Source organism: Streptomyces hokutonensis (assembly GCF_000376565.1).
GTDB lineage: Bacteria > Actinomycetota > Actinomycetes > Streptomycetales > Streptomycetaceae > Streptomyces > Streptomyces hokutonensis.
This window is the reverse complement of the sequence record NZ_BARG01000015.1, coordinates 1-56,268: the sequence shown is the minus strand read 5'-3', so window position 1 is coordinate 56,268 and position 56,268 is coordinate 1. Positions and strand designations below refer to the sequence as shown.

The 56,268-nt window shown below is 70.6% G+C and carries 52 protein-coding genes (1 of these 52 only partly in view); 23 read left to right on the top strand and 29 right to left on the bottom strand.

The window, feature by feature from the left end; all coding sequences use genetic code 11:
- A protein-coding gene (locus SSP08S_RS07330) for an adenosine deaminase (protein WP_019066928.1) crosses the window boundary here: on the bottom strand, window positions 1–1,008 show its 5' portion. Its footprint begins 150 nt before the window's first position; the window shows 1,008 of its 1,158 coding nt (coding positions 1–1,008); the start codon lies at window positions 1,006–1,008; its stop codon lies off the left edge, out of view.
- A 113-nt stretch (window positions 1,009–1,121) separates the two neighbouring features.
- Here SSP08S_RS07330 and SSP08S_RS07325 point away from each other — a divergent pair, with 113 nt between their 5' ends.
- Window positions 1,122–1,883, top strand: coding sequence for a prolyl oligopeptidase family serine peptidase (locus tag SSP08S_RS07325; RefSeq protein WP_026178267.1), 762 nt, complete (start codon window positions 1,122–1,124; stop codon window positions 1,881–1,883).
- Between the two features lie 118 nt (window positions 1,884–2,001).
- Window positions 2,002–3,012, top strand: a complete 1,011-nt coding sequence (locus SSP08S_RS07320; protein ID WP_019066926.1) for a zinc-binding dehydrogenase — start codon at window positions 2,002–2,004, stop codon at window positions 3,010–3,012.
- A 1-nt stretch (window position 3,013) separates the two neighbouring features.
- Here SSP08S_RS07320 and SSP08S_RS07315 read toward each other — a convergent pair whose 3' ends face one another.
- Window positions 3,014–3,970, bottom strand: coding sequence for a LysR family transcriptional regulator (locus tag SSP08S_RS07315; RefSeq protein ID WP_019066925.1), 957 nt, complete (start codon window positions 3,968–3,970; stop codon window positions 3,014–3,016).
- A gap of 63 nt (window positions 3,971–4,033) precedes the next feature.
- Here SSP08S_RS07315 and SSP08S_RS07310 point away from each other — a divergent pair, with 63 nt between their 5' ends.
- Entirely contained in the window at window positions 4,034–5,302 is a 1,269-nt protein-coding gene (locus SSP08S_RS07310) for an MFS transporter (protein ID WP_026178265.1), read from the top strand.
- 136 nt (window positions 5,303–5,438) lie between these two features.
- Window positions 5,439–6,455 carry a sigma-70 family RNA polymerase sigma factor gene (locus SSP08S_RS07305; protein ID WP_026178264.1) on the top strand — a complete coding sequence of 339 codons (1,017 nt, stop codon included), beginning with the start codon at window positions 5,439–5,441 and terminating at the stop codon, window positions 6,453–6,455.
- Here SSP08S_RS07305 and SSP08S_RS59110 read toward each other — a convergent pair.
- Window positions 6,339–6,731, bottom strand: coding sequence for an STAS domain-containing protein (locus SSP08S_RS59110; RefSeq protein ID WP_158697140.1), 393 nt, complete (start codon window positions 6,729–6,731; stop codon window positions 6,339–6,341). The two genes, SSP08S_RS07305 and SSP08S_RS59110, sit on opposite strands and share 117 nt — an antisense overlap.
- Before the next feature lie 100 nt (window positions 6,732–6,831).
- On the opposite strand from SSP08S_RS59110, the gene SSP08S_RS07300 reads away from it, so the two are divergent.
- On the top strand, window positions 6,832–7,752 hold the full coding sequence (locus SSP08S_RS07300; RefSeq protein ID WP_019066922.1) for an AEC family transporter: 921 nt from the start codon (window positions 6,832–6,834) through the stop codon (window positions 7,750–7,752).
- Between the two features lie 197 nt (window positions 7,753–7,949).
- Entirely contained in the window at window positions 7,950–8,675 is a 726-nt protein-coding gene (locus tag SSP08S_RS07295) for a dienelactone hydrolase family protein (RefSeq protein WP_026178263.1), read from the top strand.
- A gap of 69 nt (window positions 8,676–8,744) precedes the next feature.
- Here SSP08S_RS07295 and SSP08S_RS07290 read toward each other — a convergent pair whose 3' ends face one another.
- The 8 genes from SSP08S_RS07290 to SSP08S_RS07255 all read right to left on the bottom strand — a co-directional run bounded on the left by SSP08S_RS07290 (window position 8,745) and on the right by SSP08S_RS07255 (window position 18,652).
- Window positions 8,745–10,028 (bottom strand): thymidine phosphorylase, encoded by a 1,284-nt coding sequence (locus tag SSP08S_RS07290; RefSeq protein WP_019066920.1) that lies wholly within the window; start codon window positions 10,026–10,028, stop codon window positions 8,745–8,747.
- A gap of 84 nt (window positions 10,029–10,112) precedes the next feature.
- A complete protein-coding gene (locus SSP08S_RS07285) occupies window positions 10,113–10,523 on the bottom strand; it encodes a cytidine deaminase (RefSeq protein ID WP_019066919.1) in 411 nt (136 codons plus the stop codon).
- Window positions 10,520–11,782 (bottom strand): ABC transporter permease, encoded by a 1,263-nt coding sequence (locus tag SSP08S_RS07280; RefSeq protein ID WP_019066918.1) that lies wholly within the window; start codon window positions 11,780–11,782, stop codon window positions 10,520–10,522. The genes SSP08S_RS07285 and SSP08S_RS07280 overlap by 4 nt, the downstream gene beginning before the upstream one ends.
- The gene (locus tag SSP08S_RS07275; RefSeq protein WP_019066917.1) at window positions 11,779–12,906 is read right to left on the bottom strand and encodes an ABC transporter permease; all 1,128 of its coding nucleotides are present in this window, start codon (window positions 12,904–12,906) and stop codon (window positions 11,779–11,781) included. The genes SSP08S_RS07280 and SSP08S_RS07275 overlap by 4 nt, the downstream gene beginning before the upstream one ends.
- Window positions 12,903–14,528, bottom strand: coding sequence for an ABC transporter ATP-binding protein (locus tag SSP08S_RS07270; protein WP_019066916.1), 1,626 nt, complete (start codon window positions 14,526–14,528; stop codon window positions 12,903–12,905). Before SSP08S_RS07270 ends, SSP08S_RS07275 begins: the two co-directional genes overlap by 4 nt.
- Before the next feature lie 274 nt (window positions 14,529–14,802).
- Window positions 14,803–15,861, bottom strand: coding sequence for a BMP family lipoprotein (locus tag SSP08S_RS07265; RefSeq protein WP_019066915.1), 1,059 nt, complete (start codon window positions 15,859–15,861; stop codon window positions 14,803–14,805).
- Between the two features lie 228 nt (window positions 15,862–16,089).
- Window positions 16,090–17,136: a BMP family lipoprotein gene (locus SSP08S_RS07260; RefSeq protein WP_019066914.1), complete on the bottom strand. Its 1,047-nt coding sequence runs from the start codon at window positions 17,134–17,136 to the stop codon at window positions 16,090–16,092.
- A 277-nt stretch (window positions 17,137–17,413) separates the two neighbouring features.
- The gene (locus SSP08S_RS07255) at window positions 17,414–18,652 is read right to left on the bottom strand and encodes a M20 family metallopeptidase (protein WP_019066913.1); all 1,239 of its coding nucleotides are present in this window, start codon (window positions 18,650–18,652) and stop codon (window positions 17,414–17,416) included.
- A 325-nt stretch (window positions 18,653–18,977) separates the two neighbouring features.
- Here SSP08S_RS07255 and SSP08S_RS07250 point away from each other — a divergent pair, with 325 nt between their 5' ends.
- A complete protein-coding gene (locus SSP08S_RS07250) occupies window positions 18,978–19,199 on the top strand; it encodes a hypothetical protein (protein ID WP_245607840.1) in 222 nt (73 codons plus the stop codon).
- A 29-nt stretch (window positions 19,200–19,228) separates the two neighbouring features.
- Window positions 19,229–19,909 carry a class I SAM-dependent methyltransferase gene (locus SSP08S_RS07245; protein WP_019066911.1) on the top strand — a complete coding sequence of 227 codons (681 nt, stop codon included), beginning with the start codon at window positions 19,229–19,231 and terminating at the stop codon, window positions 19,907–19,909.
- On the opposite strand, the gene SSP08S_RS07240 is transcribed toward SSP08S_RS07245, so the two are convergent.
- The 7 genes from SSP08S_RS07240 to SSP08S_RS07210 all read right to left on the bottom strand — a co-directional run bounded on the left by SSP08S_RS07240 (window position 19,885) and on the right by SSP08S_RS07210 (window position 28,679).
- Entirely contained in the window at window positions 19,885–20,757 is an 873-nt protein-coding gene (locus SSP08S_RS07240; protein ID WP_026178262.1) for a hypothetical protein, read from the bottom strand. The two genes, SSP08S_RS07245 and SSP08S_RS07240, sit on opposite strands and share 25 nt — an antisense overlap.
- A gap of 70 nt (window positions 20,758–20,827) precedes the next feature.
- On the bottom strand, window positions 20,828–21,769 hold the full coding sequence (locus SSP08S_RS54925; RefSeq protein WP_019066909.1) for a hypothetical protein: 942 nt from the start codon (window positions 21,767–21,769) through the stop codon (window positions 20,828–20,830).
- A gap of 1 nt (window position 21,770) precedes the next feature.
- Window positions 21,771–23,852: a tetratricopeptide repeat protein gene (locus tag SSP08S_RS54920; RefSeq protein ID WP_019066908.1), complete on the bottom strand. Its 2,082-nt coding sequence runs from the start codon at window positions 23,850–23,852 to the stop codon at window positions 21,771–21,773.
- A 41-nt stretch (window positions 23,853–23,893) separates the two neighbouring features.
- A complete protein-coding gene (locus tag SSP08S_RS07225) occupies window positions 23,894–24,982 on the bottom strand; it encodes a hypothetical protein (protein ID WP_019066907.1) in 1,089 nt (362 codons plus the stop codon).
- A gap of 60 nt (window positions 24,983–25,042) precedes the next feature.
- Window positions 25,043–25,981, bottom strand: a complete 939-nt coding sequence (locus SSP08S_RS07220; protein WP_019066906.1) for an N-acetylneuraminate synthase family protein — start codon at window positions 25,979–25,981, stop codon at window positions 25,043–25,045.
- Between the two features lie 14 nt (window positions 25,982–25,995).
- Window positions 25,996–27,336 (bottom strand): N-acylneuraminate cytidylyltransferase, encoded by a 1,341-nt coding sequence (locus SSP08S_RS07215; protein ID WP_019066905.1) that lies wholly within the window; start codon window positions 27,334–27,336, stop codon window positions 25,996–25,998.
- Window positions 27,337–27,368: 32 nt separating this feature from the next.
- Window positions 27,369–28,679, bottom strand: a complete 1,311-nt coding sequence (locus SSP08S_RS07210; RefSeq protein ID WP_026178261.1) for a DUF6716 putative glycosyltransferase — start codon at window positions 28,677–28,679, stop codon at window positions 27,369–27,371.
- Between the two features lie 198 nt (window positions 28,680–28,877).
- On the opposite strand from SSP08S_RS07210, the gene SSP08S_RS07205 reads away from it, so the two are divergent.
- The 4 genes from SSP08S_RS07205 to SSP08S_RS07190 all read left to right on the top strand — a co-directional run bounded on the left by SSP08S_RS07205 (window position 28,878) and on the right by SSP08S_RS07190 (window position 33,696).
- Window positions 28,878–29,855: a glycosyltransferase family 2 protein gene (locus tag SSP08S_RS07205; protein ID WP_019066903.1), complete on the top strand. Its 978-nt coding sequence runs from the start codon at window positions 28,878–28,880 to the stop codon at window positions 29,853–29,855.
- Window positions 29,852–31,189 carry an alpha-2,8-polysialyltransferase family protein gene (locus SSP08S_RS07200; protein ID WP_019066902.1) on the top strand — a complete coding sequence of 446 codons (1,338 nt, stop codon included), beginning with the start codon at window positions 29,852–29,854 and terminating at the stop codon, window positions 31,187–31,189. Before SSP08S_RS07205 ends, SSP08S_RS07200 begins: the two co-directional genes overlap by 4 nt.
- Window positions 31,190–31,421: 232 nt before the next feature.
- The gene (locus SSP08S_RS07195) at window positions 31,422–32,597 is read left to right on the top strand and encodes an acyltransferase family protein (protein ID WP_019066901.1); all 1,176 of its coding nucleotides are present in this window, start codon (window positions 31,422–31,424) and stop codon (window positions 32,595–32,597) included.
- A gap of 190 nt (window positions 32,598–32,787) precedes the next feature.
- Entirely contained in the window at window positions 32,788–33,696 is a 909-nt protein-coding gene (locus SSP08S_RS07190; RefSeq protein WP_019066900.1) for a class I SAM-dependent methyltransferase, read from the top strand.
- Here the strand turns inward: SSP08S_RS07190 and SSP08S_RS07185 are convergent.
- Window positions 33,683–34,333 (bottom strand): TetR/AcrR family transcriptional regulator C-terminal domain-containing protein, encoded by a 651-nt coding sequence (locus SSP08S_RS07185; RefSeq protein WP_019066899.1) that lies wholly within the window; start codon window positions 34,331–34,333, stop codon window positions 33,683–33,685. The two genes, SSP08S_RS07190 and SSP08S_RS07185, sit on opposite strands and share 14 nt — an antisense overlap.
- A gap of 81 nt (window positions 34,334–34,414) precedes the next feature.
- On the opposite strand from SSP08S_RS07185, the gene SSP08S_RS07180 reads away from it, so the two are divergent.
- The gene (locus tag SSP08S_RS07180; protein ID WP_019066898.1) at window positions 34,415–35,833 is read left to right on the top strand and encodes an FAD-dependent oxidoreductase; all 1,419 of its coding nucleotides are present in this window, start codon (window positions 34,415–34,417) and stop codon (window positions 35,831–35,833) included.
- Here the strand turns inward: SSP08S_RS07180 and leuE are convergent.
- On the bottom strand, window positions 35,830–36,486 hold the full coding sequence (leuE, locus tag SSP08S_RS07175; protein WP_026178260.1) for a leucine efflux protein LeuE: 657 nt from the start codon (window positions 36,484–36,486) through the stop codon (window positions 35,830–35,832). The genes SSP08S_RS07180 and leuE overlap by 4 nt on opposite strands.
- A gap of 30 nt (window positions 36,487–36,516) precedes the next feature.
- Window positions 36,517–38,097, bottom strand: coding sequence for an acyl-CoA mutase large subunit family protein (locus SSP08S_RS07170; RefSeq protein ID WP_019066896.1), 1,581 nt, complete (start codon window positions 38,095–38,097; stop codon window positions 36,517–36,519).
- A gap of 112 nt (window positions 38,098–38,209) precedes the next feature.
- Here SSP08S_RS07170 and SSP08S_RS07165 point away from each other — a divergent pair, with 112 nt between their 5' ends.
- A complete protein-coding gene (locus tag SSP08S_RS07165; protein WP_019066895.1) occupies window positions 38,210–39,016 on the top strand; it encodes a L,D-transpeptidase family protein in 807 nt (268 codons plus the stop codon).
- Between the two features lie 203 nt (window positions 39,017–39,219).
- Here SSP08S_RS07165 and SSP08S_RS07160 read toward each other — a convergent pair whose 3' ends face one another.
- Together SSP08S_RS07160 and SSP08S_RS07155 are read right to left on the bottom strand one after the other, a co-directional pair.
- A complete protein-coding gene (locus tag SSP08S_RS07160) occupies window positions 39,220–40,374 on the bottom strand; it encodes a hypothetical protein (protein ID WP_019066894.1) in 1,155 nt (384 codons plus the stop codon).
- Entirely contained in the window at window positions 40,374–41,036 is a 663-nt protein-coding gene (locus SSP08S_RS07155) for an RNA polymerase sigma factor (RefSeq protein WP_019066893.1), read from the bottom strand. The genes SSP08S_RS07160 and SSP08S_RS07155 overlap by 1 nt, the downstream gene beginning before the upstream one ends.
- A gap of 778 nt (window positions 41,037–41,814) precedes the next feature.
- On the opposite strand from SSP08S_RS07155, the gene SSP08S_RS07150 reads away from it, so the two are divergent.
- The 8 genes from SSP08S_RS07150 to SSP08S_RS07115 all read left to right on the top strand — a co-directional run bounded on the left by SSP08S_RS07150 (window position 41,815) and on the right by SSP08S_RS07115 (window position 49,811).
- Window positions 41,815–42,921 carry an ATP-binding protein gene (locus SSP08S_RS07150; protein WP_019066892.1) on the top strand — a complete coding sequence of 369 codons (1,107 nt, stop codon included), beginning with the start codon at window positions 41,815–41,817 and terminating at the stop codon, window positions 42,919–42,921.
- A gap of 20 nt (window positions 42,922–42,941) precedes the next feature.
- On the top strand, window positions 42,942–43,769 hold the full coding sequence (locus tag SSP08S_RS07145; RefSeq protein ID WP_019066891.1) for a roadblock/LC7 domain-containing protein: 828 nt from the start codon (window positions 42,942–42,944) through the stop codon (window positions 43,767–43,769).
- The gene (locus SSP08S_RS07140) at window positions 43,762–44,148 is read left to right on the top strand and encodes a DUF742 domain-containing protein (RefSeq protein WP_019066890.1); all 387 of its coding nucleotides are present in this window, start codon (window positions 43,762–43,764) and stop codon (window positions 44,146–44,148) included. The genes SSP08S_RS07145 and SSP08S_RS07140 overlap by 8 nt, the downstream gene beginning before the upstream one ends.
- Before the next feature lie 4 nt (window positions 44,149–44,152).
- Window positions 44,153–44,713, top strand: a complete 561-nt coding sequence (locus tag SSP08S_RS07135; RefSeq protein WP_019066889.1) for a GTP-binding protein — start codon at window positions 44,153–44,155, stop codon at window positions 44,711–44,713.
- An 8-nt stretch (window positions 44,714–44,721) separates the two neighbouring features.
- Window positions 44,722–46,098, top strand: coding sequence for a cytochrome P450 family protein (locus SSP08S_RS07130; protein WP_019066888.1), 1,377 nt, complete (start codon window positions 44,722–44,724; stop codon window positions 46,096–46,098).
- Between the two features lie 89 nt (window positions 46,099–46,187).
- Window positions 46,188–47,435: a cytochrome P450 gene (locus SSP08S_RS07125; RefSeq protein WP_019066887.1), complete on the top strand. Its 1,248-nt coding sequence runs from the start codon at window positions 46,188–46,190 to the stop codon at window positions 47,433–47,435.
- Window positions 47,432–48,253 (top strand): enoyl-CoA hydratase/isomerase family protein, encoded by an 822-nt coding sequence (locus SSP08S_RS07120; RefSeq protein ID WP_078532362.1) that lies wholly within the window; start codon window positions 47,432–47,434, stop codon window positions 48,251–48,253. Before SSP08S_RS07125 ends, SSP08S_RS07120 begins: the two co-directional genes overlap by 4 nt.
- 247 nt (window positions 48,254–48,500) lie before the next feature.
- The gene (locus SSP08S_RS07115) at window positions 48,501–49,811 is read left to right on the top strand and encodes an amidohydrolase family protein (protein ID WP_051105862.1); all 1,311 of its coding nucleotides are present in this window, start codon (window positions 48,501–48,503) and stop codon (window positions 49,809–49,811) included.
- A 239-nt stretch (window positions 49,812–50,050) separates the two neighbouring features.
- On the opposite strand, the gene SSP08S_RS07110 is transcribed toward SSP08S_RS07115, so the two are convergent.
- The 6 genes from SSP08S_RS07110 to SSP08S_RS07085 all read right to left on the bottom strand — a co-directional run bounded on the left by SSP08S_RS07110 (window position 50,051) and on the right by SSP08S_RS07085 (window position 55,483).
- On the bottom strand, window positions 50,051–50,230 hold the full coding sequence (locus SSP08S_RS07110) for a hypothetical protein (RefSeq protein WP_245607839.1): 180 nt from the start codon (window positions 50,228–50,230) through the stop codon (window positions 50,051–50,053).
- Window positions 50,223–50,873, bottom strand: coding sequence for an RNA polymerase sigma factor (locus SSP08S_RS54915; RefSeq protein ID WP_051105865.1), 651 nt, complete (start codon window positions 50,871–50,873; stop codon window positions 50,223–50,225). The genes SSP08S_RS07110 and SSP08S_RS54915 overlap by 8 nt, the downstream gene beginning before the upstream one ends.
- Before the next feature lie 137 nt (window positions 50,874–51,010).
- A complete protein-coding gene (locus tag SSP08S_RS07100; protein ID WP_019066882.1) occupies window positions 51,011–52,486 on the bottom strand; it encodes an MFS transporter in 1,476 nt (491 codons plus the stop codon).
- Between the two features lie 124 nt (window positions 52,487–52,610).
- Window positions 52,611–52,997, bottom strand: coding sequence for a hypothetical protein (locus tag SSP08S_RS07095; protein WP_078532363.1), 387 nt, complete (start codon window positions 52,995–52,997; stop codon window positions 52,611–52,613).
- A 135-nt stretch (window positions 52,998–53,132) separates the two neighbouring features.
- Window positions 53,133–53,693: a hypothetical protein gene (locus SSP08S_RS07090; RefSeq protein WP_019066880.1), complete on the bottom strand. Its 561-nt coding sequence runs from the start codon at window positions 53,691–53,693 to the stop codon at window positions 53,133–53,135.
- A 155-nt stretch (window positions 53,694–53,848) separates the two neighbouring features.
- Window positions 53,849–55,483 (bottom strand): beta-N-acetylhexosaminidase, encoded by a 1,635-nt coding sequence (locus SSP08S_RS07085; RefSeq protein WP_019066879.1) that lies wholly within the window; start codon window positions 55,481–55,483, stop codon window positions 53,849–53,851.
- Window positions 55,484–55,686: 203 nt separating this feature from the next.
- Here SSP08S_RS07085 and SSP08S_RS07080 point away from each other — a divergent pair, with 203 nt between their 5' ends.
- The gene (locus SSP08S_RS07080) at window positions 55,687–56,244 is read left to right on the top strand and encodes a 2-oxo-4-hydroxy-4-carboxy-5-ureidoimidazoline decarboxylase (RefSeq protein ID WP_019066878.1); all 558 of its coding nucleotides are present in this window, start codon (window positions 55,687–55,689) and stop codon (window positions 56,242–56,244) included.
- The last annotated feature ends 24 nt before the right edge of the window (window positions 56,245–56,268 follow it).

Here is a 56,268-nt window from a genome sequence, read left to right as displayed (position 1 = left end):
GGAGAACCATTGCATGTCGTCGAGTGAATAACCGAACGCCTCGACAAGGTGCTCGAATTCACTGCTCATGCTGGTGTGGGACATCAGCCGGTTGTCGGTGTTGACCGTGGCCCGGAAGTGGAGCCGGCGGAGCAGCCCGATGGGGTGCTCGGCGTAGGAGTCGGCGGCGCCGGTCTGGAGGTTGGAGCTGGGGCACAGTTCCAACGGGATGCGCTTGTCGCGGACGTACGAGGCGAGCCGGCCGAGCTTGACCGTGCCGTCGTCCTGGACCTGGATGTCGTCGATGATGCGCACGCCGTGGCCGAGCCGGTCGGCGCCGCACCACTGGAGCGCCTGCCAGATGGACGGCAGTCCGAAGGCCTCGCCGGCGTGGATGGTGAAGTGGTTGTTCTCGCGCTTGAGGTACTCGAAGGCGTCGAGGTGCCGGGTGGGCGGGAACCCGGCCTCGGCGCCCGCGATGTCGAAGCCGACGACGCCCAGGTCGCGGTAGCGGTTGGCGAGTTCGGCGATCTCCAGGGCGCGGGCGGCGTGCCGCATGGCGGTGAGCAGCGCCCCCACGCGGATCCGCCGCCCGCCCTCCCTCGCCAGCGACTCCCCTTGCCGGAAGCCCTCGTTGACGGCCTCGACGACCTCTTCGAGGCTGAGCCCGCCGTCGAGGTGCTGCTCGGGCGCGTACCGCACCTCGGCGTATACGACGCCGTCCTCGGCGAGGTCCTCCGCGCACTCGCGGGCGACGCGGATCAGCGCGTCCCGGGTCTGCATCACGGCGACGGTGTGCGAGAAGGTCTCCAAGTACCGTTCCAGGGAACCGGAGTCGGCGGCCTCGGCGAACCACACGCCGAGTTTGTCCGGGTCGGTCTCGGGGAGCCCGGTGTACCCGGCGTCCCGCGCGAGTTCGACGATCGTCCCAGGGCGGAGGCCGCCGTCGAGGTGGTCGTGCAGCAGAACCTTCGGCGCCCGGCGGATCTGGTCCGGCGTCGGGGTGTTCGGGGTGCTCTGGCTCGTCATTTCCGCACTCTAACTCCTACGCGCGTAGATCACCTGTTGTACGAATCCGTCGATACGTAACGGTGACCGCGCGGAAGGATGGCGTACACGCTCACTTCTGACACTGTTCTGTCATGGCACAGCAAGCGACGCCGGTTCGGACGGCCCGGCTGGGGAGAGCGCTCGGTCCAGAACCGACCTCGGTGAGCGGCGTGGTCCTGCTGCTCCCCGGCGGCGACGAGGTCTCCGCCCGCAGGCCGTCCCCTCTCCTGGCGACGGCCTCCGTACGGGCGTTGGGGCGCCGGCTGTCCCGGGCCGGCGCGGACGACGGGCTCGCCGCGCATGTCGTCCACTACCGCGTGCGCGGCTGGAACGGCAGCGAGGCGTATCTCGCGCACGACGCCACCTGGGCGGTCGACGAGGTCGTACGACGCTACGGAGACGTGCCCGTATGCCTCGCCGGAGTCGACATGGGCGGCCGTGCCGCCCTGCGCTCCGCCGGCCACGAGGCGGTCAACTCCGTGGTGGCACTGGCCCCTTGGCTCCCCGAGCAGGACGTGGCCGCACCACCCGAACCGGTGAAGCAACTGGTGGGCCGCCGAGTCCTGATCGTCCACGGCACGAACGACGAACGAACCGACCCCGAACTCTCCTTCCGCCTGGCGGCCCGCGCCAAGAAGGCCAACCGGGACGTCTGCCGCTTCGAAGTCCACTCCGACGGCCACGCGTTGCACCAACACCGCCAGGAAGTCCACGCCCTGACCGAGGACTTCGTCCTGGGCGCCCTGTTCGGCCGAGCATTCGCCCGCCCGGTCGAGGACGCACTCCAGGCTCCACCACCCCTGGGCCTACGGATGCCACTGGCGGCGGGCTTCGGACGCTCCTTGCGGAAGTGAGCGGGGAGCGGAGGCCAACAAGCCCGTGTCCGGGGCGAGTCGGGAATGCGGTGGCGCCCGCCCGACGTTGACGCCCGCCGTCCGAACTCTCCTCCCCGCCCGGGAAGAAGGCAGGCCCATGACGACGTTCTCGCCGGCCACTATGCGTGCGGTCCAGCTCTCTGCCCCCGGTCCCGTCGAGAAGTTGCGGCTGACCGTGCTCCCGCTCCCGTCCGAGCGGGACGGGTGGGTGCGGATTCGGGTCGAGGCGTTCGGGCTGAACCGGTCGGAGTTGAAGTTGCGGCTGGGGGTGAGTGAGGGGGTCAGTTTTCCGCGGGTGCCGGGGATCGAGGCGGTCGGTATCGTGGACGCGGCCCCGGCCGGCAGCGGGCTCGTGCGCGGGCAGAAGGTCGTCGCGATGATGGGGGACATGGGGCGTACCTACGACGGTGGCTATGCCGAGTACACGTCGGTGCCGCTGGCCCAGGTCATTCCCGTCGACACCGAGTTGCCCTGGGAGGTGCTTGGTGCGCTGCCGGAGATGGTGCAGACGGCCTATGGTTCGCTCACCGTCGGACTGGATCTGCGGCCCGGTCAGACCGTGCTGATCCGCGGCGGTACCTCCTCGGTGGGGCTGGCCGCCGCCGCGCTCGCCCGCTGGCGCGGAGCCACGGTGCTGTCCACCACCCGGCGTCCGGACCGGCTCGCCCTGCTCAAGGAACGCGGTGTCGACCATCCGCTCCTCGACACCGGCGAAGTCGCCCCCGCCGTACGCGAGTTGTACCCGGACGGTGTCGACGCCGCCCTCGACCTGGTCGGCACCCCCACCCTCCCCGACACCCTGCGCGCGGTCCGCGTCCACGGCACGGCCTGCTTCGGCGGCAGCCTCTCCAACCAGTGGACCGTCCGCGACTTCTCCCCCAACGAGTACCTGCCCAGGGGCGTCCGCCTCGCGGGCTACTTCGGTGACGCCTCCGACCTCCCCCCGACGGTCTTCCAGGAAATCCTCGACGCGGTCACCACAGGCCAACTGGCCTTCCCTGTAGACCGCGTGTACGACGGGCTTGAGCAAGTACCGCAGGCCCACGACGACATGGAGCACAGCCGCGCCACTGGCAAGCTGGTCGTGCGGGTCCGGCACCTGAACTGAGCTACTCGGGCAGCAAGTTGCCCCTTCTCGACAGCAGGAACTTCTTGAAGGCGGCCACCGGGGGTGTGTCCGGGCGGCCGTCCAGCCAGGCCACGCCGATCTCCCGTACCGCCTTCGGGGCGGTGACCGTCAGTTCGGCAACTCCCGGGCGGGGTACGGCCGGTGGAGGGAGCAGGGCTACTCCGAGACCCGCCGCCACCAGGCCCCGTAGGGTCTCCGCCTCCTCCCCCTCGAAGGCGATCTTCGGGCGGAAGCCGGCCTCCGCGCAGACGGCGTCGGTGATGCTCCGGAGGCCGTAGCCCGGTTCCAGGGTCACGAAGGTCTCCTCGGCCGCCTCCGCTAGGCGGATCCGTTTGCGGGAGGCCAGGCGGTGGTCGGCCGGGACGACGAGGCGGAGTTTCTGGATGTCGAGGCGGTGGGCCACGACGTCGGGGGCGTCGAGGGTCGGCGCGGTCAGCAGGCACAGGTCCAGCTCGCCCGCGCGCAGCCGCTCCAGCATGGCCTCGCCGTAGTTCTGGACGAGGCTGAAGCGGACGCGGGGGTGGTCGGCGCGGAAGGCGCGGATGAGTTCGGGGACGGTCTCCGAGCCGAGGGTGTGGAGGAAGCCGAAGGCGACCTTGCCGGTGGCGGGGTCGGCGTCGGCGCGGACCTCGTCGGCGGCCTTCCCGATCTCGGCGAGGGCGCGCTCGACGGAGGTGAGGAAGGTGCGGCCGGCGGGGGTGAGCGAGACCGTACGGCCCCTGCGGGCGAACAGGTCGACGCCCAGGTCCTGTTCGAGGCGGACCATCGCCCGCGACAGGGTGGACTGCGGGACCTGCATCTCCTGCGCGGCCCGGGTGACGTGCTCGGTGCGGGCGACCCCGGCGAAGTACGCGAGGCGCGGCGCGAGCAGCGCGACGATGTCTTCTGTGTCACCGGACGGTGACAGGCGAGCCTGTGAACTGTACTGATGCACCATGGGAACGATTATGGCGTTTCCGTGCATTGGACGGATGAGCGGGAGCGTACGTAGCTTCGAAGCATGTCTCCCGCCGATACCGGGGCGTCCACCATCGTGGCCGCCTCCACCACTTCCACTGCTCCCGACTCACGGCTGACGCCCGGCGGTCCCGGTTATCGCCGGATGAGCTTCGCGCTCTTCCTCGCGGGTGTGGCGACCTTCGCGCTGCTGTACTCCACGCAGGCCCTGCTGCCGCTGATCTCCGGCGAGTTCGGGGTCGCGGCGAGCGCGGCGAGCTGGACGGTGGCGGCGGCGACGGGCGGACTCGCGCTGTTCGTCCTGCCGATGAGCGCCCTGTCGGAGCGTTTCGGACGTCGTACGGTCATGACCGCGTCGCTGGTGGTCGCGGTGAGCATCGGGGTCCTGGTGCCGTTCGCGCCGTCGCTGGGCGCGCTGGTGGTGCTGCGGTTCCTCCAGGGGGCCGCGCTGGCCGGGCTGCCCGCGTCGGCGACGGCGTATCTCGCCGAGGAAGTCCGGCCGAAGGCGCTGGTCACGGCGATCGGCCTGTTCGTGGCGGGCAACAGCGTCGGCGGGATGAGCGGCCGGGTCATCACCGGCTGGGTCGCGCAGGAGTGGGGCTGGCGGGTCGCCGTAGGGGTGATCGGCCTGATCGCGGTCGGCTGCGCGGTCGCCTTCCGCCTCCTGCTCCCCGCCCCGAAGCACTTCACGCCGGGCTCGCTGCGCCCCCGCGTCCTGGCCCGCACGGTCCGCGCCCACCTCGCGAACCCGCTGCTGTGCCGGCTGTACGCGATCGGCGCCCTGTTCATGACGGTCTTCGGCGGCGTCTACACGGTGATCGGCTACCGCCTCACCGAGGCCCCCTTCTCCCTCCCCCAGGGCATCGTCGGCTCGATCTTCCTGGTGTATCTGGTGGGGACGGTGTCGGCGTCCACGGCGGGGCGGTTGGTCGGCCGGCTCGGGCGCCGGGGGGCCTTGTATCTGGCGGGCGGTACGACGGCCACCGGTCTCCTGGTCTCCCTCGCCGACTCGCTGCCCCTGGTGCTGCTCGGCCTGGTGCTGATCACGGCGGGCTTCTTCGCGGGGCACGCGGTCGCGTCCTCGGCGGTCAGCAAGACGGCCACCACCGGGCGCGCCCAGGCCTCCGCCCTCTACCAGTCCGCGTACTACATCGGCTCCAGCACCGGCAGTACGGTCGGCGCGCTGGCGTTCCACGCGGGCGGCTGGGCGGGCACGGTCGGCGTGGGCGTGCTGGCGGTGCTGGGTGTCGTGACCATCACGGTGCTGGGGTCGCGGGCGGCGCGGGTCGAGCGGGGACTCGCCGCCGCCTGAGCGGTCACATCCGCCCGACCCTTGTAGTGAAACCTTCCTGACCTGCGCTTTCAGCCACTCCGGGGGCCATTGTCAGTGGGCTGCGCTACGTTTCGGGGTATCGGAAGAACGGCCACAGGGGTGGGTGGGCGAGACCATGAGCGACGGCACCGCGACGACGACAGACCTCGACATCAGGCTGGAGAAACACCGCGTCGAGCTGACCGGGTACTGCTACCGCATGCTCGGCTCCTCCTTCGAGGCCGAGGACGCGGTGCAGGACACGATGGTCCGCGCCTGGCGGAGTTACGACAAGTTCGAGGGCCGCTCCAGTCTGCGGTCCTGGCTGTACCGGATCGCGACCAACGTCTGCCTGGACATGCTGTCCGCGGGCAACAAGCGGGCGCGCCCCGTCGACCTCAGCGACTCCACCCCGCTCGCGCAGGCCGCGCTGTCGCCCCGCCCGGACAACACCTGGCTGGAGCCGATGCCCGACGCGCGTGTGCTGCCGACGGTCGCGGACCCGGCGGAGGCCGCCGTCGCCAAGGAGTCGGTGCGGCTCGCGTTCATGGCCGCACTTCAGCAACTGCCGCCCAAGCAAAGGGCGGTGCTGATCCTGCGCGAGGTGCTGGCCTGGCGGGCCAACGAGGTCGCCGAGCTGCTCGGCACCTCGGTCGCGTCGGTCAACAGCGCGCTGCAGCGGGCCCGCGCCACCCTCGCCGAGCGGGACGAGAAGGCGGCCGACGCGGCCGTCTCCGACCCGCTCGACGACGAGCAGAAGAAACTCCTGGAGCGATATGTCGCGGCCTTCGAGGGCTACGACATGGCGGCCCTGACGGCGCTGCTGCACGAGGACGCCATCATGACGATGCCGCCGTTCGACCTGTGGCTGACCGGCCACGACGACATCACGGGCTTCATGACGACGATCGGCGCCGCCTGCGAGGGCTCCCGCCTGATCCCGGTGGAGGTGAACGGCCTGCCGGGCTTCGCCCAGTACAAGCCGGACCCGGAGGCGGGCGGCTTCAGCCCCTGGTCGGTGCAGGTCCTGGAGATCTCAGACGGCAGGCTCACCGGGTTCCACTTCTTCCTGGACACCAAGCGCTGGTTCCCGCTCTTCGACCTGCCCCTCCGTCTCGAAGCGGAGCCCGACCAGATCGAGGAGGGCGCGTAGTCCGGGACTGGGCCCGCGCAGCCTGATCCGGCCACCGGCCCGCCGTGCGGTCAGCTCCATGCGGGCCAGGAGATCGACGGTGCCGAGCCCCGGCGGCCCGGGCCCCAAGGTCTCGACCCCGACGAGAACGACCCCGGCGCCGGTCTCCCCCAGCAGCCGCCGCACCTCGTCGCAGAGCCGCGCCACCTCGTCACGGGTGACGGGGCGGTTCGGCACGAGTACAGCGGGTGTCTTGGCGTCCACGATCGGTAGACCGGGTGGGCGGTCGTAACTCATCGGGAGCGACCGCCTAGGTTTGCTGTATGCCCCACGGATCAGCCCCGCCCTGGATACCCGACGCCCTCCCGCGCGCCGCGACCGCCTGCGAGGAGGCGTCGTGCAGGGGGTGTTGACCGGGTTCGCGGTCATCGGCGTCGTCATCGCCGTCGGCTATCTGCTCGGCCTGCGCGGCTCCCTCGGCGAGAACGGCAGGGAGGTACTGACCAGGCTGGCCTTCAATGTGGCGTCCCCGGCCCTGCTGTTCACCACCCTCGCGCGGGCCGACCTCTCGGTGGTCTTCTCCAGCTGGCTGCTCGTGACGGTCCTGAGCACGACGGCGGTGGCGGGCGTGTTCGTGGCGGTCGGGGTGGCCCGCGGCTGGGGTGTGGGCCGTACGACGATCGGCGCGCTCTGTTCCAGCTACGTCAACTCCGGCAACCTCGGCATCCCGATCTCGGTGTACGTCCTGGGCAACGCCTCGCTGGTGGCACCGGTGATGCTGTTCCAGCTCGTCGTCGTCAGCCCCCTCGCCCTCACGATCCTCGACCTGTCGGACCGGGGCGAGAAGGACCCCTGGTGGCTGCGGCTGCTCACGCCCGTGCGCAACCCGGTCGCGGTCGGCTCCCTCGCGGGAGTCGCGGTGGCGGCGTCCGGTGTGCACGTCCCGGGCCCGGTGATGGATCCCCTCACCCTGATGGGCAACATGGCGGTCCCGGCCGTACTCCTCGGCTTCGGCATCTCGCTGCGCGGAAGCGCGCTGCCGGCGCGCGGTGCCGAGCGGTGGCCGGTGCTGCTGTCGGTCGCGCTGAAGTCGGTGGGACAGCCGGCGATCGCCTGGGCGCTGGCGGCGGGGGTCTTCGGCCTGCACGGCGCGGCGCTGCTCGACGTCGTCGTGACCTCGGCACTGCCCGGTGCGCAGAACCTGTACACGTACGCGAGCCGCTACCGCGTGGGCGAGGCACTGGCCCGGGACTCGATCCTGCTGTCGACGATCCTGTCGGTGCCGGTGCTGGTGGTGATCGCGGCGCTGCTGGGGTGAGAGGCCGGGGACAAAACCCGTTGGCGGACGGCTGCGCCCGCTGCTACCTTTCCCGTGGCCGTGCGAGAGAACGAGGAGGTGGTACCCGTGAACACATCAACGACATGGGTGCTCTCCTCCGGGGTCACGGTCGGGCGATAGGTCGTCCGGGAGCGCCGTTCTGCGTACTCCCGAAAGGCACGACCATGGACACGACCCTGCGGTTCACCTCCGAGCAGCGCCTCGACGACGGCGTCCTCGAACGCGAATTCACCCTCGGCGAGACCCCCGGCACCCTGTGGACGCCCGAGTCCACCGCACCGGCCCCGCTGATCCTCATCGCCCACAACAACGGCCTGCCCAAGGCGGAGCCCCGGCTGGTGGCCAGGGCCCGGGCCACCGCGGCGGCCGGCTACGCGGCGGTCACCATCGACGCCGCAGGCTGCGGCGACCGTCCCCGTTCCGCCGCCGACCTACAGCTCCGCGCCGACCTCGGCCGGGCGATGCGGGCCGGTGAGCCGACCGACGAGATCTTCGAGTCCCTGGTCGGCCCGCTGGTCGACAACGCGGCCCCGGAATGGCTCACCACCCTCGACGCCGTCCTCGCACTCCCCGAGACCGGCGGCCCGATCGGCTACTCGGGCTGGACCGCTCTGGGCATCCGCCTCGCGGTGACCGAGCCGCGCATCACGGCGGCGGGTTTCTTCGCCGGGGGCTACGTCCCCCGCGCCCAGCGCGACGAGGCCAAACAGGTCACCATCCCGCTGCTGCTCCTGCTCCAGTGGGACGACGAGGGCAATCCGCGACAGCGGGCCCTGGACCTGTTCGACTCCTTCGGCACCCAGGAGAAGACCCTGCACGCCAACATGGGCGGACACACCGGCACCCCGGCGTTCGAGTCGGAGGACGCTTTCCGGTTCTACGCCCGGCATCTGAAGAAGTAGGGCCGGGCCCCGAGTAAGCAGGGGGGGCCGGGACTTGAAAGCCCCGGCCCCCCCCGATTCAGCCCTCGATCAGGCGATGCGCTCCAGCACCACCGGCGAAGCCGTGAACGAAGTCCCCTCGGCGCCGATGTCGTACGAGCCCTCGACCGCCTCCAGCGCGTACGCGAAGCGCTCCGGCGTGTCGGTGTGCAGGGTCAGCAGGGGCTGGCCCGCTGTCACCACGTCGCCCGGCTTGGCGTGCATCTCCACTCCCGCGCCCGCCTGGACCGGGTCCTCCTTGCGCGCACGCCCCGCACCGAGGCGCCACGCGGCGATACCGATGTCGTAGGCGTCGAGCCGCGTGAGGACACCGGACGTCGAGGCCGTGACCACGTGCTGCTCGCGGGCCACCGGCAACTCCGCGTCCGGGTCGCCGCCCTGGGCCGCGATCATCCGGCGCCAGACGTCCATCGCCGAACCGTCGGCCAGGGCCTTCGCCGGGTCGGCGTCCTTGATGCCGGCCGCGTCGAGCATCTCGCGGGCCAGCGCGATGGTCAGTTCGACGACGTCGGAGGGGCCGCCGCCCGCCAACACCTCGACGGATTCCCGGACTTCGAGGGCGTTGCCCGCCGTCAGGCCGAGGGGGGTCGACATGTCCGTCAGCAGTGCGACCGTCTTCACGCCGTGGTCGGTGCCCAACCCGACCATCGTGGACGCCAGTTCACGCGCGTCCTCGATCGTCTTCATGAACGCGCCCGTGCCGACCTTCACGTCCAGGACCAGGGAGCCCGTACCTTCGGCGATCTTCTTCGACATGATCGAGGAGGCGATCAGGGGAATCGCCTCCACCGTGCCGGTGACGTCACGCAGGGCGTACAGCTTCTTGTCGGCGGGGGCCAGGCCGTCGCCCGCCGCGCAGATCACCGCTCCCGTGCCCTCCAGGACCGACAGCATCTCCTCGTTGGAGAGCAGCGCGCGCCAGCCGGGGATCGACTCCAGCTTGTCGAGGGTGCCGCCGGTGTGGCCGAGGCCGCGGCCGGAGAGCTGCGGGACGGCCGCGCCGCAGGCGGCGACGAGGGGGGCCAGCGGGAGGGTGATCTTGTCGCCGACGCCGCCCGTGGAGTGTTTGTCGGCGGTCGGGCGGGAGAGGGACGAGAAGTCCATGCGCTCGCCGGAGGCGATCATCGCGGCGGTCCAGCGGGCGATCTCGGAACGGTTCATGCCGTTGAGGAGGATCGCCATGTTGAGGGCGGCCATCTGGTAGTCGGCCACCTCCCCGCGGGTGTACGCGTCGATGACCCAGTCGATCTGCTCGTCGCTCAGTTCACCGCGGTCCCGCTTGGTGCGGATGACGGAGATGGCGTCCATGGCCATGGCTTGGATTTCCTTCCGGGCGTTCAGAAAATGCGCGGCCCCGCCGAGTGAGCCGATGGTCAACTCAGCGGGGCCGCACGGGAGTTACCTGGTGAGATGGTCCGGCCCGAAGGCCTGCGGGAGCATCTCCGAGAGCGGCAGGATGCCCGCCGGTGTCTCCACCAGCAGACCGGGACCGCCGAACTCGTACAGCAGCTGACGGCAGCGGCCGCACGGGACGAGGATGTCGCCCTTGCCGTCGACGCAGGTGAAGTGCGTCAGCCGGCCGCCGCCGGTGCGCTGGAGGTCGGACACGAGCCCGCACTCCGCGCACAGGCCGAGGCCGTACGACGCGTTCTCCACGTTGCAGCCGGAGACCGTGCGGCCGTCGTCGACGCGGGCGGCGACCCCGACGGGGTAGCCCGAGTACGGCGCGTAGGCGTGGGACATCGCCTCCCGCGCCTCGGCGCGCAGTTCGTCCCAGTCGACGGCCAACTCGGCGGCGGGCGAGGTCACTTGCCCTGTCCCTTCCGGTACGGCAGGCCGTCCGCCTTCGGCATCCGCAGATGCTGTGCGGACAGCGAGAGGACCAGCAGGGTGACGATGTACGGGCTGGCGCCGACCAGTTGGGTCGGGACCTGGTCGGTGGTGGCGTACCAGACGAACATCAGGGCCGCGACGGCGGCGGTGATGCCGGCGGGGACGTACCGCTTCTTCCAGACCAGGTAGCCGACGCCGGCGACCAGCAGGAAGCCGAGCAGCAGGATCAGCGCGTGGACGTTGGTGGCGCCGCCGCGCAGGTTGAGGCTGTCGGTGTAGCCGAACAGGCCCGCGCCGAGGGCGAGTCCGCCCGGCATCCAGTTGCCGAAGATCATCGACGCGAGACCGATGTAACCCCGGCCGCCGGTCTGGCCGTCGAGGTAGACGTTCGAGGCGACGATCGACAGGAAGGCACCGCCGAGACCGGCGAAGCCGCCGGAGATGATCACGGCGAGGTACTTGTACTTGTAGACGTTGACGCCGAGGGACTCGGCGGCCACCGGGTTCTCGCCGCAGGAGCGCAGCCGCAGGCCGAAGGCGGTGCGCCACAGGACCCACCAGGTGGCGGGGACGAGGGCGACCGCGATGACGGTGAGCGGCGACAGGTTGGTGACCAGACCGCCGACGAGACCGGCGATGTCGGAGATCAGGAACCAGTGCTTGCCGTTGAGCGTGTCCAGCCAGCTGGAGAGGCCGGGGATGTCGAAGTTGCCGAGCGAGTCGATGGGTGGGGACTGCTTGGCGGAGCCCTCGGAGGTGTCGGCGAAGGTGAACTTCGACAGATAGCGGGTGATGCCGAGCGCCAGGATGTTGATGGCGACACCGGAGACGATGTGGTTGACGTTGAACGTCACGGTGGCGACGGCGTGCAGGACGGCGCCGAGGCAGCCGCCGAGGATGCCGAAGACGACACCCGTCCAGGGGCCCCACTGGTAGCCGGCCCAGGCGCCGAACCAGGTGCCGAGGATCATCATGCCCTCGAGGCCGATGTTGACGACGCCCGCGCGCTCGGCCCACAGACCGCCGAGACCGGCGAGGCCGATCGGTACGGCGGCGCGCAGGGCCGTGGACATCTGGCCGGTGGAGGTGATGCCGTCCGCGCCGGTGATGAGGCGGACGATCGAGGTGAGGATCAGCGCGCCCGCGATGATCAGCAGGAGCACGGGGAGGGAGAATCGGCGTCCGCCCTTGCCGGGCTGCTTCGCCTGCGGCTTGGCGATGGTCGCGGTACTCATCGGGCCGCCACCTCCTTCTTCTCGGAGTTGTTCCGGGCGGCAGCGGCGAGTTCCTCACCGACGCGCTTCTGCTGGCGGCGCAGGCCCCAGGTGCGGACGACCTCGTAGGAGATGACGACCGCGAACACGATCAGGCCCTGCATGATCGTCGCGATCTCCTTCTCGTACGCCACCGGGGTCGCGTAGTCGAGGGCGGGCGACGCCTTGTCGAGGAAGGCCCACAGGAGGGCGGCGAGAGCGATGCCGCCGGGGTTGTTTCGGCCGAGGAGCGCGATGCCGATGGCGGTGAAGCCGAGGCCCTCGGGGAAGGTGAGGCTGTAGGTGTGGCTGTCGCCGAGCAGCAGCGGCAGTCCGGCGAGACCGGCGACACCACCGGAGATCAGCATCGCGGTGAGCGTCATGCGCTTGGCGTCGACACCGGAGGCGGCGGCCGCGGTCTCGGACTCGCCGGTGGCGCGCAGGTCGAAGCCGAAGCGGGTGCGGTTGAGGACGAGCCAGTACAGCACGCCCATGATCACGGCGAGGAAGACCAGGCCGTAGATCTCGCCGGTGTCCGCGCCCATGTCGATGCCGGGGATCCAGCCGGACTTCTTCATGATGCCGGTCGTCATGTTGTTGCCGACCTGGACGCCCCACGTGTTGGTCTGCGTGAGGTAGAGGATCAGGCTGGTCGCGATGGCGTTCAGCATGATCGTGGCGACGACCTCGCTGACCCCGCGGGTGACCTTGAGGACACCGGCGATACCGGCCCAGAAGGCGCCGGTGAGGATCGCGACCAGGAGCAGCAGCGGCACCTGGAGGGCGGCGGGCAGCGCGACGTGCGCGCCGACGACCGCGGTCATCACGGCGCCGAGGCGGTACTGGCCGTCGACGCCGATGTTGAACAGGTTCATCCGGAAGCCGAGGGCGACCGCCAGGGCGGCGATGTAGTACATCGACGCCTGGTTGATGATCAGCACCTGGACGTCCGAGTACCCGATCTGCTGGAGCATCAGGCGGTACGGCTCGATCGGGTTCTTGCCCGAGGCGAGCAGCACGACCGAGGTCAGCAGGATCGCGGCGACAAGCGCCATGACCGGGCCGGCCACGGCGAGGAGCAGTCGCTCCTTGTCGAACTTCTTCATCGGGCCTCGTCCTCCGGGGCGGTGTCGTCGGCGCCGTCTTCTGCGGACTCTTCGACGTGTTCGAGGTGACCGGACGCGGCGCCGGTCATGGCCGAGCCGAGTTCCTCGGGGGTGACGGTGGCCGGGTCGGCGTCGGCGACCAGCCTGCCGTCGTAGATCACGCGCAGGGTGTCCGACAGGCCGATGAGCTCGTCGAGGTCGGCGGAGATCAGCAGGACGGCGAGGCCCTCGCGGCGGGCGGCGCGGATCTGGTCCCAGATCGCGGCCTGCGCGCCGACGTCCACACCGCGGGTGGGGTGGGCGGCGATCAGGAACTTCGGCTTGTGGCTCATCTCGCGGCCGACGATCAGCTTCTGCTGGTTGCCGCCGGAGAGGGAGGCGGCGGTGACGTCGATGCCGGGGGTGCGGACGTCGTACTCCTCGACGATCCGGCGGGTGTCCTCCTGGGCGCCCTTGATGTCGAGCCAGACGCCCTTCGCGTTGGGCTTCTCGGTGACGTGGCCGAGGATGCGGTTCTCCCACAGCGGGGCTTCCAGGAGGAGGCCGTGGCGGTGGCGGTCCTCGGGGATGTAACCGATGCCGTGCTCGCGGCGGCGGCGGGTGGCCCAGGGGGTGATGTCGTCGCCGAGGAAGCCGATGGTGCCGGAGTCGGCGTTCTTCAGGCCGATCAGCGCGTCGATCAGCTCGGTCTGGCCGTTGCCCTCGACGCCTGCGATGCCCATGACCTCACCGGCGTGGATGGTGAAGGTGACGTCGTCGAGGACGCGCTTGGCGGCGCCGCCCGCGACGGCCGCGTCGCCGAGGAGTCCGCCGGCGGTGGGCTCGGACTCGGCGCCGAGGGAGGCGCCGGCGGCGTACACGGTGAGGTTCTTGACCTCGATGACGGGCTGGTCGGTGACCGTCGACTCGGCGGTCTCGGGGGTGGGGAGTTCGCTGCCGACCATCATCTCGGCGAGCTGCCGGGAGGTCGTCTCGGCGGGGACGGCCGTGCCGACCGTGGTGCCGCGCCGGATGACGGTGATCTCGTCGGCGACCGACAGGACCTCGCCCAGCTTGTGCGAGATGAAGATGACGGCGAGGCCCTCGGACTTCAGCTCCCGCAGGTTGCTGAAGAGGGCGTCGACCTCCTGCGGGACCAGGACGGCGGTGGGCTCGTCGAGGATCAGGGTGCGGGCGCCGCGGTAGAGGACCTTGAGGATCTCCACGCGCTGGCGCTCGGCGACACCGAGGCTCTCGACCAGGATGTCCGGGCGGACGTTCAGGCCGTAGCGGTCGGAGATCTCCTTGATCTTCTTGCGGGCGCCGCCGCCGATGCCGTAGAGCTTCTCGCTGCCCAGGACGACGTTCTCCAGGACGGTGAGGTTGTCGGCGAGCATGAAGTGCTGGTGGACCATGCCGATGCCGCGGGCGATGGCGTCGGCGGGCGACGAGAAGGTGACCTGCTCGCCGTCGACGGCGATGGTGCCCTCGTCCGGCTTCTGCATGCCGTAGAGGATCTTCATCAGGGTCGACTTGCCGGCGCCGTTCTCGCCGACGAGGGCGTGCACGGTGCCTTTTCGGACACTGAAGCGGATGTCGCTGTTGGCGACGACACCGGGGAAGCGCTTGGTGATCCCGGCCAACTCGACCGCGGTCGACTGTGCGGTGAGCGGAGGGCTGCTGGACGCGTCGATGGCGAACTCTCCTCGTGGAAAGGGGCCTCTCTACGCGCGTAGCGCCCCTGCTTTAAATAGTGCCCGGACCTGATCGGCTTTCTTCGGCATCCGATCCGTTCCGAGCATTCTGCCGCGAGAACGGGGCGCGAGGAGCATCCTCCCCGCACCCCGTTCCGTGGCCGTAACGCTGCCATTACAGCGCTCTTTTGGCCATGGTCGTGACTGGCCTACGAGCCTCGGATCAAGAGGTCTTGACCGTGATCGAGCCGTCCTTGATGCCGGCCTCGGCCTTCTTGAGGGCGGCCTGGAGGGTGGCGTTGTTCTTGAAGGTCGGGTTGGAGTCGGCCAGGCCGACGCCGCCGTTGCTCAGCGAGCCGCGGATCTCGCCGCTGAGGGGCTTCTTGTCCTTGATGACGGACTTGGCGAGGTCGTAGACCGCGCCCTGCACGTTCTTCAGGGCCGAGGTGAGGATGTACGGCTTGTAGGCGGCCAGCGCCTTCTGGTTGTACTGGTCGGAGTCGACACCGATCGCCCACACCTTGTGCGCGGCGGCGGCCTTGATGACGCCCTGGCCGGAGAGGCCCGCGGCGGCGTAGACGACGTCCGCGCCGGCCTCGATCTGGCCCTCGGCCGCGCTCTCGCCCTTGTCGGGGCTGGAGAAGCCGCCCTCGGCCGCGGTCTGGGTCAGGTACTGCGCCTTGACCTTCACGCCCTTCTTGGTGTCGGCGACACCCTGCGCGAAGCCGGCTTCGAACTTGTGGATCAGCGGGACGTCCACGCCGCCGACGAAGCCGACGGTGTTGGTCTTCGTGGTGAGCGCGGCGGTGACGCCGGCCAGGTAGGAGGACTGCTCCTCGTGGAAGACCATGTCGGCGACGTTGTCGGCAACGATGGTGTTGTCGTCGATGATGCCGAAGGTGATCTTCGGGAACTTCGCGGCGGCTTCCTTGACGGCGGGCGCGTAGGCGAAGCCGACGCCGATCACCGGGTTGTAGCCGGAGCGGGCCAGCGTCTCCAGGCGCTGCACCTTGTCCGCGTCGGACTCGCCGTCCTGCGGCTCCACGTCGCGGCCGCTGACGCCGAAGTCCTTCTCGGCCTTGGTGAAGCCCGCGTACGCGGCGTCGTTGAAGGACTGGTCGCCCTTGCCGCCGACGTCGTAGGCGAGGCCAATACCCTTGGAGGAGCCGCTGCTGCTACTGCTGCTGGCGGACGAGCTGGACGAGCTGCCACAGGCGGAGACGGTGACGGCAAGTGCTGCGGTTGCAACGCCTGCAACGGCGATACGGGACACCCGGCGCATGGAACGAGACTCCTTCGTGCAAGCGCCCCAACCAGGCGCTGGTTCCGTCGCAGAGTAACGCGCGTAGACATGGTGGAGAACCCCAACTTGCCAGAGCGTTATCCGACCGTTTTGAACCTTTGCCAAATGCCAAGCACCCGGATGGCGGACATGGAGAACACGGGGAGCCCCGGGACCGTTTCGGTCCCGGGGCTCCCCGGTGTCGGCGTCAGGAAGGCGCCGTCACACTCACTTGGTCGTGGTGGCGACCGTGACCTTGCCGTCGATGATGTCCTGCTTGGCCTTGTTCACCGCGGCCACGGCGGCGGTCATGGCCTTGTACTTCGGGTTGGTGTCGGAGAAGCCGACGCCGTCGTTGTCGAGGCCGTAGCGGATCACTCCGGTCTTCGGCTTGCCCTCGTACACGGACTTCACCAGGTCGTAGACCGCGCCGCCGACGTTCTTCAGCGCCGAGCCCAGGATCGAGTCCTTGTACTTGGCGAGCGCCTTCTGCTCGTACTGGTCGGAGTCCACTCCGATGGCCCACACACCCTTGGCGGAGGCCTCGGAGATGACGCCCTGGCCGGAGAGACCGGCGGCGGCGTAGATGACGTCCGCACCCGCCTCGATCTGGCCGCTGGCCGCGTCCTTGCCCTTGTCGGGGCTGGAGAAGCCGCCCTCGGCAGCGGTCTGCGTCAGGTACTGCGACTCGATCTTGATGCTCGGGTTGACCGACTTGGCGCCCTGGTCGAACCCGGCTTCGAACTTGTGGATCAGCGGGACGTCGACGCCACCGATGAAGCCGATGTGGTTCTTCTTGGTCGCCTTGGCCGCGGCGACGCCCGCCAGGTACGAGGACTGCTCCTCGTGGAAGACGAGGTCGGCCACGTTGGCGGCCTTGTCCTGCTCGTCGTCGATGATGCCGAACGTGATGTTCGGGAACTTCGCGGCGGCCTCCTTGACGGCGGGCGCGTAGGCGAAGCCGACACCGATCACCGGGTTGTAGCCGGCCTGGGCGAGCTGCTCCAGGCGCTGCACCTTGTCCGCGTCGGACTCGCCGTCCTGCGGCTCGATGTCGCGGCCGGTGAGGCCGAAGTCCTTCTCGGCCTTCTGGAAGCCGGCGTAGGCCGCGTCGTTGAAGGACTGGTCGCCCTTGCCGCCGACGTCGTAGGCGAGGCCGATGCCCTTGCCGGTGTACTTGCCGGACGAGGACGACGAACTGTCGCTGGCCTTGTTGGCATCCTTGCTGGAGCTACCGCAGGCGGTAGCCGCGAGGGCGATGACCGTGACGGCCACCGCGGCTTGGGAGAACCTGGTCCTCCGAGATGTATGACGCACAGCAAGCACTCCTTCGTCCTCACGGCACCGTCACCGGACCGCTTCCCCAACGCGCCGCCTCTGGTGGCGATTTCCGCGCACAGTAACGCGCGTAGACGAGGAGGGGAACGGGGTTTCTCCTTGCCGTTACCGGATCGTGCCGCCACCGCGTTACGTTCACGCGCCGGTGGTTACACCCGGGTGACACAAGGGGACGTAGGGGTACCGAACGGGCGCCCCTACGCCCCCGTCGCGCTCAGAGAGCCGCGTCGATCAGCGCGGCGGCGGTGAACATCTCCACGCCGACCGTGATCGCCGACTCGTCGGCGTCGAAGTCGCCCTGGTGGAGGTCCCGTACGGTCCGCTCCCCCGGGGTGCGCACGCCCAGCCGGGCCATGGCGCCCGGCACGTGCTCCAGATACCAGGAGAAGTCCTCGCCGCCCAGGCTCTGCTCGGTGTCCTCGACGGAGAGCGGGCCGCGCCGCGCCACCATCGCGTCCCGCAGCAGCTCGGTGACCAGCGGGTCGTTGACGACGGGCGGCACCCCGCGCACGTAGTCGATCACGGTCTTGGCCCGGTACAGCCCGGCGACCTCATCGATCGCCGCGTGCACGATGTCGGGCGCCCGCCGCCAGGCGTCGAGATCGAGACACCGTACGGTGCCGGACAGTTCGGCGTGCTGCGGGATGACGTTGGGAGCGTGACCGGACTCGATCCTGCCCCAGGTCACGGACACCCCGCTCCGCGCGTCCATCCGGCGGGCGACGAGCGCGGGCACGTCGGTGGCGACCCGGGCGGCGGCGGTGACGAGGTCGGTGGTGAGGTGCGGCCGGGCGGTGTGCCCACCGGGCCCGTCGAGGGAGACTTCGAGCCGGTCGCAGGCGGACGTAATGGGCCCCACGCGCAACCCGATCTTCCCGCTGTCCACCTTCGGATCGCAGTGCACGGCGATGATCCGCCCGACCCCCTCCAGCACCCCGCACTCGATGGCGTCGGCGGCACCGCCGGGCAGGATCTCCTCGGCGGGCTGGAAGAGCAGCCGCACCGGCCGGGGCAGCAACCCCTGCTCGTGCAGCCGGGCCAGCACGAGACCGGCGCCCAGCACCACGGTGGTGTGCACGTCGTGGCCGCAGGCATGGGCGCGGTCGGGCACGGTGGAGCGGTACGCGCAGTCACGCTTCGTGTCCGGGATGGGCAGGGCGTCGATGTCGGCGCGCAGCGCGAGCATGGGTACGCCGCTCTCGCGCGGCCCGATGTCACAGACGAGGCCGGTCCCGATGGCGAGAACACGCGGTTCGAGACCGGCCTGTTCCAGCCGGGCCTTGATCGCGGCGGTGGTCCGGAACTCCTGATTGCCCAGCTCGGGATGCATGTGCAAGTCCCGGCGGAACGCGACGAGTTCGGCCCGCAGGTCCTCCGGCAGGGTGCCCGGGAGCACATTCCCGACGGATTCGGCCTCGGACTCTGCCTCGGATTCCTCGGACTCTGGTGACATCAATTGCTTCACCCTCTGAAGGGTAGGGCGCCCGGGTGGTCAACTGACCCTCGATCAACAAAAGTTCAACCCGTTAGACGAAGAAAATCTGACCGCCGGCCGCATAGCTGCTTGTGGAGATGGGTAAGCTCTCCCCTCTTCCTGGGATACCACGCCCCATCCTGCACAGCGTGCGCCGTCCGTATCCCGGAATCATCACCGCCGCACGACGGTACGGATACGCAGCGCAATCGACACCTCCGACCTGGGCACTCTTCGTCCTGTGACGGCACCTGTGGAGGCCCCGATGGAGGCATGCGGCTGCGGCGAGGACCAGATCCCTTGGATGTTGACGAAATTCGGCTTCCTCGGCACGGCGGGACTGGTCCTGGCCGTACTCGTCATCATGATCCTGGCGGGATGGGCGCTGGCGACGGTGGTGTGGCTGATCCGCCGCCGGACGGAGGACACCGGGGCGCCGGGCACCCCGGGCACCACCGCGTCCGGCCCCGACGATCCCGGGCACGGCGAACTGGGCGGCTTCACTTGGCGCGATGAAGATCCCTGAGCCGCGAGCCGTTGGTAGGGTCCGCCGACGTGACCGACCCGAACGCGGATCTCGCCGCGGACTTCATAGAGGCCACCCGCTCCTCCTACGACACGATCGCGCCCGCGTACAGCGCCGAACATCCGGACGGCCTGGGCGACGGCCCCCTCGAAAGCGCCCTGCTGAACGCCTTCGCGGACCTCGTCCGTACGGCGCCGGGCACGGCACCGGTGGCCGACGTGGGCAGCGGCCCCGGCTATGTGACAGCCCGCCTGAACGCCCTCGGCATCCCGGCCTACGGCATCGACATCTCCCCGCACATGGTGGCGCTGGCCCGCGAGGCACATCCCCGACTCCGGTTCGAGGTGGGCTCGATGACGGCCCTGGACGTACCGGACGGCACGTTGGGCGGCATCATCGCGCTCTACTCGACGATCCACATCCCGGACGCCGACCTGCCCGGCGTCTTCGCCGAGTTCCACCGCGTCCTACGGCCCGGCGGCTACCTACTCCTCGCGTTCCAGGCCTCGGAGGGCGAGCACATCCACATGACGGAACGCTACGGCCTGGACATCTCGCTCGACTACTACTTCCGCACGCCGGCCCAGGTCGCCACGTTCCTCACCGACGCGGGCCTGAACCTGTACGCCCAGGCGCGGCGCGAGCGCCAGGGCGAGCAGAAGTGGGGGCGCGCATTCGCCCTGGCTCACAAGCCATCCGGGTCCGCCTGAGCGCCGACGGTGAACAGCAGGGGTGACCGCACCCCGAGCCGGGCGGCACAGTCGGCGACGGTCGCGGCCAGCCAGCCGACCGCGTCGCAGGACCACTCGGTGAGTTCGCCGCGCAGCGTCATGCCGTGCAGGGGCGGCCCGTTCCAGAAGCTGTCGTGGAACAGCGGCGGGAGGACATCGCCCCGCACGGTGATCTCGTCGTCCCCGCACGTGAACACGTCCTGGCTCAAGTCCCGCAGATCCTGTGCGAGTTGACGCGCGACGGCGGGGATCACCGGATCGCGCCCGCTGTTGATGTGGACGTCCACCGGGGTCCTGGCCGCCGGGTCGCGCTCAGCGAACCAGTCGACGGTCAGCATCGACGGTACGGCGGCGTAGGCCGGCCGCGCCGCCGGATCGACCCCCTGGACCGGCAGCAGCACCTGCACCGCGGACAGCCGCACTGCGCCGATCCGCGCCGTCACGTCCTGGGCGCAGCGGAGGAACTGCTGGACGGAGAGCGGCCGTTCGGCCGACACGGGACCGGCCTCGACCTGGAACCAGGAGACGAGTCCGGCGCCGGGCGCAGCCTGCGAATTACTCCACCCGGCGTCGTTCATGGCCCACAGCCCCGGGCCACCGACCGGTCGCTCCTCGCCGGTCTTCGTCGACGTCATGACCGCCCGGTCCTCCAGCCAGCCCATCGCGAGCGACCGTCGGTGGAACAGCTGGTACGCGTCGTGCTCGGAGTCGGGGTCGTGCCAGGCGTGTGGGGTGAGTTCGCCGTACAGGGCGGCGAACATAGTGCCCGCGGTGCCATCGGACGTGGGGTCAACTCCGGGTTGTGGTGCGGCTTCAGGTTCTGCCACGTGGTCCTCCTCGGCTTGCCGCGCGGTCGGCGGCCTGACGATGTTCGCGTTCCGCGGGGTATCGAGCGGCTCACGGACCCCGGCGCCGCAACCAGGGTCCGCCGAATCGCTGCAGCCACCCGATCCGGGCCGTCGACTCCTCGGCCCCCAGCCGTGCCTCGTGGGCCGCGCGGTTCTCCACCAGGAGTTTCACGTACTCGGCGATGGTGACATCAGGTCTCTTCCGTAGTCCGGCGGCGGCGCGCCGAATGTTCAGGGGTACGCCTTCGCAGAGATCCACCAGCAGGGACATCGCGTCCGGTTCTTGGACCGCGCGGTTCTCACCGTCCACGCCCATGCTCAGCAGGGTCACGAGGAGGCTGAGGGAGTCCGCCGTCGACAGAGGCCGTAGACGTATCGCGTGAGCCTCCAGATCGGTGAGCCCGCTCCGGGAGGTGACGAGAACGCGATGGTGGGCCACGCCGGGGCGCAGCCGCTCGATCTGCTCGGCCTGCACCGCGTTGTCGAGCAGGAGAAGTGCCGGGCCCGGGCGTTGGGCGAGGCAGGTGCGGTAGTGACCGTCCCACGCCGTGGCGAGGCCGGAGACCTCATGGTCACCGACGCCCAGATAGCTGAGCAGGATGCGTACGGCTTCGTCGTCCGCGAGAGGGTCCGTTCCCGGGCGGTGCAGGTCGACGTAGAAGACCCCGCCGGGGAACCAGTCGTTCGCGACCGCCCGGTGGGCAGCGCGGAGCGCGAGGGCCGATTTTCCCAGCCCGTCGTGCCCCGACACGACACAGACAGCCAGGTGCGGCTCGCCCGTTCCGGTGCCGGAGGTGTCGGCCTGCGGGTCCAGGACCCGCATCAACTGGTCCAGTTCGTCGTGCCGGCCGAGGAACACCGCGGGGGCGCCGGGGAGCGACGCGGAGGCTTCACGCGGCGGGCGCGGGTAGTAGCGCTCTTCCTTGGCGGTGAAGCCCGTGATGCGGGCGTCCCGGAAATCCAGGTGGTCGCCCTCGTACGCCGGCGACATCTCAGCGGGAGCCTTCGGCCTGGAAGCGGGCGTGTGCGGCCTCGGCGGCGGCATCTGCGTGTTCGTACGCCTCGGCCGCCTGCTCCCAGTAGCAACGGGCCTCGCTGTCGCCGGTCGAGCCGAGGGCGAGCGCGAGGTTGCGCAAGGCGTTGCCCGCACCGTACGAGTCGCCCAAGTCCCGGCGCAGTCCGATCGCCTTCGTGAGCGCTTCGACGGCCTCTTGAATCCGCCCCGCGCGGTGCAGGGTGATGCCCAAGTTGTTCCAGACGTTGGCCTCGCCGACGGTGTGACCGACCACCTGCATGAACGCCCTGGAGCGGCTGAAGGCATCGATGGCTTCCTCCAACCGGCCCGCATCTCGTAGCGCGATCCCGAGGTTGTTCCAGACTCCCGCTTCTCGGAAGCGGTCGCCGGTCTCCTCATAGAGGTCACGGGCTCGCGTGTGGGCGTCGATCGCCTCCTGCGTCCGCCCCGCCTCGTGCAGGGCGATCCCCAGGTTGTCCCAACTGACAGCTTCTCGATGCCGATCACCCAGGGCCTGGGACAGCTCGCCGGCTCGGGTGAAGGCCTCGATGGCCTCCACCAGGCGGCCCATGGACGAGAGAACGATCCCGAGAGCGCCACAGGCACGGGCCTCGACGTCCTTGGCGCCAATTCGGTGCGCGGCGAGCCCTGCCGTACGGCTCACCGCGAGCGCGTCGTCGAGGTAGCCGTTCCCAGTCAGATACGGCACCACATTCATGGCGATGACAAGGGCTGTCGGGGCGTACTGCTCGTCCTCGGCCCACTCGGCCGCCGCCACCAGGTTCGGCCGCTCCTCCTTCAGCCAGGCTTCGGCGTGCTCGCGGTCGTCGAACCCTCTGTGTCTGTCGACGGGCCGGGCGCCCAGCCAGTCCAGCGCAGCCTGGCTCCGCTGCGCGTAGAAGGCAAGAACACGCCTCCTGGCCTCCCTTCCCTCCTCGGCCTCCGGTGGCAGCAGAGAAGCCGCGTAGTCCTGCACGAGGTTGTGGAATCGCCAGCGTTCGTCACCGAGCCGGACGCCCCTGACCGGGACGACGAGAGAGGCTTCCGCAAGTGCTCCCAGAAGCTGGGCCGTCCGGCGGTCGGGAAGACCCGTCATGGCGGCGGCCGCGTCGGTACCGATCTCAGGAGTGGGCGCCAGCGCCAGGAGCCGCAGGACCCTCGCCGGCTCCGGCGGGAGACGCCGGTAGGAGGAAAGGAGGAGTTGGCGCAATCCCGTGAGGTCGACACGGTCTCGGTGCACGCCCAGTTCGTGCACGAGTGACGTGACGGTGCGCTGGGGCTCTTTAGCGAGCAGAGAAGCACCGATGGACAGAGCCAGTGGAAGTCCACCGCAGAGCACGGCGAGTTCTTCCAGGGCTCCCGGCTCTGTAAAAGGACGGAGATCGTCGGGGTCCCGTCGGAGGAGAGCGTCGACCATGAGCGCGACGGCCTCCTCCGGTCCGAGCAGCCCGAGGTCCAGCAGAAGCGCTTCCAACTCCACCAGGCGGTCTCGCGAAGTGACGAGGACACGGTGACGCTCGGTGCCGGGCAGCAACGGCACGATCTGTCGCGGATCCGAGGCGTTGTCGAAGATCAGGAGTACCGGTCCGGTTCGCTCGGCGAGCAGCGACCGGTACAGGGCGAACCGGCTGGATGACTCGGGCGGCACTTCCCTGCCCCGGACGCCGAGTGCGCTCAGCAGCGCCACCACTGCACGATCAGCGGTGACGGGCTCGTCGTAGCCGCTCAGGTCGACGAAGAGGACACCGCCCGGGAACCATCCCCTCGCCAGCGCCTGGTGCGCCGCCTGCAACGCGAGAGCCGTCTTCCCGATGCCCCCCATGCCGGACACCGAGCAGACGAGTACCGGCAGATCCGTTGTCGCCGCGGGGTCGAGAAAGGACAGCAGCCGGGCCAGCTCTCCCGTGCGTCCGGTGAATCGGGCAGCACGCGGAGGAAGGGCGGACACAGCCAGCGGTACGGGCCTGTGATGGGCCGTCGCGTCCGCCACAGAGGCTTGGGACGATCCGACGCTGAACACGTTGAAGTCGAAGGATCCGCTTCCCCGTTGCGCAGTCATACGGCCACTCCCCCATGGGCTGTCCCCATGCTAGGGGAACGTCAGACCGCGCTCACCGCCGACAACCGATGCACGTCCTTAGCCGTCCCCGTAACCCCCGACAGGAACCCCTGCGCCCGAGGTGAGGCGTTCTCCGTCAGCCAAGCGGGGTCGATGTCGCACACGGCGACCCGGACCTCCGTGCCGACCAGCGCCAGCGGCAGGGTGTGGACGACCGTCGACGGGAAGCTGAGGATCGTGCGGCCGATGGGGCCGCGGCGGGCGATCAGTTCCAGGGGGAGGTCCGGGCGGACGATCTCCAGGCCCGTTTCGACCGCCAACCGGTGGAGTTTCTCCGTGGATTCGCGGCGATGCGCGAAGTAGCGCGTCGCGCCGTGGGTCTTGGCCAGGGCGGAGACCGCCTCCACGTAGCGGTCGGCGTCCACCACGCCCGTTTCGACGAGGGACGTGCCGACCATGTCGGCGCCCTTCGTGATGCGGGGTGGGCCGAAGGTGGCGCGGGTCCAGGCGAACTCGTTGGCCGTGATCGTGACGCCCTTGGGGGGCTCCTCGATCGGCATGGAGGAGAAGATCTCCACCTTGCGGCGGGTGCTGGGGGTCAGGCGGCGGCGGGCCGAGGAGGAGACCGGGGCGAAGATCAGGTCGCGCGGGCCCTGGCGGCCGCCCTTGCGATGCCAGCGGACCAGGCGTTCGCCGCTGGCGAGTTGGGCGACGAACTCCATCGTGGCCGTGCCGTCGTCGACCACCACCAGGTCGCGTGCCCTGGTGATGGTGAGCAGGAGTTGTACGTAGCGCGAGAACGGGTCGCCCATGACGATCCGGTCCGCCTTGCGGAGGAGCCGGGTGAGGCCGCCGATGGTCTGGAAGGGGGCCGCGGGTCCGCCCCGGGCCTCCTCCCAGCGCACGGTGTGGCCCTCGTCGCGGGCGAGGTCGGCCATGCGGCGCAGCTGGCCGCGGGTCATCGGGTCGGTCGGTGACAGGACCACGAGGGTGAGCCCCCCGCCGGGTGCCTCCTCGGCCCTGGGCGCACGGAGGTGCGCCCACTCCAGCACGTTCAGCAGCTGTACCGGACTCTCCACGAACGCGAGAGTGTGGGGGGTGAGGCCGGCTTTGCCGGCGTGGGGGCTCATTGTCGTACGACCGTCCCGTGACCGTAAGTGACGCTGGCGCTGGCTCTTAATGGCTCAGACTCAGACCGAGACCGGCTCGCCCGCCGCCGCGGCGATCTCCGCCTCGGCGACCACGCCGGTGACGCGGCGCAGCTTCTTCATCGGGCCGAGCTCCGACTCGTAGACCTTCTTGACGCCGTCGCCGAGGGAGGCCTCGATGGTGCGGATGTCGCGGACGAGGCGGGTCAGGCCCTGCGGCTCGACGGAGGCGGCCTGGTCCGAGCCCCACATGGCGCGGTCGAGGGTGATGTGGCGCTCGACGAAGGTGGCGCCGAGGGCGACCGCGGCGAGGGTGGTCTGGAGGCCCGTCTCGTGGCCGGAGTAGCCGATCGGCACGTTCGGGTACTCGGCCTGGAGGGTGTTGATGACGCGGAGGTTGAGCTCCTCGGCCTGCGCCGGGTAGGTCGACGTGGCGTGGCACATCAGGATGTTGTCCGAGCCGAGGACCTCGACCGCGTGGCGGATCTGCTTCGGCGTCGACATGCCGGTGGAGAGGATGACCGTACGGCCGGTCGCGCGGAGCGAGCGGAGGAGCTCGTCGTCCGTGAGGGAGGCGGAGGCGACCTTGTGGGCGGGGACGTCGAACTTCTCCAGGAAGGCGACGGCCTCGGTGTCCCACGGGGAGGCGAACCAGTCGATGTTCTTGCTCTTGGCGTAGTCGTCGATCTGGCGGTACTCGTCCTCGCCGAACTCCACGCGGTGGCGGTAGTCGATGTAGGTCATGCGGCCCCAGGGGGTGTCGCGCTCGATGTCCCACTGGTCGCGCGGGGTGCAGATCTCGGGGGTGCGCTTCTGGAACTTGACGGCGTCGCAGCCAGCTTCGGCGGCGGCGTCGATCAGCTTGAACGCGTTCTCCAGCTCGCCGTTGTGGTTGATGCCGATCTCGCCGACGACGTAGACGGGGTGGCCGGGGCCTGCGGTCTTCGAACCGAACTGGCGCAGACGGGAGTTGTTGCTCATGACAGCGGGTTTCCTTACTTGGTGAGGGAATCGAGAGAGGGGCCGAGGATCCAGCTGGCGATCTCTCGGACAGCGCCGTCGCCACCGGGCACGGTGGTGACCGCGCGTGCGGCGCCGCGTACGACGTCGTGGGCGCTCGCGACCGCCACGGGCCAGCCCACGAGGGCGAAGCACGGGAGGTCGTTGACGTCGTTGCCGACGTAGAGCACGCGCTCCGGCGCGATGCCCTGCTCCTCGCACCACTGCTTGAGTGCGAGGTCCTTCCGGTCGATGCCGTGCAGGACCGGGAGCTGGAGCTTCCGGGCCCGGGCGGCGACGACCGGGTTCTGCTCCGAGGACAGGATGAGCATCTTCAGGCCGCTCTTGCGCAGGGCCGCGATGCCGAGTCCGTCGCCGCGGTGCACGGAGACGAACTCCCGTCCTTCGGAATCGATCAGCACCCTGTCGTCGGTCTGGGTGCCGTCGAAGTCGAGTACGACCGCGTCGATGTCGTCGGCGGTCGGGAGCGAACCGGGGCGGTCCGCGTCGAACAGCGGGGCCAACGCCCGTGCCCTGGCGAGCTCGTGGGGATCGTCGATCTCCAACACCCGGGCGGGGTCGGTCCGTACGAGTTCGGTACGGCCGAAGAAGCGGTGGCCGACCTTGCGGAAGCCGGCCGCGTCCATGCCGTAGACGGCGCCGGTCTCCAGGAAGTCCTGGGGGCGGTCCTGGCGGCGCGGGCGGAAGGACTTGTCGTGGTTGACGCCGTAACCGCCGCTGGTGACAGGGGGGTTGGCGACCTTCGTGGCGCCTCCCCCAGCCTTCGGCCGGGGGGACCCCCCTCTCCCTTCGGTCGCCTGGCCGGTGCCGGTCGCCTCGACGACCGTGGTCGCCTCGTCGTCGGCGTCGCGCCACACGAAGCCGTGGAAGGGGGCGACGGTGTGCGCGGTGTCGGCGCCGTTCGCGACGATCGCGTCGACGATGCCGTCGACGTCCTCGCGGACGATGAAGGGGCTGGTGCACTGCACGAGCAGGACCACGTCCACGGCCGCGCCGTGCAGCGCCTCGTGGGCGTCCATCGCGTGCAGGACGGCGGCCTCGGAGGTCGCGGTGTCGCCGGCGATGGCGGCGGGGCGCAGCACGACCTCGGCGCCGGCCTGGCGGGCGGCGGCGGCGATGGCCTGGTCGTCGGTGGAGACGACCACGTCCGTCACCAGCCGCGAGGCGCGGCACTCGCGGACGGCGCGGGCCACCAGCGGGACACCACCGACGGGCGCGAGGTTCTTGGCGGGGACGCCCTTGGAGCCGCCGCGCGCGGGGATCACCGCGAGCACCCGGCGCATCGAAACGCCTTGGCCCGCTTGTGGGTTGGACATGGGCTCTACTCCTTGAGCGGGACTGTCGGCGTTCACAGCTCCCCCATCCGGCGGATGACGGGCGCCACGCGCTGCACGCCGTGGCGGTAGGCGCCGCGCGCGGCCCGGCGCACGATCTGGCGGACGGGCCCCGGCTCCTTGTCGGCGGCGGGGGCGCCGGGCAGCGGGGTGCCGTCGGGGCCGAGGTGGTGGCGGGCGAGGATGCCGGGCAGATAGCCGGGGGCTGTCTCGGGTGTGTAGTACGGCTTCAGGGCGGGCATGTCGCCGCCGGCCAGCAGCTTGGCGATGCGCTCCCGGGCCGCGTCGAAGGCCGTCTCGTACGATCCGTCGGCCAAGACCCCCTGCCGGGCCACCCACTCCGCGTCCGGCACCGGCTTGTACCCGGCGTCCAGTTGCTCCCAGGAGGCGAGGCACCCGGAGCCGACGAAGTGGTGGTTGCCGAGCCCTTCGCGGATGCCGAGGTCGGTGAGTACGACGGTGGGGATACGGCGGTGCAGGGACTCCAGGGCGGCCGTCGAGCTGATGGTCACCAGGAGGTCGGTGCGGTCGAGCACTTCGCCCATGTGCCCGTACACCAGGCTGAAGTTGGCGGGCAGGTCCTTGCCCTGGACCAGCTTCTGGTAGGGCAACTCCTCGATGTGCGTGGTGTGTTCGCCGGGCTTGGAGCGCAGCTTGAGGAGGACCTCGCGGTTCGGGTGGAACCGGGCGTGCTGGATGGCCCTGTTGAGCAGGTAGTCGCGGTCCCTGCGGTTGTCGGGCACCGAGGGCTGCACCGCGAACACGACGGTGTACGGGTCGTGTTCGCCGGTGTAGGTGTCCCCGCCGAGGAACGGCAGGGCGACCTCGGTGACCGCCGAGGAGTCGGCGCCGACCCCGTCGTAGACCTCGCGGAAACGGTCCGCGTCCTGGCGGGAGTTGGCGAGGACGAGGTCCGCGCCGTGCCGCAGCAGCAGGCCGTCCGCGAGCTTCTCGTAGACGACTCCGACATAGCCGGTGACGACGACGGGCCGCTCGGCGCGTCCGTGCCAGGCCCGTGCCAGACCGTGCAGCATCGCCTGGACCCCGCCGCCGACGAGGGAGAGGACGAGGATGTCGTACGACTCCTGCTGCATGGCTCGCAGGAACTCGACGGCGGTCACCTCGCGGAGGGAGTCCGCGGTGACGCCGACTTCCTTCAGCTGGCGGGCTGTTGGGGTGGCACGACCCCGCAGGAGGTATCCGTCCAAAGAGATGTCCGAATTCGGCGGAGCGATGCGATTCGCGGTGAGCGAACCCCATTTCCACCGGGTGTCGGAATCCGCGAGGACGGCTACTCGCAGGGTCTGCGTTGCACTTGCTGGCACACCGAAGACGCTAGGAAGCCATTCCGTTGCTCGGCCCAACCCGAGGGCAACAAACGGTTAACAGCACAACGCCGAATAGCGAACCCGCACAGGAACGGGCCTCGAAAAAACCCGGTACACAGGTTCGCCACGTGTCGTTCACCCAAAATCAAGGTGACAGTAAAGACGGATGACGGGCCGCCGCCTAACGTCACTCCCGTGGTCAAGCTCTCCGTCATCGTGCCGTTCTACAACGTGCAGCAATACGCGCCAGACACCCTCAAGAGTCTGCGCGCGAACGCGCACGCGGACTTCGAATTCATTCTCGTCGACGACTGCTCGCGCGACGGGACACCCGACATTCTCGCGCGCGCGGAGCGCGAGTTGCCAGGCGCGGTGTATGTCAGACACGAGAAGAACGGAGGACTGGCGACCGCGCGCAACACCGGGATCGACAAGGCCCGGGGGGAGTATCTGACGTTCCTCGACGGCGACGACTGGCTCGCCCCCGGATACTTCCCCCAACTGGTGGACGCCATCGAGGAGTTGGGCTGCGACTTCGTGCGCACGGACCATGTCCAGTGCACCGCGCGGGCCCGCACCGTCCAGCGGATGCCGCACGGCAGGCGCGGCGTCGTGATGAATCCGCGCGAGGCGATCCTGCCCGCCGACCGGTCCACCTCCGTCGACTACGCGTACGCCTGGGCGGGCATCTACCACCGCCGGCTGGTCGACCGCGGCCTGCTCCACTTCACCGACGGGCTGCGCACGGCCGAGGACCGGCCGTGGATCTGGAAGCTGCACCGGGAGGCGGAATCCTTCGCCGCGGTGAGCCTGCTCGGCGTCTTCTACCGGCGCGGGGTCGCCTCCTCCCTGACCCAGATCGGGGATGTCCGCCAGCTCGATTTCATTCGCGCGTTCGACCAGGTCATCGAGGAAACCGCACAGGACCGGGACGCGGACAAACTGCTCCCCAAGGCCGTCCGTACATATTGCGCAATCATTTCCCATCATCTGGGATCCATCGAAAGGTTCGAGCCGGCGGTGGCGAGAAAACTGAAGTCGATGAGCGCCGTCGCCCTGCGACGCATGCCACAGGACGTGGTGGACGAGGCGCTCGACTCCATGGACATCCAGCGCGCGACGAGGCTGCGCCGGCTGCGCCGCCGTCCCGCCGCCGCGGGGGCCGCCGCGTGAGGACCCAGATCTTCCTGGCGTCGACGCTGTACGGCACCGCCACGCTGGCCGCCGCCCTCGACTCCGACGCCTTCCGCCCCGCCGACCGGCGCATCCTCCTGGTCTGCAACAACGCGGCGACCCCCGAGACCACGGCCGGCCTCGACGAGGCCCCCGGCTTCGAGCGGCTGCGTGAGCGCTTCGACGACGTGCTGTCGTGGAACGAGACCATCTCCCCCTTCCACCCCGGCGGCTGGTCCCCCCGCCTCGACGACGTCCCGCTGTGGGAGCGCCATCTGCGGCTCCTGTGGAACCTCGGCGACGACGAGGTGGAACTGGTCGTCGAGTCGATCCAGGTCAACCCGGCCCTCGGCTTCTGCCAGATCTTCACCGGCGCCCCCGTCACCGTCTACGCCGACGGCCTGATGAGCTACGGCCCGACCCGCAACAAGATCGACCCGCTGGTCGGCACCCGGGTGGACCGGCTGCTCCACCTGGACCTGGTCCCGGGCCTCACCCCGCTGCTGCTCACCGAGTTCGGCGTCGGGCCGGAGATCGTCCCGACCGACGCCTTCGTCAAGGTGCTGGCCGAACTCGGCGACACCGCCGACGAGTTGCCCCCGCTCCCGGACGAACCCGCCCTGCTGCTCGGCCAGTACCTCTCCGCGCTGGACATCCTCACCGCCGAGGAGGAAGAGGACCTGCACGTCCGGATGCTCAAGGGCGTGGTCCAACTCGGCCACACGCGCGTGGTGTTCAAGCCGCACCCCTCGGCACCGGCCCGCTGGTCGCGCGCGCTGGAGCAGGAGGCGGAGAAGCTCGGCGCCGACCTCACGGTCCTCGACACCCCGGTCCTCGCCGAGGTCCTCTACCAGCGGCTGCGGCCGGTCCTGGTCGTCGGCTGCTTCTCCACCGCGCTGCTCACCGCGAGCGCGCTCTACGGCCTGCCGGTCGCCCGCATCGGCACGTCCACGCTGCTGGACCGGCTGACGCCGTACGAGAACAGCAACCGGGTGCCGGTGACGATCGTCGACGCGCTGGTGCCCGAGCTGACGAACCGCGCGGCGGTCACCGACCAGCGCGAGGGCATGGACGTCGCGGCGCTCAACGAGCTTGTGCAGGCGGTCGGTTACGCGATGCAGCCGAAGATCTACCCGAACCTGCGCCCGGCCGCCGAGGCCTATCTGACCCGGCGGCTCGACGGCCACAGCTGGCGCTACTTCAAGCGCAAGCGCCTCACCTCGCTGGCGCTGCCCGGCGCGGTCCCGGCCCAGCTGGCGTTCATCCCGCGCAACGCGACCGTGCGCCGGGTGGCCCGGCGGGCCCGGCTGCTGAAGCGGACCGTGAGCCGCTGACGCGGGGCGTACGACACACCGGCGGGCCGGCTCCCCAGGGGCCGGCCCGCCGCCCTGTCCGGGCCCTTACACACCCGTTGTGGCGAGGACGCGACAAGGTTGGGTACGCGCAGGCGAAGCCTGGGTGAACGGCCGCGGACGGGGTGACGAAGGGTCGCGGCGAGAGCGTAAACCCGCCCGGATGTCGGACTAGTGTGCTGTGATCCAGCACAGCCATTCCTAGGGGAACCTTGTGATCGACACGCCCGCGGACACGCGGGAAAACCCGACGGGCACCGTGGTCCGCGCCGAACTGCCGCCGACCGCCGAGGAGCTGCCGCCGGCCGAGCCGCCGCAGCCGCCCAAGCGCCGGGAGACCCGCCTCCGCGCCCTGGACGGGCTGCGCCTGGTCGCCGCGCTGATGGTGGCGGCCTACCACTACGGCGGCCGTGACGGCGAGGTCGTCCAGGCCTGGGGCACCTCGCCGAGACACCAGTTCCCCACCCTGCACTCGCTGTTCTCGTACGGCTGCCTCGGTGTGCAGGTGTTCTTCGTGATCAGCGGCTTCGTCATCTGCATGAGCGGCTGGGGCCGCCCGCTGCGCTCCTTCTTCGCCTCCCGCGCCTCCCGGCTGCTGCCCGCGTACTGGGCGGCGATCCTCATCGTCACCGGTGTCTTCGCGCTGCCGATGGTGGCGTACAAGGCCGCCGCGCCGAGCGACGTCCTGGTCAACCTGACCATGCTGCAGATGCCGTTGGGCGTCGACCGGGTGCTCGGCGTGTGCTGGACGCTGTGGGCGGAGATCCGCTTCTACGCCCTGTTCGCCCTGTGCGTCGTGCTGCCCGGCGCCAACCGGCGGCGCGTGATCATGTTCTGCGCCGGCTGGACGCTGGCCGCGGCGATCACCCAGGGCGCCAAGTCGCCGCTGCTGGACATCATCCTGATGCCCGAGTACGCGCCGTACTTCATCGGCGGCGTCGGCCTCTACCTCGTGCACCGCGACCGCAAGGACGCCTACGCCTGGGGCATCGTCGCCGTCAGCTGGCTGATCGGCCAGCACTACGCGGTGGCCCGGCTGTGGCACACGCCCAACGACACGGCGTTCTCCAACCGCTCCGCCTGGGGCATCATCCTGGTCGTCACCTTCGGCTATGTCGCGGTCGCCGCGATCGCGCTGGGCTGGCTGCGCTGGGCGAACTGGCGCTGGCTGACGGTCGCGGGCGCGCTGACGTACCCGTTCTACCTCGTCCACGAACACCTGGGCTGGGTCGTCATCAAGGCCTACCACCGGACCCTGGGCATCCCGTCGTACGCGACCATCGTGCTCACCGTCTTCACCATGCTGCTGCTGGCCTACGTGCTGAACCGCGTCGTCGAGAACCGGCTGACACCGAAGCTGCGCTCACTGCTGTCGACACCACGCGGCTGACGGCGGAAGGAGAGGGGGCGTCCGGGTATCGCCCGGACGCCCCTTCTGCACCCCGACACAACAGACGCACAGGAATTGGTCTGCCGTTCACCTGAGGGCCCGTTTGGGCGGGTGCCGTTGGGCAGATGCTGGGGTGTCCCGCGCGGGCTCAAACAGGCGAGCCCGTCCCTGCCAGGGAGCGTTCTCCACGATGACCCTCGTACCAGGCACGATACGACCGCCCCGCCGGCTCGACGACGTTCCCGGCTGGTTTCCCGTTCTCGACCAGGTCCTCTTCGAATGGTTCCTGGACCGGCAGGAGACCGCGGGAACGCGGGGCGATCTGCTGGAGGTCGGGGTGTACATGGGGAAGAGCGCGATCTTTCTCGGCCGGCACGGTCAGGACGGCGAGAACTTCACGGTCTGCGACCTCTTCGAGGGCGACGCCCTGGACGACGCCAACCAGGCCGAGTCCACGAAGTCGTACAGCGCGCTCACCCAGCAGGTCTTCGAGGAGAACTACCTCGCCTTCCACGACACCCTGCCCCGGGTCCTGAAGGGCCCCAGCAGCATCGTGCCGGACAAGGTCGACCCGGCCAGCTGCCGCTTCGTCCACATAGACGCCTCGCACCTGTACGAGCACGTCCGCGACGACATCGGCGCGGCCCGCGAGGCGCTGCTGCCCGGCGGGATCGTGGTGCTGGACGACTTCCGCTCGGAGCACACGCCCGGCGTCTCCGTGGCGGTCTGGGAGGCGGTGCTCACCAGGGGCCTGCGCCCGATCTGCCTCAGCACCCAGAAGCTCTACGGCACCTGGGAGGACCCGGGCCCGGTCCAGGACGAGCTGCTGGCGATGGTGCGCGGGCGCGAGGACTGCAACCTCAGCATCCAGCAGGCCGCGGGGCACCGTATCGTCCGGCTGAAGTCGAAGAAGGGCATGCAGGCCCCGCCCTTTCCGCCGTCCCGGTTCGCGCACCGCGCGGTAGAGGTCGCGCCGGAGCCCGCGACGGCCAAGGCCGCGTCCCGTGGCCGTAGTTCGACCCGGGCCCGCCGCTTCGCTGCCGATCTGCTGCCGCCGATCCTGACCCGCGCGATCCGCAACGGCCTCAGCCGCTCCTGAACCGGGCCTCGATGCCCGCGATCACCAGGTCGAGCCCTTCCTCGAAGTGCCGGCCGTAGTCCTGGAAGATCTCCGCGCCCGCCGCGGCCGACATCGGGAAGTCGGCCATCAGGCGGGCGCGTTCGTCCATGTCGTAGCCCTCGCGGCGCTCGTCCGGCAGTGGCTGGACGCCCTGTTCCTCGCTGACGAAACCGAGCGTGTAGAGGTACGACGTCGAGGTCGCGCGGACCGCCTGGGCGAGAGTGAAGCCGGCCTCCGTGAACAGCCGCAGGGTGTCCTCCATCTGCACCGCGTGCAGGTTGCCGGTGAAGCGTGAGCCGCTGAAGACCTTGGCGCCGTCGCGGTAGCCGAGCAGTGCGGAGCGCAGACCCCGGTTGGATTTCAGCAGCCGCTCCTGCCAGGTGTCCTCGCGCACGAGCGGGACGTCGGCGACCATCCGCCGGTACATCTCCGTCGCCATCTCGTCGAGCAGCGCCTGTTTGTCCTTGAAGTGCCAGTACAGGGCGGGCGCCTTGACGTCCAGCTCCTTGGCGATGGCTCTCAGGGACAGCCCGTCGAGGCCGACCTCGTTCAGCACCTTCAGGGCGGTGTCCGCGACCCGTTTGCGGTCGAGGGGGATGCGTCGTTCCGTACTCACGCTCGACAGCTTGACACCTTAACGGCGTTAAGGGCACCCTGATGTCCGTAGCCACTTAACAGCGTTAAGGAGATGGGGATCATGACGAACCACACGGATGTACTGATCGTCGGCGCCGGCCCGACCGGCCTCGCCCTCGGCATCGACCTGGCCCGGCGCGGGGTGGACGCGCTGGTCGTGGAGAAGGCGGACGCGCTCTTCCCCGGCTCGCGCGGCAAGGGGATCCAGCCGCGCACGATGGAGGTCTTCGACGACCTCGGCGTGATCGGCGCGATCCTCGCGAAGGGCGGCGCCTACCCGACCGGGGCGGTCTGGAAGGACGGCCGCAAGGTCGGCGAGCACCGGATGTTCGAGCCGTCCGAGACGGACCCCGACACCCCGTACGGCACCCCGTGGATGGTGCCGCAGTGGCGCACTCAGGAGATCCTGTTCGCCCGGCTCACGGAGCTGGGCGGGACGGTGGACTTCGGACGGGAGGTCACCGGCTTCACCCAGGACCGGGACGGCGTGACCGTCGAGTTCGCCGCCGGTACGGCCGTCCGCGCCCGGTACCTCGTGGCCGCCGACGGCGGTCGCTCACTCGTCCGCCGAACCCTGGGCATCGGCATGACCGGCGAGACCGTCGACCCGAACCCGATGCTGGTCGCGGACGTCCGCGTCACCGGCCTGGACCGCGACAACGTGCACGTCTTCCCGCCGCACGGCGACGACGGCTTCCTCGCGGTCTTCCCGCTGGCCGGCACCGAGGACTTCCAGGTCATCGCCCAGTTCCCGGAGGGCACCGACGTCGACCTCTCGCGCGACGGCGTCCGCGGGACCGTGGCCGCCCGCACCCACCTCGCCGCCGAGGACGTGACGGAACTGCGCTGGGCCTCCAATTTCCAGCCGCGCGCAGCCCTCGCCGACCGCTTCCGCGCCGGACGCGTCTTCCTCGCCGGGGACGCGGCCCACGTCCACTCACCGGCCGGCGGACAGGGCCTCAACACCAGCGTCCAGGACGCCTACAACCTCGGCTGGAAGCTCGGCGCGGTGCTGCGCGAGGGCGCCCCCGAGTCCCTGCTCGACACCTACGAGGAGGAACGGCTGCCCAACGCCGCCGACATGCTCGGCATCTCCACCCAGGTCCACCGCGGGGAGTTGGAACGCGGCAAGGCGACCCAGCAGCTCGCCCTCGGCTACCGTGGCCGTTCACTCGCCGTGGACACCCGCACGGACCTGCCCGAGGACGCCCTGCGGGCGGGCGACCGCGCCCCGGACCGCACGATCGACGGCGTCCGCCTCTTCGACACCTTCCGCGGCCCGCACTGGACCCTGCTGGCCCTGGACACGAAGCCCCCGGCGGCCGTCGGCGATGCGGTGCGCGTCCTGGAGGGCCCCGCAGTCGAGACGTACGGCACGGGCCTGTTCCTGATCCGCCCCGACGGCTACGTCGGCTGGGCGGGCAGCACGGAGGACGGCCTCGCGGAGTACACGGAGCGTCTCGGCATCCGCGTCGGCTAGACGGAACTGGCGAGCGACAGCTTCACCGCGAACCCCAGGAACAGCGCGCCCGCCGCCGAGGTCGCCCCCGCCGCGAGCCGCCTGCGCCGCCGGAAGGCCGCCGCCAGCCGGGTCCCGCCGAAGATCAGCGCACTGAGATAGAGGAAGCTCGCCAGCTGCGCGAAGGCACCGAGCACGACGAACGACAGGGCGGGATAGGCGTACCCCGGGTCGACGAACTGCACGAAGAAGGCGACGAAGAACAGAATCGCCTTCGGGTTGAAGAGACTGACGACAAAGGCACGCCGGTACGGCCGCTCGTCGACGGCCTCCGCGGCGGGAGCCGCCTCCATGGCCGCCCGCTCCTTCCGGGTCCGCCACATCGCCCACGCGGCCCGCAGCATCCCGAACGCGAGCCAGGTCAGATACCCGGCCCCCGCGTACTTCACGATCCCGAACAGCACGGCATTGGCCTGCAGCAACGAGGCGACCCCGGCCGCGGACAGCGTCATCAGCACGGTGTCCCCGCACCACACACCGGCAGCGGCCGTGTACCCGGCCCGGGTCCCGCGCCGGGCGGCGACCGAGACGACGTACAGCGAGTTGGGGCCGGGCAGCAGCACGATCAGGACCAGGCCGGCGAGGTAGGTGGGGAGGTCTATGACACCGAACATGAGCACGAGTGTCGCACGGGGCCGGGCGGCTCAGAAGGTGTCGTTCGGTACGTAAGTCCCCCAGACCTCCCGCAGCGCCCCGCACACCTCCCCCACCGTCCCCCGCGCCCGTAGCGCCTCCTTCATCGGGTACAGCACGTTGTCCGCACCCTCCGCCGCCTCCCGCAGCGCGGCCAGTGCCGAGTCCACGGCCTTCTGGTCGCGGTCGGCGCGGAGCCGCGTGAGGCGGTCGGCCTGCTGGGCCTCGATGGCCGGGTCGACGCGGAGGGGTTCGTACGGTTCCTCGGTCTCCAGGGTGAAGCGGTTGACGCCGACGACGACGCGTTCGCCGGAGTCGGTCTGCTGGGCGACGCGGTAGGCGCTGCGTTCGATCTCGCCCTTCTGCAAGCCGTGTTCGATGGCGCCGACCGCGCCGCCCAACTCCTCGACCCGCTGCATCAGTTCGACCGCCGCCCGCTCGACGTCGTCGGTCATGCTCTCCACGGCGTACGAACCCGCGAAGGGGTCGACCGTCGCGGTCACGTCCGTCTCGTACGCCAACACCTGCTGGGTGCGCAGGGCGAGGCGGGCGCTCTTGTCGGTCGGGAGCGCGATCGCCTCGTCGAAGGAGTTGGTGTGCAGGGACTGCGTGCCGCCGAGGACGGCGGCCAGGCCCTGGACGGCGACGCGGACGAGGTTCACCTCCGGCTGCTGGGCGGTGAGTTGGACGCCCGCGGTCTGGGTGTGGAAGCGCAGCATCAGGGATTTCGGGTTGCGCGCGCCGAACTCCTCCCGCATCACCCGGGCCCAGATCCTGCGCGCCGCACGGAACTTGGCGATCTCTTCGAGGAGTGTCGTACGGGCCACGAAGAAGAACGACAGCCTGGGCGCGAAGTCGTCGACGTCCATGCCGGCCGCGAGCGCGGTGCGGACGTACTCGATGCCGTCGGCGAGGGTGAAGGCGATCTCCTGTGCGGGCGAGGCGCCGGCCTCGGCCATGTGGTAGCCGGAGATGGAGATGGTGTTCCACTTGGGGATCTCGGCGCCGCAGTAGCGGAAGATGTCGGCGGTCAGGCGCAGGGACGGCTTCGGCGGGAAGATGTACGTCCCCCGCGCGATGTACTCCTTCAGCACGTCGTTCTGGATCGTGCCCGTCAACTGCCCCGCCGCCACGCCCTGTTCCTCGCCGACCAGCTGGTACATCAGGAGGAGGAGGGCCGCGGGGGCGTTGATCGTCATCGACGTCGACACCTTGTCCAGCGGGATGCCGTCGAACAGCACCCGCATGTCGTCCACCGAGTCGATCGCGACACCGACCTTGCCGACCTCGCCGTGTGCGAGGGGGGCGTCGGAGTCGTGGCCCATCTGGGTGGGCAGGTCGAAGGCGACGGACAGGCCTGTGGTGCCGTGGGCGATCAGCTGGCGGTAGCGGGCGTTGGACTCGGCGGCCGTGCCGAAACCGGCGTACTGGCGCATGGTCCAGGGCCGCCCGGTGTACATGGACGGGTACACGCCCCGCGTGAAGGGGTACTCCCCCGGCTCGCCCAGCCGCTCGGCCGGATCCCAGCCGGCGAGCGCCCCGGGGCCGTAGACGGGTTCGACGGGCAGGCCCGACTCCGATTCGCGCACCATGGTGTGCACCTCCGGACACCACGATGCCGCGCCGTTCGCGGCCCGTCATCCGGGGGTACGTGTCCGGGTGACACCGGTGAGACGGCGGGGGTCCGGGATGCGTAGTACGGGTATGGGGAGAGCGATCGTCGCCACGGCGGCCCTGTCGGCGCTGCTGGCCGTGTGCGGCTGCACGGTGCAGGGCACGGACTCGGACGGCAAGCACCATCTGCCGGTGCGCATCGAACTGCCGGGAGCCAAGGCCAGTCCCTCGGCCACGCCGAGCACATCCAGTCCCACCCCCGCCGCGAACGTCCTGTGGTCGCGCGGCGACAGCGGCTCCGGAGTGCGCGAGCTGCAGGCGCGGCTACGGCAGGTCGACTGGCTCTTCGACGGGCCGACCGGGACCTACGACGACCTCACCGAGCAGGCCGTCGCCGGTTTCCAGGGCAAGCGCGGGCTGCCGAAGACCGGCGAGACCGACAAGGTGACGTGGCAGCGGCTGGTGAGGATGACGCACGAGCCGGGGAAGTGGGACCTGTATCTGATGGGCGGCCAGCCGGCCGGCGCACCCGACCCGCGCTGTCTGACCGGCCGGGTGCTGTGCATCGACAAGACCACCCGCACCCTGCGCTGGATGATCGACGGGCGGACGGTGTCGACGATGTCGGTGCGCTTCGGCGCGCAGTACACGCCGACCCGGGACGGTGTGTTCCACGTCTACTGGAAGGCGCGGAACTGGGTGTCCACGCTCTACAACTCCCCGATGCCGTATGCCATGTTCTTCAGCGGCGGCCAGGCGGTGCACTACTCCTACGACTTCTCGGCCCGGGGTTACGCGGGCGGCTCGCACGGCTGCGTCAACGTACGGGACGAGGCGGCGATCGCGAGTCTGTTCGCGCAGGTGCGGACCGGCGACAAGGTCGTCGTCCACCGGTGAGACGCGAGGGGAGATGTGCGGGGCGCGGGCGGGACCGGGGGAACGTGTCCCGCCCGCGCCGAGTGCACGAGCCGTAGGTACGGGGGGAACCCCCGGCTCTGTGCGACGGCCGATGACCAGTCGGCTCACTCAGTACTGCGCCACCGGGCCCGAAAACGTCACACCCCGCGCGAAAAAAGTTCCGCGCGTCATGAAGTCGCAGGTCAGAGGGTGCTGTACGTCGGGGCCGGCGCCGGTGTCCGCGAGCTGCCGGTGGTGTGCGAGGCGGCCGGGGTGGACGGCGTCTGCCGGCCGAGCGGGGCGAAGGCGGAGGGGAGCGGGGTGGCGACCACGCCGTTGCCCTTGTGACCGCCCACACTCCCGCCGCTGCCACTGCCACTGCCTGTGCTGCCGCCGCCCGGTGCGAGCGGGGCCATGCTGCTGTTGCCCGTGTCGTCACCGCCCTGGCCGCCGCTCTGGTCGCCCTGGCCGCCGCCGGGACCGCTCTGGTCGCCGCCCTGGGAGCCACCGCTCTTGCCGTCGCCGCCCTGGTCGTCCGAGCCGCCGCCGGTCTTCTTGAGCAGGCCCTTGCAGTACGTCCACACATGGGAGGTGCCGCCCGCCGCGCCCTCCAGGGTGCGCTTGCGGCCGGCCTCCAGGGACTTGCCGTCGCGCACGGCACGGCAGGACTGGGCGACGGCGCTCCACCAACTGCCGGAGCGGGCGGACTCGTCCTCGCCGGAACCGGCGGCGGGGGTGCGGTCCGTGCCGCCGCCGACCGCCTCGCCGGAGGAGTCGCCGGAGCCGGCCGTACCGCCGCCCGCCGAGGGCGTGCCCGAGCCGGGGGTGCCGCTGGGCGAGGGCGAGATCAGCGGGCGGTCCGGGGTCGCGGCGGCGGAGATGGAGGCGGCGGGCGTCGGGTCGTCGAACGGCGACGGCAGGACTCCCGTACCGACCGCCGCCGCGGCCCCGCCGGCCAGTCCGACGGCGAGCGCCGCGGTCAGCCCGAACCGCGCGGCTCCGCCCAGACGCGGTCCCCGTACGGTCTCCACGGGCCGCCCGAGCCGGACGAGCCCGGCGTCGGAGGAGTGCGCGCGGGCAGGCCGGCCGAGGGCTGCGCGTTCGACATCGTTGCCGGTGCGGGCGGCCCGGAAGGCGGCCAACGCGGCTTCCTCGCCCGGGAGTTCGGTCTTGCCCGAGGTGGGTTCCACGGCGAGCGCGCCAAGGGTCCTCGCGAGCCGTTCGGCCTGGTCGCGGGCGGCCGGGTCGACGGCTTCGAGGGACTCGCCGCGCAGCAGGAGTTCAGCGGTTTCGCGGTCCAGCCATCGGCCGGGGGTCCGGGGGGTGTCCCCCGGCACAGCAGAGCGCTCGTCGGCCATCACATGTCCTTCTGCGTCCGCGCGCGCGTATGCGTCACAGTGGCGGACGTCACCGCGCGGTCGCGCGGGTCTCGCTGGGGTGGCAGGGCGCCGAGGGCCGCGGCCGATTCCGGGTCGCCGCCGAGCAGTTCCGCGAGCCGTTTCAGACCGCGGTGCGCGGCCGTGCGGACGGCGCCGGGCCGCTTGCCGAGGGTCTCCGCGGCGGTCTTGGCGTCGAGGCCCATCACCACCCGCAGGACGACGGCCTCGGCCTGGTCCTGCGGGAGTTGGGCGATGAGGGAGAGGGTGCGGTCGGTGGCCAGCGCCTCGATGGCCTCGCCGGCCGTGTCGGACTCGGCGGCGCGGCCGGTCAGCTCGGTCTCGTCGCCGCCTATCGCGGGGCGGCGGCCGCGCATCCGTATGTGGTCGAGGGCGCGGTTGCGGGCGATCCGGGCCGCCCACCCCCGGAACCGGTCCGCGTCCCCGCTGAAACGATCCAGATCACGGGCGATCTGCAGCCAGGCCTCGGACGCGACGTCCTCGGCGTCGGGTTCGCCGACCAGCGTCCGTACGTATCCGAGCAGCCGTGGGTGCACCGTGCGGTACACAGTCCGGAACGCGGTCTCGTCCCCGTCCTGTGCCGCAAGCACCGCGGCGGTCAGCTCCGCGTCGTCCCCCAGCACGTGGTCCCTCGAATTTGTCGGTCGCGGCCGCACTCCGGCGCGAAAGGCACGTTACGACCTGAAACTGCTCCTCGTCCATGTCCGTACAACCCGCAACTACCGGCTTCGGGCGCGCGGTGTGACAGAAAACGCACTCCTGACGCTGTAGAGAGTACGGGCCGCCGCGCGGCCCGTGCCGCGCGACGGCCGGGGCCTCTCCTGTGGGGGGTGGCGGCCCCGGCCGTTGCCGCGACGGCGGCCGCTGCGACGCGGCGACGCACACTTCCCGGCATCTCTGCCGGCTTCTACCACGAACCCGAACGAGCGCTCCTCGCCGATGCGGCGGAGGCGGTCTCGAAGCGGCACCCGATAACGATCCGGTCGCCGTCCGGCGAGGTCTCGGGAGAACGACGACCCGGTGGAATCCGGCAGCGGCGGGGGCTCCTGAAGGCCCAGCCTGCGGCGCCGGGGACCCCGGTCCCCCGGTACGGTCAACACCCCTTACGCAGCAGGCGTGTTAACTCCGTGAAACCCGATGGAGTGGCCTCCGGTACGCACGGTTGACGGTGATAGCATTCCGCCGTCTGCGACCTTGATCCACTTTTGTTCGGGCCTCGAGCCCGAACGCGGTCATCTCTCCGCGTAGATCAGTCATGCAGTCCCCTGGACGGGTTGCGGATCCTTGCAAGGCGTACCCCCGATGACGCCTGCGTGCCACGCGCCGGGAAAGGTTTCCATGACTCAAGACGTGCTTCTTTGGTGCCTGGTTGCGATAGCGGTGACAGCCGTAGCCGCAGTCGTGGCGCTCGTGCTCCGCAGCAGAGCCCTGGGGAGGAGGAAGAGGGAGTCCGAGGCCGCGCTGGAGGCGCGGCTGCGCTACGCGCAGGGTGAACTCGACCGCGCCCAGGCCGCCTTGACCACGCTGCGGGACGAGCAGGACGGTGTCATCCGGGAGGCGGAGCAGGCCGCCGAGGAGAACACCAAGTCGGTCCTCAAGGGCGCCGCCCGCTTCCTGCAGAGCCTCGCGGCCGAGCAGACCACGCTGCTGGACGGGGTCCAGCGCGAGTACGGCGGCCACGCGGTCCTCTCCGACCTGATGGACATCACCCACGCCAACGCCCAGATGGCCCGGAAGGCGCAGGGCATCGCCGTGATGTGCGGCGCGCCGCTGGGCCGCCGCAACCAGCCCGCCAGCGTCTACGACGTCGTCCGCAGCGCGCAGAGCCAGATCCGCAACTTCCAGCGGGTCGAGATCATGCAGCCCAGCGGTATCGCGCTGAAGGCCTCGGCCGTCGCGCCGGTCGCCCTGGCCGTGGCCGAACTCCTCGACAACGCGGCCAGCTTCTCCCAGGCGGACGCCCCGATCGAGGTCACCTTCCGCCAGGCGCAGAAGAACCTGTGCATCGTCATCGACGACGCGGGCGTCGGCATGGGCGACGAGGACCGGCAGCGGGCGAGCGCGCTGCTGTCCGGCGAGGGTCTGCCCCGGCTGTCCCAGCTGGGCACGCAGCCGAAGTTCGGTTTCCCCGTCATCGGTCTGATCGCCCGTCAGCACGGCTTCACGGTGGATGTCACCGGTGTCTCCCGGTACGGCGGCGTACGGGCCGTCGTACTCCTGCCCGAGGAGCTGTGGACCATGGAGGAGACCCTGCCGCCGGCCACCGAGGCGCCCGTGAGCACCATCCGGCCGATGGAGACCGGACGGTCGGCGCGTACGGCGGGCGGTCTGCCGAAGCGTGGTTCCCGTATCTCGCCCACCGGTGTCACCACCGGCGGGGAGCAGGCGCCCCGGCGCAGTGCCCGGCGCGGCACCGGCAGCCTGGCGGCCCTGCAGCGCGGCACGCAGTCCGCGCGCGACACGGCCTCCTTCGACATTCCGACGCCCGGAGGGTCCGAAAACGCATGAGTACAGCAGACCTGTCCTGGATGGTCCAGGACATCGTGGACAACGTGCCCAGAGCACGGCACGCCGTGGTGCTGTCCGCGGACGGCGTCCCGCGCGGGTCCACGGACGACCTGTCCGGCCAGGACGTGCGGACCATCTCCGCGGCCATGGCGGGGATGCAGTCGCTCAGCCGGGCCACCGCCCACTTCGCCGGACTGGCCCCGAGCCGGAACTGGATCCAGACGGTCATCGAGTTCCAGCACGGCTGGGTGTTCCTGATCGGGGCCGGGCAGGGCGCCTACCTGGCCGCCGCCGCGGAGCCCGACGTCGACATGGAGCAGCTCTCGTTCCGGATGAACCGGCTGGTCTCCCGGCTGGGCAACAACCTGACGGTTCCGGCGCGGGTGGCCGGAAGCGAGGTGGCCCACCCCGGGGACGGCGCCGGGGCACAGCCGGACGGCGGGGGCGGCGGGGTCTTCCTGCTCGCGGAGCTGGACAAGGCGGTGGCGTCGGTGCCGGGCGCGCTGCACGCGCTGCTGCTGGGCGCGGACGGGCTGCCGCGCGGGGCGAGTTCGGGGATCGGCAGGAATCTCGCGGACACCATCTCGGCGGCCATGACCGGCATCCACGCCTACAGCCGGGCGACCGCGCCGTTCGCGGGCGGGCAGCAGGACGACGAGTGGATGCAGACGGTCATCGAGTTCGAGCACGGCTGGGTGTTCCTGATCGCGGCCGGCGAGGGCGCCTTCCTCGCGGCGGCGGCCGAACACGGCTGTGACATCGAGGAGTTCACCGTACGGCTGGGCGACACGATGCCGGCGCTGACCGCCGGGTCGGCGGCCCGGGGAGGAAGGACCGGCGATGAGTGACGAACTGGACAGCGAGCTGGAGCTGACGGCTCCATTAGTCCCACTCTTCGTCATCGCGCAGGGTCGCGCGCTGCCACGGGAGAGCGAGTACGAGCACACCACGATCATCACGGCCCAGGACGGTGCCGTGGCGGCGGCGCGGACGCTCGCCCCGGAAGCCCGTACGGTCCTGGATCTGATCGCGGACGGCTTCCTCTCGGTGGCCGAGGTCGCGGCCCACACCCGGCTGCCGCTGGGCATCGTCCGCATTCTGCTGGCGCAGATGGCCGAGGACGGCCTGATCCATGTGCGCAATCCGGTGCCCCATGCCGAACGCCATGATCCCGTCCTGCTGACCGCCGTGCTCGACGGCCTGATGCGAATTCGAACCGGAGCGTAGTCCCGTGTATCTGGATCCCGACGTCTCCCGCTCCGTGAAGATCCTGGTCGTGGGCCACTTCGCGGTCGGGAAGACCACGTACATCGGAAGTGTCTCCGAGATAGAACCGCTGCAGACCGAGGAGGAGATCACCGAGGCCAGCGAGGGGATCGACGATCTCTCCGAGACCCCGGACAAGACGACCACGACCGTGGCGATGGACTTCGGGCGGCTCACCCTCGACGAGGACCTGGTCCTCTACATCTTCGGAACCCCCGGGCAGGAGCGGTTCAAGCAGATGTGGGAGGGGCTGTCCCGGGGCGCGCTGGGGGCGCTGGTCCTGGCGGACCCCGAGCGGCTGGAGGAGACGTTCCCCGTCCTCGACCTGGTCGAGGCGTTCGGTCTGCCCTATGTCATCGGCGTCAACACCTTCGAGGGGAAGCACCAGTTCCCGCTCGACGAGGTGTGCGAGGCGCTCAACATCTCCGAGGACACCCCGGTCATCCACTGCGACGTGCGTGACCAGGACTCCTCGATGCAGGCACTCATCACGCTCGTGAAGCACCTCTTGTCCTCACTCGGCTAGGAGCCAGCATGCAACAGCCCTTCGAGCCGTCCGGGGCACCGGCCGGCTGCCCCGCGCACGGCAACGTCCCGCTGTACGGGGCCGACTTCGGCTCCGACCCCGAGAACATGTACGCCCAGCTGCGCACGCTGGGGCCGAGCGCCCCGGTCGACATCGCGCCGGACGTCGAGGTCGAGCTGGTGACCAGTTACGACGCCAGTCTCTACATCCTGCAGAACCCGACCCTGTTCGTGCGGGACTCGCGCCGCTGGAACGCCCTGAACGACGGGGCGATACCGGCGGACAGCCCGGCGCTGCCGATGATGGGCTACCGGCCCAACGCCCTGTTCAGCGACGGCGCGGCGCACGCCCGGCTGCGGCAGGCCGTCACGGACAGTCTCGCGACCGTCGACCAGAGCCGGATCGTCCGGCTGACGCAGCAGTCGGCCGACTACCTGATCAGCCAGTTCAGCTCCGAGGCCCTGGGCCAGGCGGAGTTGATGTCCGCCTACGCGCAGCCGCTGCCGCTGCTGGTCTTCGGTGAGCTGTTCGGCTGCCCGCCCGAGCTCGGCGACCGGGTGATCGCCGGGATCACCGGGATCTTCCAGGGCACCCCGGGTGCCGACGAGACCCTGGGCGGCGCGCTCGCCGAGCTGATCGCGCTGAAGCGCCGGCAGCCCGGCGAGGACCTCACCACCCGGCTGATGGTGCACTCCTCCCGGCTGACCGACGAGGAGGTGCTGCACCAGCTGGTGACCCTGCTCTCCGGCGGGACCGCGCCGCTGACGGCCTCGATCGGCACCAGTGCCGCGCTGTACCTCAGCGACGACTGGCCGAGCGGTCTGCCGGTCGAGGACGCGGTCGTCAAGACGCTGTGGAACTACGCGCCGATCGCCAACTACGCGGCCCACTACCCCACCCAGGACGTCGAGTTGGGCGAGCGGACGCTGCACGCGGGCGACCCGGTCCTGATCTCCTTCGCCGCCGCCAACAACGACCCCAAGCTGACCGCGCACCGCGAACAGCTCAGCTCCAAGGCCCATCTGGCCTTCGGCGCGGGGCCGCACGCGTGCCCGGCCAAGGACCCGGCGTTCATGATCGCGGCCACGGCCGTCGAGTCGCTGCTCAACCGGCTGCCCGACGTCGAGATGCGGGTCCCCTTCAAGGAGCTCGCCTGGGTGCCGGCGCCGTGGAGCCGCCAGCTGGTGACCGTGCCGATCCGCTACACCCCCCGTACGGTGCCGTCCGCGGCCAAGCCCCGCCCGGCGCGGCCGGCTCCCGCCCAGGTCGCGCCGTCGCCCGCCGCCATGCCGCAGCAGGCCGGGTTCAGCCGGCCGTCGCACGCCGCTCCCAAGCCCAAGGGCGGGATGTTCAGCCGCTTCCGCGCCTGGGTGAATGGCGAGTGACGTAAGTAACCCTACGAAAACACTGTGTTATTGGATGATTCAAACACCCCACGGGTACGGATGGCGGCTGGCAGAAAGGAGCCACCATCGTGGGAAGCGTCACGACTCAGTCCACGGACCGTCGGGCCACCATCTCCCTGTTCTCCCGTCTTCGCACGGCTGAGGGACAGGCCGATCCCTTCCCCATCTACGCAGAACTCAGGGCGCGCGGCACCGTCAGCCCCGCGCCCTGGGGCGGTCACCTCGTGACCGGCTACGGCACCTGCGACCAGGTACTGCGCAACGGCGTGTGGATCGAACCGGACACCACCTGGCGGGAACAACAGGGGGCGCGCACTCGCTGGAGCGCCCCCTCCGCACGGGAGATCAGCCGGACGATGCCCGCGCTCAACCCTCCGGAGCACACGCGGGTGCGCCGGTCGGCGGGCTCCTTCGACCGCACCACCATCGAACAGATCGGCCGCCGGGTGAGCCAGGTCGTCGACCGGCTGCTCGACACTCTGCACGAGCGCCTGCACGCGGGAGAGGCCGACTTCTCGGCACTGGTCAGCGAGGAACTCCCGGTCGCCACCATCGGCGACTGGCTCGGGCTCCCCAGCGCGGACTGGCCCCGGCTGCGTGAACTCACCCACGACCTGGTCTTCACCCAGGAACTGCTCCCGAACGCCAGCCAGTTGGCCCGTTCCGACGCCGCCATGGTGGAACTGCGCGCCTACTTCCTGGAGTTGATCCGCGACCGCCGCGCACACCCCGGGGACGACCCCGTCTCCCGGTGGATCAGCACCTGGGACGAGCTCGAACCGGACCGGGACAAGGCCGACGAAGCCGTCTACTTCCTCGCCCTGTTCGTCCTGCTGGCCGCCCTGGAGACGACCTCGACACTGCTGTCGACGACGACGCTCCTGCTGGTCGAGGACCCCGACCGCTGGAGTCTGCTCGCCGAACACCCGGACCTGGTCCCCGGGTTCGTGGAGGAGACCCTGCGCTACGACCCTCCCACCCACGTCATCAGCCGGGTCGCCGCCGAGGACTGTCTCCTGGAGGGCACCGAGGTCAAGGCCGGGGAGATGGCCCACCTCATGGTGGGCGCCGCCCATCGCGACCCCGCCCGGTTCACCGACCCCGGCTCCTTCGCGCCCCGGCGCAAGGCGACCCATCTGGCCTTCAGTGGAGGCATCCACTACTGCCTGGGCGCACCACTGGCCCGGCTGGAGGCACAGACCCTGCTCAGCCGTATGATCGCCCGTCTGCCGAGACTCACCCTGGTCCGCCGCCCCGTGCAGGCACCCCGGGTGGCGTTCAGGCGACTTCTGAACCTGGACGTTTCACTGACATGAACCCGCCAATAACCTCCGGTACCGCTGTGCACGCCCCCGCGTCGGAGCCCGTGGACGACGCGGAGACCGCACCTCCCGCCGGCCCCGTGAGCCTCACCCGGACCGGTTCCGTCCTCCACGCACGGCTCAACCCCTCCGCTCAGGACGACGACGTCCTGAGCTCCGCCGTCCTGGACGCGCTCATCGCCGTACTCGACGGCCTCCACGAACAGCCCGACGTCCAGATCCTGGTGCTCTCCTCCCTCGGCGAGGACTTCTGCCTGGGAGCGGACCGCCGGGAGTACCAGGACGCCCTGGCCGGCGATCCGACCGGGACCACGCTGCGGCGCCTCGCGGACAAGGCCCACCGGCTGTGCCAGGCGCTGGAGAACACCCACGCCGTCACCATCGCCCGGCTCCACGGCCGGGTCATCGGAGCGGGTCTCGCGCTCGCCGCCCACTGCGATCTGCGCGCGGGGGCGGACACCTGCCGCTTCCGCATGCCGGAGATCGGCCTCGGACTCGCCCCCGCGTGGGGCGGAGCCATGGGACGTCTGATCACGGAGGCCGGCGCCGCCCGGATCCGCGAACTCATGCTCACCTGCGACGAGTTCGACGCCCCCACCGCCCACCACCTCGGGCTCCTGCACAAGGTCGCCCCCCTCGACCAGCTGGACGACGCCGTCACAGCCTGGACCAGACCCCTCGCCCGGCGCTCCCCCCAGGCGCTCGTCCTCACCAAACGCATGCTCGCCGGCTACGCGAAAGCCGCCCGCACCAGCGACACCGCCCTCCTCGACTCCCACCTCCTCGCCGCGCAACTCGCCCAACCGCGCTGAGTGTTACGCCCGTGCCGTCCGGGGGTGGGCCCGCCCCCGGACGGCACGGGCTTCCGTGTCAGGTCGTGTCCGCAGAGTCCCGCCGTCCGCCCGGATCCCTCAAGGCAGTGGGGAAGCGTGCCGGGCGTCGCGGGGCCGGGGGTACCCCCGCCGGGGAGGGACTTCGCGGACACGGCCCAGGCCCGGTGTCCCGGCCACCGGACCACCGCGCGTGCCGGGTGCGGTCGGTGCGGGATACACGTGGGTCATGCCTGCCAACAGTGAACGTCGCTCGTCGGCCCCCGTCGTGTTCACCGGAGTCCGTCTCGTCGACGGCACCGGAGGCCCGCCCGTCGAGTCGGCGGCGGTGGTCGTGGAGGACGGCAGATTCACCTACGCCGGGCCGGAGCACGCGAGGCCCGAGCCAGGCGGGGCCACGGTCGTCGACTGCGGCGGACGCACCCTGCTGCCGGGGTTCTTCGACTGCCATCTGCACTTCCTCATGGACAGCAACGCCGACTTCACCGGCAGGCTGCTGACCAACCGGCCCACGGTCACCGTCTTCGAACGGGCCCGCCGGATGCGCGAGACCCTGCACGCCGGAATCACCACAGCTCGCGACCTCGGTGGCATCGACGCCGGGTACCGCGACGCCGTCGCGCTCGGCCTGATCGAGGGACCCCGGCTGCATGTCGCGCTGCGGCTGATGAGCCACACCGGCGGACACGCCGACTTCAGCATGCCCAGCGGCTACGACCCCTCTGCCCTCCTCGAGCCGTTCAGCGAGCTGGCCGACGATCCCGGCCAAGTGCGGCTGGCGACACGGCGGTTGCTGCGCGACGGCGCGGACGTCATCAAGGTCTGCGCGACCGGGGGCGTCAACAGCCCGAGCGACCAGCCCGAGGACGAGGGCCTGACCGTGGAGGAGATCGCGACGGTCGTGGACGAGACCCAGCGGCACCGCGGCCGGCCGGTCGCCGCGCACGCGCAGGGCACGGTGGGCATCAAGAACGCCCTGCGCGGCGGGGTGACCAGCGTCGAGCACGGCTACCTCATCGACGACGAAGGCATCGATCTGATGCTGGAGAAGGGCGCGTTCCTGGTCCCGACGCTGTCGACCTTCCATGTCGAGCGCGACCGCTTCACGCTCGCCGCCTACGAGAAGAAGGCCCGGCTCGCGGAGGCGGCGACGACCCGGCTGAGCGAGGCGGTACGGCGCGGGGTGAAGGTGGCACTCGGCACGGACGCGGGCGCGGTTCCCCACGGGCGGAACCTCCAAGAGCTCGGCCACCTGGTGCAGTTGGGGCTGTCCCCACTGGACGCCATCCGCGCGGGAACCCTGGCCTCCGCCCAACTCCTCGGCCTGGACGAGTCGTTGGGCACGGTCGAGGTCGGCAAGACCGCCGACGTAGTGGTGTGCGAGGGCGACCCCGTCGCCGACATCGGCCTGCTCGGGGATCCGGCGAACGTGGTGCTGGTCATGCAGGAGGGCCGGATCGTCAAGCGGGGCAGGGTAGTTGACGAAGCGGTTCCAGGGCCTGTCCGGCGGATCAAGTCGCAGGAAACCAGCGGCGACTGATCGACGCCGGTGAGCGGGGCGTGGTACGTCCAGCTGCGCGGCGGAGGAGACGTTGAGATCAGCGGCTCCTCCGCCGCGGGCGACGCGGTGGGGGCACCTCCCGGCCGAAGGCTGGGGGACGTCGGCAACCGAGGACAACTCCGCTGGGGCCCCACGCCTTCAGGGCAGCGGGCGAGCACGTGCACGCCCCGCGTCTGCGGCGTGATCCGCCGGACAGGCCCTGGCCACGGTGGCCGGGCTCACGCGGATCCGGGGCGCCAGTCGTCCTCGCGCCGGGGGCTGGTCGCTCGGTCGCCGGAATCCCTGGCCAGGCGGAACGCGGCGACCGCCCGCCGCTCCGCCTCGTCGTCCACGACGACATCGCGCAGCGCGGCGCCCAGCAGGGCCGGGAAGCCGTCGCCGTTCCGCTGCTCAGCCATGTCCGTGTCCATCCGTCGCCGAACCGTCGTCCGACTCCCCCAGCGTCCTGGTGCCGGCATCCGTCACACCCTCCGCGGCGAGTTCGCGGGCCAGCCGCTTCAGCCCACGGTAGGCCGCGGTGCGTACCGCGCCGGGGCGTTTGCCCAGGACCCGGGCGGCGGCCGGCCCGTCGAGGCCCACGACGACGCGGAGCAGGACCGCCTCCGCCTGGTCGCGGGGCAGGCCGCGCACCAGGTCGAGGGCGTGTTCGGTGGAGAGGGACTCCAGTGCCTGGTCATGGGTGCTGTGCGGACCGGGGAGTTCGAACACGTCCTGTTCGAGGGTCGCCGACCGGGGCCGCACCCGCTGTCTGCGCAGATGGTCCAGCGCCCGGTGCCGTGCGATGGTCGCCGTCCAGCCCCGGAAGCCCGCCCCGTCTCCCCGGAAACGGCCGAGATCGCGGGCGATCTCCAGCCAGGCGTCGGCCGCCACGTCCTCGGCCTCGTCGCCGACGAGCCCGCGCAGATATCCGAGCAGCCCGGGCTGCACGATCCGGTACGCGACCGCGAAAGCGCCGTCGTCGCCCTCCTGGGCGCGCGCGACAGCGGCACCCAGTTCCCCGTCGTGCGCGTGCCCGCGGCGGGGCTCGCCTGTCTGGCCCAAGGACTGTCCTCGTCCGTACGCGAAGAATCCGTACCGGGCGCGGCGGTCCCCCGCACCCCCCATCGCCATCAGCGCCGGACCTCACAGAAGTGTCACAGCGTCCCCGCCGCGGGGTACGGCTCGTCGATCCCGTCGCCCTAAAGCGTTGTGTCCACCGGCTGTTGGGGCGTCTCCGCCGCCACCGCGCCCGGTGAGGACACCCGGTCCGTGTTCACCAGGACACCCGCGATGAGCGCGGCCAGCAGGAGGGAGCCCATCGCCCACCAGGTGGCGACGTTGAAGCCGTGCACCGCGGCCTTGGCCTCGAGGAGCCGCTTGTCGACGCCGGGGCCCGCGTGGGCGGTGGCGTAGCGCGTGGTGACCGTGGCGGCGATCGTGTTGAGGAGGGCCGTACCGATCGAACCGCCCACCTGCTGGGCGGTGTTGAAGGTGGCGGAGGCGGCGCCGGAGTCGCGCGGGGCGACGCCTCCGGTGGCCAGGGACACCGAGGTCATCATCGCCGTACCCATGCCGAGGCCGAGCATCAGCATGCCGGGCAGGATGTACGTGGCGTACGCGGGCTCCACCCCGACCTGGGCGATCAGCGCGAGCGCGCCCGCCGCGATCAGCAGGCCCGGGACCATCAGGGTGCGCGGCGGGACCCGGTACACCAGCCGGGCGGCGATCTGCGTGGAGCCGGTGATCATGCCGACGGTGATGGGGAGATAGGCGACGCCCGTCTTGACCGGCGAATAGCCGAGGACGCGCTGCATGTAGTAGGTGAGGAAGAGGAACACGCCGAACATGCCGATGGTGACGAACAGGATGGTGAGGAACGCCCCGATCCGCTGGCGGTCCTTCACCACCGTCATCGGCAGCAGCGGAACCCGTGCCCGGGTCTGCCAGAACCCGAACGCGAGGAGCAGCACGACACCGGCGGCGAGCAGACCGAGGACCAGTCCGTCACCCCAACTCCTCGACTCCGCCTCGGAGAAGCCGTAGACGAGGGTGAGCATGCCGCCCGAGCCGAGGAGCGCGCCCGGGATGTCGAGGTGGGCCTCCGGGTGCCGGGAGCTGTCGCTGAGCAGCACCCAGGCGCCGGCGAACGCGACCAGCGCGATGGGCACGTTGACGTAGAGGCACCAGCGCCAGTCCAGGTACTGGGTGAGGAAACCGCCCGCGAGGAGACCGACTGCCGCGCCTGCGCCGACGATCGCGCCGAACACGCCGAAGGCCTTGCCGCGGTCCTTCGGGTCGGTGAACGTCGTGGTCAGCAGCGACAGCGCGGAGGGGGCGAGGAGCGCGGCGAAGACTCCTTGCAGGGCCCGGGCGCCGAACAGCATGCCCTGGTTGGCGGCGGCACCGCCGAGCGCGGACGCGGCGGCGAAGCCGATCAGGCCGATCATGAAGGTGTTCTTGCGTCCGGCGAGGTCCGCGATCCGGCCGCCGAGCAGCAGCAGTCCGCCGAAGGCGAGGGTGTAGGCGGTGATGACCCACTGCCGGTTCCCGTCCGACATCCCCAGGTCGGTCTGGGCGGACGGCAGTGCGATGTTGACGATGGTCATGTCGAGGACGACCATCAACTGCGCGAGCGCGATGACGACCAGCGCCCACCAACGACGGTTCTCGGCCATGTGCCCTCCCCGGTCCGGCAGTTGCTCTCATCGTCCTCCCGGACCTCCCCCTTGGGGAACGCAGGCGTCTCTTATTACGCCAATTTTGCAGAGTTCGGCACCCCGGAGCGACCGCCGAACTCCCCTACCCCGGTACGCCGTTCACCGCGTCCCGGCACAGCAGCCGCAGCGACCCGTGCCCGCCGAAACACCGCCGCGCCTCGTCGACGGGGTCCCACAGGCGCCCGTCCGGAGTACGCAGCCAGTGCTCACCGCCGGTCGCCCACCACTCGGCACCGGTCTGCCGCGCGATCACCTCGCCGGCGTACGCCCCGAATCCGCGCAACTCGCTCTCCACGGCGGCGTACGGCGCGCCCTCCCGCCGTATCTCCTCGATCATCCGGTCGACGCGCCACAGGCTCCGCGCCGAGTAGTCGAGGCGCACCCGGGCACCCTCGCGCATCATCGCCACCGAGTCCGCGGCCCACCGCACGGGCTGCGCGGCGGCCCTGGGGCGCGACCGCTCTCTCATCCGCTCTGTCACCACACCAGGAGAAGCACGGCCGGGCGCTCTTCCGGCACCACGATCCGGACATTCCCCCGGACCGGCGCAGGACCGCCCCATCCTCACCGCACGACGCTCACAGACCGAGACTCCCGGCCCCGGTCACGCCCGTCCGCGGGCCCGGCGCGACACCACCGCGCGCAGTACCCGGCGGCCCTCCGTCGACACGGCCAGGACCTGGCGGAGTCCGCCGGGGGCGGGGCCGGAGAGGAGTTCGAGCACGGTGATCTGGCGGCGCAGTTCGGCGGCGACGAGCGGCGAGACCCCGTCCGTACGGCCGGCCCGGCGCGCGTCGACCGGGGAGCCGTCGTCGGCGGGGTCGAGGAGCTGGTGGATCCGCAGAGAGGCAATGGAGCAGATGTCGGCCCACTCGCGTACGGAGGGGTCGGCCAGGTTGTCCGGGGCGGTGTCGAGCATCCGCCGGGCGAACGGCGCGGCCAGGTCCTCACCGGGTTCCTCGAAGAGCGCGGGCAGTTCACCGCGCGCCTTCTCCAGCCGCTCGCCCCACTCCTCCCCCACCGCGCCGTCCGCGAGGCCGGCCCACAACGGCCGCAGCACCTCGTCACCACCGCCCAGCAGCGGCACACACCGATCCAAACAAGCCAGCCCACTGACGGCCAGCGACCGTTCGTCGGCCCGAGCGATCAGTTCCAGCAGACTCATCCGAACCTCCCTCGGCGGGGCCCCTCCCCTTTGGGGCCCGCGTCTCCCCTGACTGCGTGCTCCACCCCGGGAGTGTCACACGGGACGACCTCGGGCAGGCCGGGAAAACGGAAGAAGAGATTTTCGGCCAACGGGACGAGGACCGCCCCGCCCGCTCAACCCACCTTGTCCGCAAGCGACTTGAACTGGGTCCAGGTCAGCGGCGGTGTCCCCGGGTCCCACAGTTTCTGGACGGTGGCGCGCAACGGCATCCGGATGCCGGCCGCGACCTGGGCCTGGGTCTGCGAGTTGGCGAGGTCGCACCAGACCGCGAAGGAGCCGCCGAGGATCTGGGCGTCGTACTTCGCGGGGACGGCCTGCGTCCCGCGCAGCACCCGCGGGTTCCACTGCTCGTAGATCCGCCGCCCGGTCGGATAGACGAAGGTCTGCGGCTCACCGAGGACGTAATACAGGTACTCGTCGTTGTAGTTGAGGACCTTGCGCCCCGCGCTCAGATAGGCGACGGGCTGCCGGGCGCCGATCTCCTTGCCCGTCCAGTACGCCACTTGGAGATCCTTGGCGGCCTGTACGGACGTCCCCGCGAAGAAGCCGTCGTTCCACACCCGCATCGTCCGGTCGTGGCCCCGGACCGTGTCGGCACGGTCGTTGAGCCAGCCGGTGGTGAGGTCGGCGACGGTGCCGCCGGAGCCGTAGGCCTTCGTCGCGGCGGCGGCCAACTGCGGGAAGGACGCCTGGGGGTTGGCGACGGTCAGCGCCTGGTACTCGTCGCCGCCTAGGTGCCACTGGTCGCCGGGGAACAACCCCGCGTACTCGTCGAGGAGTTCGTCGACGATCGCGGCGGACGCGTCCTTCGAGATGTCGATGGCGCCGCGCCTGGCGACACCGGACACGTTGCGCAGTTGGAGATCGGGGTGCGCGGCGATCACCGCGCCCAGGTGCCCCGGCGAGTCGATCTCGGGTACGACGGTGATGTGGCGAGCGGCGGCGAGATCGACGATCGTCTTCACCTGGGCCTTGGTGAGGTGGTCCTTCGACACGACCTCGGGATGGGTCGTGGACTCGATCCTGAAGCCCTGGTCGTCGGAGAAGTGCAGGCCCAGCTCGTTGAACTTCAGGTCGCCCAACTCCCGTACCCGGTCCTCGATCCAGGACGCGGTGAACGGCTTGCGCGCGATGTCCAGCATGAACCCGCGCCGAGGCTTGGCCGGTTGGTCGTGGACGACACCCTCCGGCGCCGAACCGCCGCCGTGCACCTCCTGCTTGAGCGTCCGGGTGCCGTAGAACACCCCCGCGTCCGAGGGCCCGCTGATGGTGACCCGCCCGCCGCGCACGGTCATCGCGTACGACTCCGGGTTCGCGCCCTCGTCGTCGTTCAGCGCCAGTCGTACGTCCCCGGCGCGCACGTCGCTCGCCTCGCCCGCGTACGTCAGCCCCAGCTCACCGGCGATCAGCCGCCCCTCGTCGACGAGGTCGGCGTCGTCGACGACGACCCGTTCCCCCTTGGCGGGGCGCCAGCCGGGGCCGCGCGCGGGGGTGTGCGAGCGCACGGCGGGAATCGTGCGGGGCGTCCGCGACAGCGGATAGACGCGGGTGGGGCTCGGAGTGGGAGTGGACGCGGGGGTGCGCGAGTTCGCGGCGCGTGAGGAGGTGGAGTCGGAGGGGCTCAGCGCGGCGCCGACCGGGCTCCCGTCGTCCCCGGACGACGCCCACAGCCCGAGGCCGACCCCGCCCGCCACCACGGCAGTGGCCGCGGCGACCGCGATCAGCCCCGGCTTCTGCTTCCACTTCACCTGCTTCGCCGACGAGCGGCGCCTGTGCTGGCTCACGGCGCCAACCTACGGCCCCGGGCGGACCGCGAGTGTCCACCACACGTTCCGAAACTCTCCCGTCCGGGTGAAATTCGGGCATCCAACGGACACGTCATGACCACTCCCGATAACGTGGTGACGCACCTCTCACAGCACCTTTCACCGCATCCCCTGCCGCACCTTCCGTGACGCGAGGATCCACACTGCCTTCGCACCGCCTTCCCCACCTTCCCGGCCGACTGGCCATACCGGCGCTGCCCGAGCAGTCCCGCACCTCGCCGTCCCCGAATTCACTGGCGACCTTCAACACGGCCCCGCCCGAGGACGCCCGCCACACCCTCCTCACCTGCCTCCACAGCCACCGCTGGTCCCACCGCCTCACCGCCCACCGCCCCTACCCCGACCTCGACGCGCTACTCGCGGCGTCCGACGAGGCGGCGTACGACCTCACGGCGGGGGACCTGGCGGAGGCGCTGGCGGGCGAATCACTGCCGGTCCTGCCGGACGACACGTACGAGGCGGCCCACATGGCTCTCGACGCCGCCCACGCGGCGTACGAGGCCCGCTTCGGCCACGTGTTCGTCATCTGCCCGGACGGAATCGCCCCGGACGAGGTCCTGGACCACGTACTGGCAGGAATCCGGTCACGACTGACGAACGATCCGGAGGAGGAACGGGTGGTGGTGGCGGAGGAACTCCGACGCCTGGCAAGAGGCCGGCTAGCCGAGGTCTTTGGTTTTTAGGGGCGCGGGGCTGTGTCCATTTGC

What these genes read in the sequence shown, in the direction of transcription:
- SSP08S_RS07325 (WP_026178267.1), top strand. Translation starts at nt 1,122, where the DNA reads ATGGCACAGCAAGCGACGCCGGTTCGGACGGCCCGGCTGGGGAGAGCG.
- SSP08S_RS07320 (WP_019066926.1), top strand. Translation starts at nt 2,002, where the DNA reads ATGACGACGTTCTCGCCGGCCACTATGCGTGCGGTCCAGCTCTCTGCC.
- SSP08S_RS07315 (WP_019066925.1), bottom strand. Translation starts at nt 3,970, where the DNA reads ATGGTGCATCAGTACAGTTCACAGGCTCGCCTGTCACCGTCCGGTGAC.
- SSP08S_RS07310 (WP_026178265.1), top strand. Translation starts at nt 4,034, where the DNA reads ATGTCTCCCGCCGATACCGGGGCGTCCACCATCGTGGCCGCCTCCACC.
- SSP08S_RS07305 (WP_026178264.1), top strand. Translation starts at nt 5,439, where the DNA reads ATGAGCGACGGCACCGCGACGACGACAGACCTCGACATCAGGCTGGAG.
- SSP08S_RS59110 (WP_158697140.1), bottom strand. Translation starts at nt 6,731, where the DNA reads ATGAGTTACGACCGCCCACCCGGTCTACCGATCGTGGACGCCAAGACA.
- SSP08S_RS07290 (WP_019066920.1), bottom strand. Translation starts at nt 10,028, where the DNA reads ATGGCCATGGACGCCATCTCCGTCATCCGCACCAAGCGGGACCGCGGT.
- SSP08S_RS07280 (WP_019066918.1), bottom strand. Translation starts at nt 11,782, where the DNA reads ATGAGTACCGCGACCATCGCCAAGCCGCAGGCGAAGCAGCCCGGCAAG.
- SSP08S_RS07275 (WP_019066917.1), bottom strand. Translation starts at nt 12,906, where the DNA reads ATGAAGAAGTTCGACAAGGAGCGACTGCTCCTCGCCGTGGCCGGCCCG.
- SSP08S_RS07265 (WP_019066915.1), bottom strand. Translation starts at nt 15,861, where the DNA reads ATGCGCCGGGTGTCCCGTATCGCCGTTGCAGGCGTTGCAACCGCAGCA.
- SSP08S_RS07255 (WP_019066913.1), bottom strand. Translation starts at nt 18,652, where the DNA reads ATGTCACCAGAGTCCGAGGAATCCGAGGCAGAGTCCGAGGCCGAATCC.
- SSP08S_RS07250 (WP_245607840.1), top strand. Translation starts at nt 18,978, where the DNA reads ATGTTGACGAAATTCGGCTTCCTCGGCACGGCGGGACTGGTCCTGGCC.
- SSP08S_RS54925 (WP_019066909.1), bottom strand. Translation starts at nt 21,769, where the DNA reads ATGTCGCCGGCGTACGAGGGCGACCACCTGGATTTCCGGGACGCCCGC.
- SSP08S_RS54920 (WP_019066908.1), bottom strand. Translation starts at nt 23,852, where the DNA reads ATGACTGCGCAACGGGGAAGCGGATCCTTCGACTTCAACGTGTTCAGC.
- SSP08S_RS07225 (WP_019066907.1), bottom strand. Translation starts at nt 24,982, where the DNA reads ATGAGCCCCCACGCCGGCAAAGCCGGCCTCACCCCCCACACTCTCGCG.
- SSP08S_RS07220 (WP_019066906.1), bottom strand. Translation starts at nt 25,981, where the DNA reads ATGAGCAACAACTCCCGTCTGCGCCAGTTCGGTTCGAAGACCGCAGGC.
- SSP08S_RS07215 (WP_019066905.1), bottom strand. Translation starts at nt 27,336, where the DNA reads ATGTCCAACCCACAAGCGGGCCAAGGCGTTTCGATGCGCCGGGTGCTC.
- SSP08S_RS07190 (WP_019066900.1), top strand. Translation starts at nt 32,788, where the DNA reads ATGACCCTCGTACCAGGCACGATACGACCGCCCCGCCGGCTCGACGAC.
- SSP08S_RS07180 (WP_019066898.1), top strand. Translation starts at nt 34,415, where the DNA reads ATGACGAACCACACGGATGTACTGATCGTCGGCGCCGGCCCGACCGGC.
- leuE (WP_026178260.1), bottom strand. Translation starts at nt 36,486, where the DNA reads ATGTTCGGTGTCATAGACCTCCCCACCTACCTCGCCGGCCTGGTCCTG.
- SSP08S_RS07170 (WP_019066896.1), bottom strand. Translation starts at nt 38,097, where the DNA reads ATGGTGCGCGAATCGGAGTCGGGCCTGCCCGTCGAACCCGTCTACGGC.
- SSP08S_RS07165 (WP_019066895.1), top strand. Translation starts at nt 38,210, where the DNA reads ATGGGGAGAGCGATCGTCGCCACGGCGGCCCTGTCGGCGCTGCTGGCC.
- SSP08S_RS07160 (WP_019066894.1), bottom strand. Translation starts at nt 40,374, where the DNA reads ATGGCCGACGAGCGCTCTGCTGTGCCGGGGGACACCCCCCGGACCCCC.
- SSP08S_RS07145 (WP_019066891.1), top strand. Translation starts at nt 42,942, where the DNA reads ATGGTCCAGGACATCGTGGACAACGTGCCCAGAGCACGGCACGCCGTG.
- SSP08S_RS07140 (WP_019066890.1), top strand. Translation starts at nt 43,762, where the DNA reads ATGAGTGACGAACTGGACAGCGAGCTGGAGCTGACGGCTCCATTAGTC.
- SSP08S_RS07130 (WP_019066888.1), top strand. Translation starts at nt 44,722, where the DNA reads ATGCAACAGCCCTTCGAGCCGTCCGGGGCACCGGCCGGCTGCCCCGCG.
- SSP08S_RS07120 (WP_078532362.1), top strand. Translation starts at nt 47,432, where the DNA reads ATGAACCCGCCAATAACCTCCGGTACCGCTGTGCACGCCCCCGCGTCG.
- SSP08S_RS07115 (WP_051105862.1), top strand. Translation starts at nt 48,501, where the DNA reads ATGCCTGCCAACAGTGAACGTCGCTCGTCGGCCCCCGTCGTGTTCACC.
- SSP08S_RS07110 (WP_245607839.1), bottom strand. Translation starts at nt 50,230, where the DNA reads ATGGCTGAGCAGCGGAACGGCGACGGCTTCCCGGCCCTGCTGGGCGCC.
- SSP08S_RS07100 (WP_019066882.1), bottom strand. Translation starts at nt 52,486, where the DNA reads ATGGCCGAGAACCGTCGTTGGTGGGCGCTGGTCGTCATCGCGCTCGCG.
- SSP08S_RS07095 (WP_078532363.1), bottom strand. Translation starts at nt 52,997, where the DNA reads ATGAGAGAGCGGTCGCGCCCCAGGGCCGCCGCGCAGCCCGTGCGGTGG.
- SSP08S_RS07090 (WP_019066880.1), bottom strand. Translation starts at nt 53,693, where the DNA reads ATGAGTCTGCTGGAACTGATCGCTCGGGCCGACGAACGGTCGCTGGCC.